Origin of the sequence: Rhizobium sp. YTUHZ044 (assembly GCF_051123975.1) — a bacterium.
Classification (GTDB): Bacteria; Pseudomonadota; Alphaproteobacteria; order Rhizobiales; family Rhizobiaceae; genus Rhizobium.
In genome coordinates, this window is record NZ_CP101426.1 from 2,937,722 (window position 1) to 2,994,837 (window position 57,116).

General features: G+C 61.8%; 53 protein-coding genes (1 of these 53 cut by a window edge). 25 read left to right on the forward strand and 28 right to left on the reverse strand.

Annotated features, from left to right (window positions below; translation table 11 throughout):
• The 4 genes from NL154_RS14675 to NL154_RS14690 form a co-directional block, all read left to right on the forward strand.
• Nucleotides 1–36, forward strand: partial view of an ABC transporter ATP-binding protein gene (locus tag NL154_RS14675; protein ID WP_221123027.1) — the final stretch only. It extends 966 nt beyond the left edge of the window; 36 of the gene's 1,002 nt are visible here — the last part of the coding sequence; its start codon lies off the left edge, out of view; it ends in the stop codon at nt 34–36.
• Nucleotides 29–1,015, forward strand: a complete 987-nt coding sequence (locus NL154_RS14680; protein ID WP_210630396.1) for an ABC transporter ATP-binding protein — start codon at nt 29–31, stop codon at nt 1,013–1,015. Before NL154_RS14675 ends, NL154_RS14680 begins: the two co-directional genes overlap by 8 nt.
• 175 nt (nt 1,016–1,190) lie before the next feature.
• Nucleotides 1,191–1,532 (forward strand): hypothetical protein, encoded by a 342-nt coding sequence (locus NL154_RS14685; protein WP_210630395.1) that lies wholly within the window; start codon nt 1,191–1,193, stop codon nt 1,530–1,532.
• Nucleotides 1,533–1,751: 219 nt separating this feature from the next.
• Nucleotides 1,752–2,639 (forward strand): sugar kinase, encoded by an 888-nt coding sequence (locus NL154_RS14690; RefSeq protein WP_434734099.1) that lies wholly within the window; start codon nt 1,752–1,754, stop codon nt 2,637–2,639.
• Nucleotides 2,640–2,723: 84 nt separating this feature from the next.
• Here the strand turns inward: NL154_RS14690 and gstI are convergent, their stop codons facing one another.
• Nucleotides 2,724–2,915, reverse strand: coding sequence for a glutamine synthetase translation inhibitor GstI (gstI, locus tag NL154_RS14695; RefSeq protein WP_064804193.1), 192 nt, complete (start codon nt 2,913–2,915; stop codon nt 2,724–2,726).
• 430 nt (nt 2,916–3,345) lie between these two features.
• On the opposite strand from gstI, the gene NL154_RS14700 reads away from it, so the two are divergent.
• Nucleotides 3,346–4,386: a glutamine synthetase beta-grasp domain-containing protein gene (locus NL154_RS14700; protein WP_064804195.1), complete on the forward strand. Its 1,041-nt coding sequence runs from the start codon at nt 3,346–3,348 to the stop codon at nt 4,384–4,386.
• 238 nt (nt 4,387–4,624) lie between these two features.
• Nucleotides 4,625–5,806, forward strand: a complete 1,182-nt coding sequence (locus tag NL154_RS14705; RefSeq protein ID WP_210630389.1) for a glycosyltransferase family 4 protein — start codon at nt 4,625–4,627, stop codon at nt 5,804–5,806.
• 110 nt (nt 5,807–5,916) lie between these two features.
• Here the strand turns inward: NL154_RS14705 and der are convergent, their stop codons facing one another.
• The 3 genes from der to NL154_RS14720 all read right to left on the reverse strand — a co-directional run bounded on the left by der (nt 5,917) and on the right by NL154_RS14720 (nt 8,728).
• A complete protein-coding gene (gene der / locus NL154_RS14710) occupies nt 5,917–7,338 on the reverse strand; it encodes a ribosome biogenesis GTPase Der (RefSeq protein WP_210630388.1) in 1,422 nt (473 codons plus the stop codon).
• A gap of 16 nt (nt 7,339–7,354) precedes the next feature.
• Nucleotides 7,355–8,038 (reverse strand): tetratricopeptide repeat protein, encoded by a 684-nt coding sequence (locus NL154_RS14715; protein WP_210630386.1) that lies wholly within the window; start codon nt 8,036–8,038, stop codon nt 7,355–7,357.
• A 105-nt stretch (nt 8,039–8,143) separates the two neighbouring features.
• The gene (locus tag NL154_RS14720) at nt 8,144–8,728 is read right to left on the reverse strand and encodes an NnrU family protein (RefSeq protein WP_434732857.1); all 585 of its coding nucleotides are present in this window, start codon (nt 8,726–8,728) and stop codon (nt 8,144–8,146) included.
• Nucleotides 8,729–8,848: 120 nt separating this feature from the next.
• On the opposite strand from NL154_RS14720, the gene NL154_RS14725 reads away from it, so the two are divergent.
• Nucleotides 8,849–9,838, forward strand: a complete 990-nt coding sequence (locus NL154_RS14725) for a polysaccharide deacetylase (protein WP_434732858.1) — start codon at nt 8,849–8,851, stop codon at nt 9,836–9,838.
• A 270-nt stretch (nt 9,839–10,108) separates the two neighbouring features.
• Here NL154_RS14725 and sbmA read toward each other — a convergent pair whose 3' ends face one another.
• The 9 genes from sbmA to glpK form a co-directional block, all read right to left on the reverse strand.
• Nucleotides 10,109–11,374, reverse strand: a complete 1,266-nt coding sequence (sbmA, locus tag NL154_RS14730; protein WP_210630380.1) for a peptide antibiotic transporter SbmA — start codon at nt 11,372–11,374, stop codon at nt 10,109–10,111.
• 123 nt (nt 11,375–11,497) lie between these two features.
• Entirely contained in the window at nt 11,498–12,682 is a 1,185-nt protein-coding gene (locus NL154_RS14735; protein WP_210630378.1) for a YbfB/YjiJ family MFS transporter, read from the reverse strand.
• A gap of 398 nt (nt 12,683–13,080) precedes the next feature.
• Complete coding sequence (gene map / locus NL154_RS14740) at nt 13,081–13,839, reverse strand: type I methionyl aminopeptidase (protein WP_221123035.1); 759 nt, start codon at nt 13,837–13,839, stop codon at nt 13,081–13,083.
• A gap of 39 nt (nt 13,840–13,878) precedes the next feature.
• Entirely contained in the window at nt 13,879–14,940 is a 1,062-nt protein-coding gene (locus tag NL154_RS14745) for an LLM class flavin-dependent oxidoreductase (RefSeq protein ID WP_434732859.1), read from the reverse strand.
• 400 nt (nt 14,941–15,340) lie between these two features.
• Entirely contained in the window at nt 15,341–15,631 is a 291-nt protein-coding gene (locus NL154_RS14750; protein ID WP_210631581.1) for a GIY-YIG nuclease family protein, read from the reverse strand.
• 131 nt (nt 15,632–15,762) lie between these two features.
• The gene (locus NL154_RS14755) at nt 15,763–16,230 is read right to left on the reverse strand and encodes an SRPBCC family protein (protein WP_221123038.1); all 468 of its coding nucleotides are present in this window, start codon (nt 16,228–16,230) and stop codon (nt 15,763–15,765) included.
• 88 nt (nt 16,231–16,318) lie between these two features.
• Nucleotides 16,319–17,578 (reverse strand): RNA polymerase sigma factor, encoded by a 1,260-nt coding sequence (locus tag NL154_RS14760; protein WP_210630372.1) that lies wholly within the window; start codon nt 17,576–17,578, stop codon nt 16,319–16,321.
• Nucleotides 17,575–17,949 carry a YciI family protein gene (locus tag NL154_RS14765; protein WP_210630371.1) on the reverse strand — a complete coding sequence of 125 codons (375 nt, stop codon included), beginning with the start codon at nt 17,947–17,949 and terminating at the stop codon, nt 17,575–17,577. The genes NL154_RS14760 and NL154_RS14765 overlap by 4 nt, the downstream gene beginning before the upstream one ends.
• Before the next feature lie 110 nt (nt 17,950–18,059).
• Nucleotides 18,060–19,553, reverse strand: coding sequence for a glycerol kinase GlpK (gene glpK / locus NL154_RS14770; protein ID WP_210630370.1), 1,494 nt, complete (start codon nt 19,551–19,553; stop codon nt 18,060–18,062).
• Nucleotides 19,554–19,808: 255 nt separating this feature from the next.
• Here glpK and NL154_RS14775 point away from each other — a divergent pair, with 255 nt between their 5' ends.
• The 4 genes from NL154_RS14775 to xdhC all read left to right on the forward strand — a co-directional run bounded on the left by NL154_RS14775 (nt 19,809) and on the right by xdhC (nt 25,621).
• Nucleotides 19,809–20,585, forward strand: a complete 777-nt coding sequence (locus tag NL154_RS14775) for a 3-hydroxybutyrate dehydrogenase (protein ID WP_221123040.1) — start codon at nt 19,809–19,811, stop codon at nt 20,583–20,585.
• 28 nt (nt 20,586–20,613) lie between these two features.
• A complete protein-coding gene (xdhA, locus tag NL154_RS14780) occupies nt 20,614–22,077 on the forward strand; it encodes a xanthine dehydrogenase small subunit (RefSeq protein ID WP_221146940.1) in 1,464 nt (487 codons plus the stop codon).
• Nucleotides 22,078–22,351: 274 nt separating this feature from the next.
• The gene (xdhB, locus tag NL154_RS14785) at nt 22,352–24,691 is read left to right on the forward strand and encodes a xanthine dehydrogenase molybdopterin binding subunit (protein WP_434732860.1); all 2,340 of its coding nucleotides are present in this window, start codon (nt 22,352–22,354) and stop codon (nt 24,689–24,691) included.
• Between the two features lie 114 nt (nt 24,692–24,805).
• Nucleotides 24,806–25,621: a xanthine dehydrogenase accessory protein XdhC gene (gene xdhC, locus NL154_RS14790; protein ID WP_210630366.1), complete on the forward strand. Its 816-nt coding sequence runs from the start codon at nt 24,806–24,808 to the stop codon at nt 25,619–25,621.
• Here xdhC and NL154_RS14795 read toward each other — a convergent pair.
• On the reverse strand, nt 25,597–25,791 hold the full coding sequence (locus NL154_RS14795) for a hypothetical protein (protein ID WP_210630365.1): 195 nt from the start codon (nt 25,789–25,791) through the stop codon (nt 25,597–25,599). The two genes, xdhC and NL154_RS14795, sit on opposite strands and share 25 nt — an antisense overlap.
• Before the next feature lie 101 nt (nt 25,792–25,892).
• Here NL154_RS14795 and NL154_RS14800 point away from each other — a divergent pair, with 101 nt between their 5' ends.
• A complete protein-coding gene (locus tag NL154_RS14800) occupies nt 25,893–26,789 on the forward strand; it encodes a LysR substrate-binding domain-containing protein (protein WP_210630364.1) in 897 nt (298 codons plus the stop codon).
• 54 nt (nt 26,790–26,843) lie between these two features.
• Here NL154_RS14800 and NL154_RS14805 read toward each other — a convergent pair whose 3' ends face one another.
• A complete protein-coding gene (locus tag NL154_RS14805) occupies nt 26,844–27,176 on the reverse strand; it encodes a hypothetical protein (RefSeq protein ID WP_011426364.1) in 333 nt (110 codons plus the stop codon).
• 351 nt (nt 27,177–27,527) lie between these two features.
• Here NL154_RS14805 and NL154_RS14810 point away from each other — a divergent pair, with 351 nt between their 5' ends.
• The 3 genes from NL154_RS14810 (at nt 27,528) to NL154_RS14820 (ending at nt 31,337) form a co-directional block, all read left to right on the forward strand.
• Complete coding sequence (locus NL154_RS14810) at nt 27,528–28,766, forward strand: urate hydroxylase PuuD (protein ID WP_210630363.1); 1,239 nt, start codon at nt 27,528–27,530, stop codon at nt 28,764–28,766.
• Nucleotides 28,763–30,070: a guanine deaminase gene (guaD, locus tag NL154_RS14815; protein WP_434732861.1), complete on the forward strand. Its 1,308-nt coding sequence runs from the start codon at nt 28,763–28,765 to the stop codon at nt 30,068–30,070. The genes NL154_RS14810 and guaD overlap by 4 nt, the downstream gene beginning before the upstream one ends.
• A gap of 124 nt (nt 30,071–30,194) precedes the next feature.
• Nucleotides 30,195–31,337, forward strand: coding sequence for an alpha-hydroxy acid oxidase (locus NL154_RS14820; RefSeq protein WP_210630361.1), 1,143 nt, complete (start codon nt 30,195–30,197; stop codon nt 31,335–31,337).
• A gap of 69 nt (nt 31,338–31,406) precedes the next feature.
• Here NL154_RS14820 and NL154_RS14825 read toward each other — a convergent pair whose 3' ends face one another.
• The 3 genes from NL154_RS14825 to NL154_RS14835 are packed head-to-tail and all read right to left on the reverse strand — an operon-like array spanning nt 31,407 to nt 34,968.
• Nucleotides 31,407–31,847, reverse strand: coding sequence for a hypothetical protein (locus NL154_RS14825; RefSeq protein ID WP_434732862.1), 441 nt, complete (start codon nt 31,845–31,847; stop codon nt 31,407–31,409).
• Nucleotides 31,844–33,172: a phosphatase PAP2/dual specificity phosphatase family protein gene (locus NL154_RS14830; protein ID WP_434732863.1), complete on the reverse strand. Its 1,329-nt coding sequence runs from the start codon at nt 33,170–33,172 to the stop codon at nt 31,844–31,846. The genes NL154_RS14825 and NL154_RS14830 overlap by 4 nt, the downstream gene beginning before the upstream one ends.
• Nucleotides 33,173–33,183: 11 nt before the next feature.
• Nucleotides 33,184–34,968, reverse strand: a complete 1,785-nt coding sequence (locus NL154_RS14835) for a bifunctional alpha/beta hydrolase/class I SAM-dependent methyltransferase (RefSeq protein WP_221164407.1) — start codon at nt 34,966–34,968, stop codon at nt 33,184–33,186.
• A gap of 197 nt (nt 34,969–35,165) precedes the next feature.
• Here NL154_RS14835 and NL154_RS14840 point away from each other — a divergent pair, with 197 nt between their 5' ends.
• From NL154_RS14840 to NL154_RS14855, 4 genes are all read left to right on the forward strand, one after another.
• Complete coding sequence (locus NL154_RS14840) at nt 35,166–35,777, forward strand: CDP-alcohol phosphatidyltransferase family protein (protein ID WP_210630357.1); 612 nt, start codon at nt 35,166–35,168, stop codon at nt 35,775–35,777.
• Between the two features lie 181 nt (nt 35,778–35,958).
• Nucleotides 35,959–37,098 (forward strand): PspA/IM30 family protein, encoded by a 1,140-nt coding sequence (locus tag NL154_RS14845; RefSeq protein ID WP_434732864.1) that lies wholly within the window; start codon nt 35,959–35,961, stop codon nt 37,096–37,098.
• 5 nt (nt 37,099–37,103) lie between these two features.
• Nucleotides 37,104–37,751, forward strand: a complete 648-nt coding sequence (locus NL154_RS14850; protein WP_221146935.1) for an OB-fold-containig protein — start codon at nt 37,104–37,106, stop codon at nt 37,749–37,751.
• Nucleotides 37,748–39,514 carry a flotillin family protein gene (locus NL154_RS14855; RefSeq protein WP_221123048.1) on the forward strand — a complete coding sequence of 589 codons (1,767 nt, stop codon included), beginning with the start codon at nt 37,748–37,750 and terminating at the stop codon, nt 39,512–39,514. Before NL154_RS14850 ends, NL154_RS14855 begins: the two co-directional genes overlap by 4 nt.
• Before the next feature lie 22 nt (nt 39,515–39,536).
• Here NL154_RS14855 and NL154_RS14860 read toward each other — a convergent pair whose 3' ends face one another.
• From NL154_RS14860 to NL154_RS14895, 8 genes are all read right to left on the reverse strand, one after another.
• Nucleotides 39,537–40,277 (reverse strand): metallophosphoesterase family protein, encoded by a 741-nt coding sequence (locus NL154_RS14860; RefSeq protein ID WP_434732865.1) that lies wholly within the window; start codon nt 40,275–40,277, stop codon nt 39,537–39,539.
• Entirely contained in the window at nt 40,278–40,634 is a 357-nt protein-coding gene (uraH, locus tag NL154_RS14865) for a hydroxyisourate hydrolase (RefSeq protein ID WP_210630353.1), read from the reverse strand.
• Entirely contained in the window at nt 40,631–41,152 is a 522-nt protein-coding gene (locus tag NL154_RS14870) for an ureidoglycolate lyase (protein ID WP_221146933.1), read from the reverse strand. The genes uraH and NL154_RS14870 overlap by 4 nt, the downstream gene beginning before the upstream one ends.
• On the reverse strand, nt 41,136–41,498 hold the full coding sequence (locus tag NL154_RS14875) for a HepT-like ribonuclease domain-containing protein (protein ID WP_210630351.1): 363 nt from the start codon (nt 41,496–41,498) through the stop codon (nt 41,136–41,138). Before NL154_RS14875 ends, NL154_RS14870 begins: the two co-directional genes overlap by 17 nt.
• A complete protein-coding gene (gene uraD, locus NL154_RS14880) occupies nt 41,495–41,995 on the reverse strand; it encodes a 2-oxo-4-hydroxy-4-carboxy-5-ureidoimidazoline decarboxylase (RefSeq protein WP_221123051.1) in 501 nt (166 codons plus the stop codon). Before uraD ends, NL154_RS14875 begins: the two co-directional genes overlap by 4 nt.
• Nucleotides 41,995–42,918, reverse strand: coding sequence for an allantoinase PuuE (puuE, locus tag NL154_RS14885; protein ID WP_221146932.1), 924 nt, complete (start codon nt 42,916–42,918; stop codon nt 41,995–41,997). Before puuE ends, uraD begins: the two co-directional genes overlap by 1 nt.
• A 113-nt stretch (nt 42,919–43,031) precedes the next feature.
• Complete coding sequence (locus tag NL154_RS14890) at nt 43,032–43,739, reverse strand: DUF1045 domain-containing protein (RefSeq protein ID WP_434732866.1); 708 nt, start codon at nt 43,737–43,739, stop codon at nt 43,032–43,034.
• A gap of 114 nt (nt 43,740–43,853) precedes the next feature.
• The gene (locus NL154_RS14895) at nt 43,854–45,032 is read right to left on the reverse strand and encodes an NAD(P)/FAD-dependent oxidoreductase (protein ID WP_434732867.1); all 1,179 of its coding nucleotides are present in this window, start codon (nt 45,030–45,032) and stop codon (nt 43,854–43,856) included.
• On the opposite strand from NL154_RS14895, the gene mnmD reads away from it, so the two are divergent.
• Nucleotides 45,031–45,774, forward strand: a complete 744-nt coding sequence (mnmD, locus tag NL154_RS14900) for a tRNA (5-methylaminomethyl-2-thiouridine)(34)-methyltransferase MnmD (RefSeq protein WP_434732868.1) — start codon at nt 45,031–45,033, stop codon at nt 45,772–45,774. The two genes, NL154_RS14895 and mnmD, sit on opposite strands and share 2 nt — an antisense overlap.
• On the opposite strand, the gene NL154_RS14905 is transcribed toward mnmD, so the two are convergent.
• Nucleotides 45,768–49,163, reverse strand: a complete 3,396-nt coding sequence (locus NL154_RS14905) for a response regulator (RefSeq protein ID WP_434732869.1) — start codon at nt 49,161–49,163, stop codon at nt 45,768–45,770. The genes mnmD and NL154_RS14905 overlap by 7 nt on opposite strands.
• Before the next feature lie 321 nt (nt 49,164–49,484).
• On the opposite strand from NL154_RS14905, the gene NL154_RS14910 reads away from it, so the two are divergent.
• The 5 genes from NL154_RS14910 to NL154_RS14930 all read left to right on the forward strand — a co-directional run bounded on the left by NL154_RS14910 (nt 49,485) and on the right by NL154_RS14930 (nt 55,513).
• On the forward strand, nt 49,485–49,790 hold the full coding sequence (locus NL154_RS14910; protein ID WP_210630340.1) for a hypothetical protein: 306 nt from the start codon (nt 49,485–49,487) through the stop codon (nt 49,788–49,790).
• 69 nt (nt 49,791–49,859) lie between these two features.
• Complete coding sequence (locus NL154_RS14915) at nt 49,860–50,975, forward strand: DNA alkylation repair protein (protein ID WP_221146929.1); 1,116 nt, start codon at nt 49,860–49,862, stop codon at nt 50,973–50,975.
• A gap of 248 nt (nt 50,976–51,223) precedes the next feature.
• Nucleotides 51,224–52,945: a DEAD/DEAH box helicase gene (locus NL154_RS14920; protein WP_210631580.1), complete on the forward strand. Its 1,722-nt coding sequence runs from the start codon at nt 51,224–51,226 to the stop codon at nt 52,943–52,945.
• 310 nt (nt 52,946–53,255) lie between these two features.
• On the forward strand, nt 53,256–54,245 hold the full coding sequence (locus NL154_RS14925; protein ID WP_221123060.1) for an AraC family transcriptional regulator: 990 nt from the start codon (nt 53,256–53,258) through the stop codon (nt 54,243–54,245).
• A 59-nt stretch (nt 54,246–54,304) separates the two neighbouring features.
• Nucleotides 54,305–55,513 (forward strand): MFS transporter, encoded by a 1,209-nt coding sequence (locus NL154_RS14930; protein WP_210630335.1) that lies wholly within the window; start codon nt 54,305–54,307, stop codon nt 55,511–55,513.
• A gap of 133 nt (nt 55,514–55,646) precedes the next feature.
• On the opposite strand, the gene NL154_RS14935 is transcribed toward NL154_RS14930, so the two are convergent.
• Complete coding sequence (locus NL154_RS14935; RefSeq protein WP_434732870.1) at nt 55,647–56,546, reverse strand: DMT family transporter; 900 nt, start codon at nt 56,544–56,546, stop codon at nt 55,647–55,649.
• Nucleotides 56,547–57,116: the final 570 nt, after the last annotated feature.

Genomic DNA, 57,116 nt, shown 5'->3' on the forward strand with positions numbered 1-57,116 from the left:
TTCCCGCGTCGTGAGGAGTTGCTGAACCATGGCTGAGCGATCGCTGCTGAGAGTCGAAAACCTCACCACCCAGTTCGAACTGCCGGCGAAAGGCCTCTTCAAGCCGCCGGTCTTCCTTACCGCCGTCAATAATGTCAGCTTCGACCTCGCCGAAGGCCGCACGCTCGGCGTCGTCGGCGAATCCGGCTGTGGCAAATCCACACTCGGCCGCTCCATCCTGCGGCTTTTGAAATCGCAGAGGGGCCGCATTCTCTGGCAAGGCCGCAATCTTCTCGACCTGTCGGAGGAGGAAATGCGCGCCGCGCGCCGCGACATGCAGATCATCTTCCAGGATCCGATCGCCTCGCTCGACCCGCGCATGACGGTTGGAGACATCATCGCCGAGCCGCTCACTGTCTTCGAACCGAAACTTTCGAAGTCCGAGCGTACCCAGCGGGTGCGCGACATCATGGGCGCCGTCGGCCTGGTGCCGGAGATGATCAACCGCTATCCGCACGAATTCTCCGGCGGCCAGGCGCAACGCATCGGCATTGCGCGTGCGATCATCACCAAACCGAAGCTCATCGTCTGCGACGAGCCCGTTTCGGCTCTCGACGTTTCGATCCAGGGCCAGGTCATCACGCTTCTGCGCAAGTTGCGCAAGGAATTCGGGCTGACGCTGATCTTCATCAGCCACGACCTCTCGGTCGTGCGCCTGATCTCCGACGATGTGCTGGTGCTCTACCTCGGTCGGGTAGTGGAATCAGGCGACTGCGCCACCGTCTTCGATCATCCGGCCCATCCCTATACACAGGCGCTCTTTTCCGCCGCGCCGATCCCGGATCCGAAGCTCGCGCGCCTGCGCACCCGCATCCGCCTCCAGGGCGATCCGCCCTCGCCGCTCAACCCGCCGAAAGGCTGCGTATTCTCTCCCCGCTGCTGGAAGGCAACCGACATCTGCCGCACCGAAATGCCGCCGACCGAGGAGGTTCGTCCCGGCCAGAAGGCGGCCTGCTATCATATGGACAGGCCGTGAATGGAACGCGGGCCCTATGAAGCGGCCCGCCTTTTCCAAAGACTTCTCACGTCCCCTTCGCCGCGAAACGGCCAAAACACACTTACTTCGGAATCCATAGTCTCCGATAACAAAGAATTAGATGCGGATATGCTATCCCTGCCCCCGCCTGATCATGGGCCTGGGGAACGCATATATGAAATCGAAACTATCCGGATTGATCGCGCTTGCAGCCGCGATCATCGCCACCTCCGCCGTATCGTCGTATGCCGAAGATCTGAAATTCCAGCTCACCAACGGGACCAATTCCGTCCTGACGCGCTTCTACAGCTCGCCGACCGGCGTCAACAACTGGGAAGAAGACGTCTTTGGCGAGGATGTCCTCAATCCGGGCGAGACTGTGAACATCACCATCGCCGACGGCCGCACCGTCTGCAAATACGACATGCGCTTCGAATTCGACGAAGACTCGAACCTCGACACCACCGAAGACACGCAGGACCTTTGCGCGCTCGGCAGTTACACCATTCACGAATAGACACCCTTCGCCGGCGCCGCCTTCGCTTAGCCTGCGAAGGCGGCTTCCGTTTCTGGTCGCAATGGCGCTCGCAATATCGACCCTTGTCACTCCGCCCGGCTCCGCGTATCAGCGCATGACGCGTTTATTCAAAGCGATAGAGCGGCTGTTGCATCAGCGACGCTCCGATGCCGGGAGGGCAAGGTGAACGGAAGACGGTTTCTGTCGATCGGTGAATGCATGGTGGAGCTCTCGCAGGCCGGCGACGGTCTGCTGCGCAAGGGCTTTGCCGGCGATACCTTCAACACCGCCTGGTATGCTAGCGCTTGCCTCGGTCCCGATTGGTCGGTCGATTATTTCACGGCGCTCGGTGACGACGCCATGTCGGACGAGATGGCTGCCTTTATCGCCGGAGCGGGTATCGGCACGAACCTCATCCGCCGCATCAAGGGCAGGACGCCGGGCCTCTACATGATCAACCTGAAGAACGGCGAACGCTCCTTCAGCTATTGGCGCGACAGTTCGGCCGCCCGCAGCCTGGCTGCCGATCCAGATCATTTGCGCGAGGCGGTGGAGAGCGCCGATCTCGTCTATTTCTCCGGCATCACCCTTGCCATCCTGCCGCAGGAGGATGCCGCGACGCTGCTCGCGGAGGTCCGCCGCGCCAAGGCAGCCGGCAAGCTCGTGGTGTTCGACCCGAACATCCGTCCCCGTCTGTGGTCGAGCTACGATGTCATGCACGCGACGATCAGCGAGGGCGCCCGCTCTTCCGTGCTCGTCATGCCGAGCTTCGACGACGAGGCCGCCCATTTCGGCGACGATTCCATCGAAGCAACGATCCAGCGCTATCTCGCACTCGGCGCCATCAATGTCATCGTCAAGAACGGCGCCGACGGCGTCACCTTGAATTTCGCCGGTGAGGAGACCTTCGTTCCGGCCGAAAAGGTCGAAAACGTCGTCGACACCACCAGTGCTGGCGACAGTTTCAATGGTGCCTTCCTCGCACGCTATCTTGAGAGTCAGGACGCGCCGGCAGCCGCCCGCTTCGCCGCAGGCGTGGCGGCTCGCGTCGTCAGCGAGCATGGGGCCTTGGTTGCAAGAGAAAAACTCGGGTTGAGTGGTGGCTGAGCCCGCGCGTGACCGCCGCGCAGATATGCCATGCGCGGGCGCTCCCCGCCTTCTCAGCATTCTTCCCGGTTAAGGGTGTAAAAATCAGGACTTCGTCGGCCGATCTGTCTCGCGAACCGCCTCGTCATGATACCAGCAGCTGTCGAGTGCGGCGTCGCAGACATCAGCCGCCTCGCGCTCCATCAGCCTTGCGCGTTCGAACCGGTTTGCGGCCCGGGTCGGCTTGACGGGAAACTGGTAGATCGTCGCGGATTCGCGATGGAAACCGGTGGGCATGAGATCGCCTCCATTCCGTTCGGCGCATCGATATCAGGACCGCGACCATAGCATGATGCACATAGATTATGCAAATTGCACAAAATATATGCATGAAGTAACTATGATTGATCCATATGCTGTCTGCGCCCGAAGCTTCCGCCTATTTGTTCAACACTTCACCATTTCAAGCAAAACGCCCAAATTTTCATCCGGTTCCAAGGCAGAAAACCTCTTTATCCTCCTGAGGAATCAGCCTTCGACCGTTCAAACGGGCTTCTTTTCGAGAAAGAAAAAGCGCGGATCGAGCGGCTCATTGAAGATTTTTCTTTCGCCGGCGATCAAACTGGCACGCTACGTGCTTCACTAGGTGCATCCCCTGGCGGTCGGATGCGTTTGCGCGCCCAGATCATCCGGGTTTGCTCACCTTCGTCGCATTGAGAGAGTCACGATGACAAAATATAAGCTCGAGTATATTTGGCTCGATGGGTACACCCCGGTACCGAACCTGCGTGGCAAGACGCAGATCAAGGAATTCGACGCATTCCCGACGCTGGAACAGCTTCCGCTCTGGGGCTTCGATGGCTCGTCGACGATGCAAGCCGAAGGCCGCAGCTCCGATTGCGTGCTGAAGCCCGTCGCCATCTATCCTGACCCGGCCCGCACCAACGGCGTGCTCGTCATGTGCGAAGTCATGATGCCCGATGGCGTCACGCCGCACCCGAGCAACGCCCGCGCCACCATCCTCGACGACGAAGATGCCTGGTTCGGCTTTGAGCAGGAATATTTCTTCTACCAGAACGGCCGCCCGCTCGGCTTCCCCGAGCAGGGTTATCCGGCTCCGCAGGGCCCCTACTACACCGGCGTCGGCTATTCGAATGTCGGCGACGTCGCCCGCGAAATCGTCGAAGAGCATCTCGATCTCTGCCTCGCTGCCGGCATCAATCACGAAGGCATCAACGCCGAAGTGGCCAAGGGCCAGTGGGAATTCCAGATTTTCGGCAAGGGCTCCAAGAAGGCCGCCGACCAGATCTGGATGGCACGTTACCTCCTGCAGCGCCTGACCGAAAAATACGGCATCGACATCGAATATCACTGCAAGCCGCTCGGCGACACCGACTGGAACGGTTCGGGCATGCATTGCAACTTCTCGACCAAGTACATGCGCGAAGTCGGCGGCAAGGCCTATTTCGAAGCGCTAATGGCGCAGTTCGAAAAGAACCTGATGGATCACATCAACGTCTATGGTCCCGATAACGACAAGCGCCTGACCGGCAAGCACGAGACGGCTCCGTGGAACAAGTTCTCCTACGGCGTTGCCGACCGTGGCGCTTCTATCCGCGTGCCGCACTCCTTCGTCAAGAATGATTACAAGGGCTATCTGGAAGATCGCCGCCCGAACTCGCAGGGCTGCCCCTACCAGATCGCTTCGCAGGTTCTGAAGACGATCTCGGAAGTTCCGCTCGCCGGTTCGGCTTCCGCTGCCGCCTAACCTCCCAAGCGGCGCCGGTCTCCGACCGGCGCCGTCATTCTTTCTGCCTGAAAAACATCGTCGGCCGCTGACATATTCGCGCCGATCGAGCCGCTAAACGCCTGAAAATACTGGCAAGCGGCTGTAATATTTCCATCATGGTCATGCCTCAAAATAGGCAAGCGGGAATCGCCGTTCCGGAACCCCGCTTTGGGGTTGAGCGTTGACAGATCACTGCAACGCGGATGGAAATCGCGACATGCTGCAACGTCCGGCAAACACTTATAGCGGCGAGAGCTGGGCCCATGCCGCAGCCGCCGGAAACCTGCCGGAAAGGCTGGTAATCGTTACCGACGCCTGGCATCCGCAGGTCAACGGAGTCGTTCGCTCGATCGAGAACACCAATCGCGAACTGGCGAAAATGGGTGTCGAGGTTGCGATGGTGACGCCGGAGCGTTTCCATAGCATCCCCTGCCCGACCTATCCGGAAATCCGGCTGTCGATTGCCAATTACCGACGTGTCGCGCGAGAGATCGAAAAGCACAATCCGACCTATGTGCATATTGCCACCGAAGGTCCGCTGGGATTGACCGCCCGCCGCTGGTGCCTGCGCAAGCGCATGCCTTTCTCCACCAGCTATCACACACGCTTTCCAGAATATGTGTCTGCCCGCCTGCCGATCCCGGAGAGCTGGCTCTATGCCTTCGTGCGTTGGTTCCACAATGGCGGCGCCGGCTGCATGGTCGCGACGCCAAGCCTTGCGCGCGAACTGGCCGCGAGAGGCATCAAGAACCTGATGCCCTGGACCCGCGGCATCGACGCCACGCAATTCCATCCGATGCCGCTTGAGCCGGAGCCCCTTGGCCTCCCTCGCCCGATTTTCATGACCGTCGGCCGCGTGGCGCTGGAAAAGAACCTTCCGGCATTTCTCGACCTCGACCTGCCAGGCTCCAAAGTCGTCGTCGGCGATGGTCCGGCGCGCGCCGAGCTGGAGCAGCGTTATCCGAACGTCCATTTCACCGGAGTGAAATTCGGCGAGGATCTGGCGAAAATCTACGCGCAGGCCGATGTCTTCGTCTTCCCCTCGCTCACCGATACCTTTGGTAATACCATTCTCGAAGCCCTGGCATCGGGCGTGCCGGTCGCCGCCTACCCGGTCACCGGCCCGCTCGATATCATCGGCGAGGACAGCGAGGTCGGAGCACTGGACGCCGACCTGCAGGCCGCGTGCCTGGCCGCTCTCTCCGCCTCGCGCACCAAGGCGCGTGAGCTTGCCATGCAATATTCCTGGGAGGCGGCAACGCAGCAATTCATCAACAATATTCGCGCGGCCAATGGGGTCATCACGCCCAAATGGAAAAAGGCCTGGCAATTTGCCAAGTCGCTTCCAAGAAGCAGAAAGCCCGGCGAAACCGCCGGGCCTCTCTCATCCGCAGACTGATCAGTTCTTTCTGTGCAGGGCGCTGCGAAGCGTGTCGTCGCCGCTAGACGAGCAGAAGAACGGGCGCGCGGCGCAACAATGCCGCGTAAGAGCCCAACCACCCTTAAACCCTACGTCCGCCTCTTCTTCGACTCGTACGGATTATCAGGCGAGCGGAAATGGATGCGGATCGGTACGCTCGGCATATCGAAATCGGCGCGCAGCCCGTTGATCAGGTAGCGCGTATAGGATTCCGGCAGCGCGTCGGAGCGGGTGCAGGAAATCATGAAGGCCGGCGGACGGGCCTTGACCTGTGTCATGTATTTCAGCTTGATGCGGCGGCCGGAAACGGCCGGAGGCGGATGTTGGATCTGCTGCGTCTCCAGCCAGCGATTGAGCCGCGCCGTCGAAATGCGCTTGTTCCAGACCCTGTCGGTATCGATAATCGACTGCATCAACTTGTCGAGGCCCCAGCCGGTCTGGCCGGAGATCGGCACAGCGCGGATACCGCGCGCCTGCGGCAGCAGCCGATCGGTCTTTTCGCGCAGATCCGCCAGCACCGCCTGCCGGTCCTCGATCATATCCCACTTGTTGAAGGCAAGTACGGCCGCGCGGCCCTCACGCAGCACGAGGTCGACGATCTGCAGGTCCTGCTTCTCGAAAGGGATCGTCGCGTCAAAGACGATGACGACGGTCTCGGCGAAACGGATGGCGCGCAGCGCGTCGGCCACGGAAAGTTTTTCCAGCTTCTCGGTCACCCGCGCCTTGCGGCGCATGCCGGCCGTGTCGAACATCTTGATAGTGCGGCCGCGCCAGTCCCATTCGACCGAGATGGAATCGCGGGTAATGCCCGCCTCCGGCCCGGTTAGCAGCCGGTCCTCACCGAGGAAACGGTTGATCAGTGTCGATTTGCCGGCATTCGGACGGCCGACAATCGCCACCCGGAGCGGCTTGGTCTCGTCATAAGCGGGCTCTTCGTCCTCGTCCTCACCTTCATCGGCCGAGTGGGAGATATCAACGTCCGTGACGGCGACATCCTCCTTGGCGTAGGCACGGTCCTTGCCGATCGCCTCGACGATCGCGTCGCGCAGGTCGAGCATGCCCTGCCCGTGCTCGGCCGAAATCGGCGTCGGCTCGCCGAGGCCGAGCGTATAGGCGTCGTAGAAGCCGCTGTCGGAGCCGCGCGCCTCGGATTTGTTGGCGACGAGCACGACCGGCTTGCCGCGCCGGCGCAGCATTTCGGCCAGGGCAGTATCGACTGGCGTCAGCCCGTTCTTGGCGTCGACGACGAAAAGCGAAAGATCAGCCTCATCGATTGCCGCTTCCGTCTGCGCGCGCATCCGGCCCTGCAGGCTTTCCTCGTCGGCTTCTTCCAGACCGGCCGTGTCGATAATCGTAAAGGTCAGACCCATCAGCCGCGCGTCACCCGGCCGGCGGTCGCGCGTCACGCCGGGTGTATCGTCGACGAGCGCAAGCTTCTTGCCCACCAGGCGGTTGAAAAGCGTCGACTTGCCGACATTCGGACGACCGACGATGGCGACCGTGAAACTCATTCTTTTTCCTTAAAACTCAGCCCTGCGCGGCGGGCGCCTTGCCGGATGCGGTAATGAGATCAAGCATCATCTGAGCGCGATTGGCAACAGGACGCGGGCTGCCGGTGTCGTCGACAATCGACTGGAACCATTGCCGCGCCTGCGCCATGTTGCCGGCCTTGTAGGCGGCCAGACCGAGTGCTTCGCGCGCCGAATGGCGGAAGGCGCTGCTCGGCACGGCCATTTCTTCGATCGCGGCCGAAACCTGCTCATAAGAACCGTTCTCGATCAGCAGCCAGCCCGCGCGCATTTTGGCGGCATCGCGCACGGCAGCCGGAACGCTGTTGTCTTTGCCGATTTCGTTGAAGGCGGTGATCGCCGCCGCAGCGTCGCCCTTCTGCGCCTTGACGGTCGCCGCCCGCATGCGCGCCAGCACCGGATAGGCGCCATGACCTTCCTTCTCCAGCTTTTCAAGCGCGGCCAGCGCCTCGTCGTTCTTGTTTTCGTCGGCAAGCTTCATCGCCGCCAGAAACTGGTCGCCGGCGCTGGAGGAGCGGTTGTCGTCCCAATATTCATAGAGAACCTTGCCGGCGGTGCCGGCGACGATCAGGATGGCGACGACAATGATATAGCGGCCGAACCGGCGCCAGGCGCCCTTCATCTGGTCTGACCGCAATTCCTCGTTGACTTCACGGATGAAGCTGTCGTCGTTGAATGCCATTCTCGTCTCCGGCCGCGGAAATACCTATACGCATGTGCATGACACGCACATTTCCGGCCTTCTACCCCATTTTGCCGCCATTGTAAGGGGGATGTGAAAGATTCGTCACATGGCGAGCGGCGAAACGCCGATCAGCCATTCGTGCAGCTTCCAGATGATCAGCGCCCAGACGACGATGCCGATGACAAGGGCATAGAGGTCGTACTTGGCCGAGACGAAGGGCCGGCGCGTGATTTCCCCCGCCCGCTCGCGGCGCTTGAGCGAAATGCGCACGATCACGCCCCAGGCAAGGAACGCCGCAAACAGCAGGACCGACGACGTCTCGCCATTGGCAAGCAGATGCGCCAGCGCCCAGATCTTCACCGACAGCACCATCGGATGCTTGGTCTTGGTCGCAATGTGTCCAGCCGGCAACAGCGAGGCGACGAGACAGATCAGCGCGATCAACATCAGCGTAATGGTGATATGCGCCATCCAGACCGGCGGATTGTAGAGCATGCCGGTCACCTGCCTGGCCTGCCCGAATCCGTAGATCAACAGGATCAGTGTGAGGATGCTCGCAACCGAATACCCGGCACGCCAGCCATTCTCGCCGAGGCGCGCGATCATCGAGCGACGCAGATCCGGAGCCACCACCCGCACCAGGTGCACACCGAGAAAAAGTATGATGCCGACGATAAGCAGTGCCATTGCGGTCCCTTCCGTGCAGTTTGACATGACTTAGCGGTTGGCGGGAAAAAATACCAGCAAGACCGCAGCTTCGCCGCAATTCTATCGGAGGGAAACCGCGAACAAATTGTCGCGGTGCCCATGTCTCGCCCTCTCCTCGCCACCTGTCTGATTGCCTCTCTCGTTCTTCCCGCGGTGGCAGAGGCGGCCGACCGGCCGAAGCAACTGGTCATCATCTCCTTCGACGGTGCCCACAACAACGCGCTCTGGCTGAAAAGCCGCGAGATGGCCGCCAGGAACGGCGCCCATTTCACCTATTTCCTTTCCTGCACCTTCCTGATGAACGAGGCGGCGAAAAAGGCCTATCAGGCGCCGCACCAGAAACCCGGAAAATCCAATGTCGGCTTTGCCCGGAGCGACGACGAGATCCGCGAGCGCCTCGGCAACATCTGGCACGCCCATCTCGAAGGCCACGACATAGCAAGCCATGCGTGCGGCCATTTTGACGGCCGCCTCTGGAGCGAGGCCGACTGGTCGGCCGAATACGCGACTTTCCATGCGACGTTGAAAAATGCCTGGAAGGGCGTCGGCCTCGAAGAACCAGCCGGCTGGCAGGATCTGGTCGATCACGGCATCAAGGGCTTTCGGGCCCCCTATCTCTCGGCGACGGCGGGCACCGACATGATCGCCGCCGAGAAGAAGGCGGGCTTCACCTATGACGCAAGCCTCGTCACCAAAGGCCCGGCCATGCCCGTCGAAGAAGACGGCATCCTCCGCTTCGGCCTCCCCCTGATCCCCGAAGGCCCCAGCGAAAAGCCGATCATCGGCATGGACTACAACCTCTTCGTCCGCCATTCCAAGGGTGAGGAGGACAGCGCGGATTCGAAGGCATTCGAAGACCGCGCCTACGCCGCCTTCTCCCAGGCCTTCGACCGCCAATACAACGGCGACCGCATCCCCCTCCAGCTCGGCTTCCATTTCGTCGAAATGAACGGCGGCGCCTACTGGCGCGCGCTCGACCGCCTGGTCAGCGACGTCTGCCATCGGGCGGACGTAGCCTGTGTGAGCTATTCCGAAGCGATTCCGATGATCGAGGCGCGTGGGAAATTGGAGCGGACGTCGGGGCTCTGACGAAAGCTTTTGAGAACGGGGGGTGGTGCCGTGTGGCCCCCTCATCCACCCTGGCGGGCACCTTCTCCCCTCTGGGAAGAAGAGGGAATCGCAAAGTCCACGAAAATTCTCTCGAGCGATGGATCAAGGCGAGGCATTGCCACGAGTCTCTTCTCCCCTCGGGGGTCCGAAGGACGGGTCGAGACCAGTGGCTCGACCCCGGTCGGTGGTGGCAGCCGGATGAGGGGGCCGCATGGCACCACCTCGCCCGCTCCAGCCAAATCCTAGGCATCAACCATCCGCATGCACGACACCAGCCTCGCGCTCCAGATAGTGTCGATCGATCGCAGGCAGCGGCTCGTCGTCAATGGCCGCCTCAAAGGCCTTGAGGCGCTTGTGGATGGAGAGCAGCTCAATGATCGTCGTCCAGGAATTGACCAGATATTGGAACGAATTGCTGACTTGGCCGAAGGCCGTCGAGATCTGCTGAAAGATGCCGTAGGTGATCGTCCCGGCCACGATCGTCGGCACCAGCATGAAGACCACGAAGAGCGCGTCCGCCTGAATGTAGAAATAGCGGGCGACATTGAAATACATGTAGTGGAAATACATGCGGAAATAGTTCCGCCGAACGTTGTTGAAAAGCTCCCTGACTGTCAGCGGCTGCGCCCGCTCCGCATGGTCCTCGCCATAGACGAGTTCCTTGCGATAGGCGGCTTCCACGCGCTGATTACGGAAGTTCAGGCCCGGCAGCTTGATACCGGCGACCGCCAGAAGCAGCGTGCCGAATGCCGACCAGAACAGCGCCAGCCAGAACAGGGAATTCGCCAGCGGGCCGATGACCGGCAGTTCAGTCACATAGTGCGACAGTGCCAGAAGGATCGGAAGGAAGACCACGAGCGTCATCACCGAATTGATGAGGCTGATGCCGAGACCCTCGAGCGTGCTCGAAAAACGCATCGTGTCTTCCTGCACGCGCTGTGAAGCACCTTCGATGTGCCGCAGCTTTTCCCACTTCGACATATAGAAATCGTTCATCGCGGCGCGCCAGCGGAAGATGTAGTGGCTGGTGAAGAAGTCGGTCATGATCGACACGAACATGCTGAGGAACGCGATCTGACAGAAGACCCACATCAGACTGTAGAAATTGTCGACGGAAATGCCCGGCTGCTTCGACAGGGCGTTCTGCAGAAGGTCGCCGAATGGGCGGCGCCAATTGTTGATCACGACCGTGATCTGCACGCCGAAATAGGTCACAAAAATGATGAGCGCAGAACCCCAGATCGACCACAGCTTCCAGGGATGGTGCAGCGCCTTCAGATGCCAAGCGCCGCAGAAGATGATCGCCGAGAGAAAGAAATAGCTGTAAAACCAAACATTTTCGGGCAGCAAGAAGAAGGAAAGATCGATCGGCTGCTGCTCTTCTGCAACCGGTGCAAATCCGAGCGACGCGCCGAGACCGGCCGCGAAGAAATACCAGCCCAATATTGAAATTAGCGTCCAGACGACAAGCGAAATGAAGAAAGGTTTCGGCTGGGGAAAGAAGGAATGAAACACGGGGAGCTTTGCTTTCCTGAACTGTGAGTCTCGGGAGTGTCGGAACACTGATTGTGCCGGAAACTAAGGCAGTTCGAAGGAAGCAGCAATGGGTTCAGCCGATTGTTACGCAGATGTAATCGGTTAGGCGATTTTCCTGATGACGGGCATTACGAGCGCCGCGCAGACAAGAAGTGCTGCGGCAGCGATCACCGTCGGCAGGGTAAAGCTGCCCGAGCGTTCGGCAATCCAGCCGGCAACAATCGGTCCGACGATCTGGCCGACGCCGAAGGCGGCCGTCATCATCGCCAGGATCCGCCGCGGACTCTTCGGGGAAAGCTTGCGGCCGATTTGCAGTCCGTAGGCCGTGATCGCCAGGAACGTCGCCCCGAATAGCGCCCCGCCGATCAGCGGCGCGACCGAAGGCGGCAGCGCTACGGTGGCGAGCACACCGGCGGCCTCGATGAGAAGCGCCGCGACATAGACGCCGCCGAGTCCAAGCGGTCTGACGAGCGGCTTCCAGGCAAACAGCGCCACCGCCGCCGTCACGCCGGCAATGAACCAGCAGAGAAATTCGACGAAAGCTCCCGTCGCCGCCATGCGTGCGATGGTGACGAGGAAGGTCGCGGTGATGACGTAGCCGAAGCCGAACAGGCCGTAGGACAGCGTGACAAGCACCATCGGCCGGCTCCAGTTGAGCGCCGGTTCCTTGCCCGACCGCGCTGCCTGTGCCGGCGCCGTGGGCAAGAGCCACCAGACGATGGCGAGACTTGCCGCGCAATAGAGCGCCCCGCCGATCCAATCGGCGCGCCAGCCGCCCGGCTCATCGTGAAAGCCAAGACCAATCAGGAGCACCATGACCGACGAAAGCGCAATGCCCGCTCCAGGCCCGCCGAAATGCGCCGCCTGCACATGGTCATTGCCGGCAGCAGCCCCGTGGCTGAGCACGATCGACGAGGTGAACACCATCGCGAAGGCGCTGGCAAGGCCGGCCAGGAGCCGGATGACCGCAAAGATCGCAACGGAATCGGTGGCCGCCATCGCAGCGAGCAGGATTGCGTTGGCAAGCAGTGCCAAGAGCGCCACCAGCCGTTCGCGCCCCGCCGCCCAGCCATAAGCCGCCAGCACGGCGCCAACGAGATAACCGACGAAATTCGCCGACGCGATAAAGCCGGCATCCGCCGCCGAAAGCGGCACGCCGCTCATCATGCCGGGCAGGATCGGCGTATAAGAGAAGCGCCCGAAGCCCATGGCTGCCGCCATGGCCACGGCGCCGGCAGCAGCAATCGAAACCAGGTTGGGCGCGGAGCGAGGCGGACGGGAAAGCATGCACCGCTTATCGCGCTGCAACGCAAAGGCCACAAACGACTATTTCTGATCGATCGATCAATTCTGCGAAAGGTAGGATTTTCACCGCCGTTTTTGAACCACAATATCTAGGGCGCAGATCGAAGCGCGGGAGCGAAGGGACGTGGCGGTCAAGCCGAATGAATTGACATGTGCGCCCACCACAACCACCCTCATTTCCTGTGCTTGTCACAGGAATCCCGTGCGCCCAAGTCCTTGGGCGCTGGAGACTCTCTTCAATTGTATATGGGTCAATCACCGCGCAGACGCGCGGTGGCTGGATTCCTGTGACAAGCACAGGAACAAAAAGGAGAGGTGAGCGCTCCCCACGAAGCGACCTGAAGATTCCAAGCCCAAGGGCGAGCCCACTGACCCCAGCCCTACACCCGCCCATCCGGCAGCGTCAATATCACCGGCCCATTCCGCGTCGCAACCACCGTATGCTCAAACTGCACCGTCGGCGCCTTCGGATCGGCATAGAGCGTCCAGGCGTCGTCGCCGCCTTCGGCCCATGTCGCGCCGAGCGAAAGGAATGGCTCGACGGTGAAGACGAGGCCATCCGTCATCACACGCTTTTCCGAAGGATCCGGCCAGGTCGAGAGCTCGGCCGGCTCCTCGTGCAGCGAGCGGCCGACGCCGTGGCTCGCCAGATTGGCGACCAGCGTATAGCGGTTCTTCTGCGCGAAAGCGCCGACGGCGGTGCCGATCTTTGCCAGCGATTCGCCCGATTTCACCTGGTTGAGCCCGACCCAGAGCGCCCGCTTACCGTCGCGGCAGAGCCGCTCGATTTTCGGCTTGACGGGCGGCACCGCGAAGGAGGCGCCGGTATCGGCGAAGAAGCCGTCCTTCTCGGCCGAGACGTCGATATTGATGAGATCGCCGGCGCGGATGACGCGCGGGCCGGGAATGCCGTGGGCGATTTCCTCGTTGATGCTGATGCAGGTCGCGCCCGGAAATTGATAGCAGAACTCCGGCGCCGAGCGTGCGCCCGCATCTTCGAGCACCTTGCGGCCGATCTGGTCGAGCTCCAGCGTCGTCATGCCGGGCTCCATCGTTGCCGCCATCACCTGGATGGCATTGGCGCAGATGCGGCCGATCTCCTTGAGCTTCACCAGTTCGTCGTCGTTTGCGATAACCATTCGTCTGTTCCGCCCTTCCACAGGGCGGCCGCGGCCGCCTCAAACTGAGGCTTTCACTCCTTCGCTCTTTTCAGTCAATGCCTTTCTGACGATCGGCGCCACTTTCGTCCCGTAGAGCTCGATGCCACGCATGATCTGATCATGCGGCACCAGGCCGATCGCCATCTGCAGCAGGAAGCGGTCGTTCTTGAATATCGCGTGATGGGCGATGATCTTTTCCGCGACCCGCTCGGGATCGCCGACGAAAAGCGCGCCGTTCGGCCCGCGCGAAAGATCGAAATGCGCCCGGCTCGTCGGTCCCCAGCCGCGCTCGCGGCCGATGCGGTTCATCACCTCCGCCTGTGGTCCGTAGAACTGGTCGGCGGCTCTCTCCGTCGTGTCCGCGATGAAGCCATGGACATTGATACTGGTCTTCAGCTTCGCCTGATCCTGCCCGGCCCGGCGCGCAGCCTCGCGGTAGAGATCGAAGAGCGGCGCGAAACGGCGCGGCTCGCCGCCAATGATCGCGAGCGCCACCGGCAGTCCGAGCGCGCCGGCGCGCGCCACCGACTGCGGTGTGCCGCCAACCGCGATCCACAGCGGCAGTGGATCCTGCAGCGGCCTGGGATAGACGCCGCGTCCGTTGATCGCCGCGCGAAGCTCACCCTTCCACGCGACAGTCTCATCATCGCGCAGCGCCAGCAGCAGATCGAGCTTCTCCTCGAAAAGCTGGTCGTAATCCTCGAGGTTGTAGCCGAACAGCGGGAAAGACTCGATGAACGAGCCACGCCCTGCCATGATCTCGGCACGGCCGTTCGAAATGAGATCAAGCGTCGAAAACTGCTGGAACACACGCACCGGATCGTCGGAGGAGAGCACAGTAACCGCGCTCGTCAGCCGGATGTTTTTGGTCTTGACGGCCGCAGCCGCCAGCGCCACCGCGGGAGCGGACGCCGCATAGTCCGGCCGATGGTGTTCGCCAAGCCCGAAGACATCGAGCCCCACCTGATCGGCAAGCTCGATCTCCTCGATCAGATGCTTCAGCCGTTCGGCCCCTTCCGCTCCCTTGCTGCGGGAGGGATTGGGATTGACATCGGCGAATGTGTAAAGGCCCAGTTCCATCGTCGGCATCCTGTTGAACTCGATCCGGAGATAAGGATGGCGGCGATGGAGCGCAAACACAAATTGTGGAACGGATTGTTCGAGAATCTTGATAGGCGGCGGCAGTTATTAAGGGTTCGCACCCTCAGCTACATCTAACTGAGCGAACATTGTACGATGGCAAAGAGTCCCTGCGCCATGGACATGGCGCTGCTGGATTCCTGTGACGAGCACAGGAATGAGGGAGCAAATGGTGCGCACCTGGCCAACCATATCCCATACTATTCAGAGCGTTTTTGTTAGATGCTGAACTGCGTGAACCATCGTTGTTGACCTCTGCGACTGCCAAGAACTCCCTCATTCCTGTGCTTGTCACAGGAATCCAGCAGTCGCGCGTCCGCGCGACAGGAGACTTCTCCTCTCACAGGCCCAAGAGATGAAACGAAATGTCCTCCCATTCAGGATTCTCCCGCTCGATCAGATTGAGCTTCCACAGTCGCGGCCATTTCTTAATCGTCTTTTCGCGCGTGATCGCTGTCGTCAGCAGATCATGCTCCTCGAACCACACCAGTGTCTTGACACCATACTTCGACGTAAAACCCGGCGTCAGCTCATTCTGATGCTCGTATAGCCGGCCGGCAAGATCACGCGTCACGCCGGTATAGAGCGTGCCGTTGCGTCCGGATGCGAGGATATAGACGTACCCTTTCATACCAGCAGATTGGCACAGGATAGAATCTGAATTCAACGACTTCGAAGCACAGGTGGAATCATCTTCCAAACCGCCTCGTGCCACACTTGAAGCACGGGACGGCGCGGCCTTTACCACGCCGTCCCTGTCACTCACATCTTTGCCAGCAGTTCCGCCAGCTGGTCTGCGGCTTTGCCCCATCCCTCATGGAAGCCCATCTTCTCGTGCGCTTCCTTGTCTTCGGCGCGCCAGTGCAGCGCCTTGGCTGTATATTTCGTCCTGCCGTTACCGAGGTCTTCGAGCAGAATGACGCCGGTGAAGAAAGGCTTTTCGGCAGGCACCCAGGCGCTGGTATAGGCGTCGGTGAAGACGATCTTCTCATTCTCGACGATCTCGAGATAGACGCCATGATTCGGATACCGATTGCCCTCGGGATCCTGCATGACGACAACACTCGCGCCGCCGGGGCGCACATCGAGCGTCGCGTCTGCCACACTCCACGGGCGCGGGACGAACCACTGCTTCACGAGATCCGGATCGGTCCATGCCTTGAAGATCTTATCGCGCGGGGCGTGGAATTCCCTGATAAGGACGAGTTCATGTTGCGTGCTGGCGGTCATTTCAACATCTCTCCGTTTGAATGAAACCTGTTTCGTCTCAGGTTGTTACAAGGACGTGTAAACTTCGCCGTTCCGACACCACGAAGAATTAATTTGCAATCGGCTGCGCCGCCTCTTCCTGCATCTTGTCGATCTGCCGGCGGATATGCGCGGCTTCCGCCGCCGAATGGGCAAGCGCGATGGCATGGTCGAAGGCTTCGCGCGCCTGGCTGGTCAAACCGAGCTGCTTCAGCAGCCCGCCCCGCAGACCGTGATAATAGAAATAGCCTCCGAGTTTCTCGCCGAGCGGATCGATGAGATCCAGCGCCTCCTGCGGCCCATGCAGCTTGGAAACGACGACCGCGCGATTAAGCGTTACGACAGGCGAGGGCTGAATACGCTCCAACGCCCGGTAAAGCAGATCGATTTCCGTCCAGTCGGTGTCTTCGGCACGTTTCGCGCGCGAATGGATGGCGGCGATGGCCGCCTGAAGCTGGTAGGGGCCGGGCCGGCGGTGGCGTAGCGCCTTGTCGAGCAGCGCCAGGGCCTCATTGATGAAAAGCTGGTTCCAGAGAGAGCGGTCCTGATCCTCGAGCAGCACGATCTCGCCTTCGGCGCTGAAACGCGCCGGGCGGCGCGATATCTGCAGAAGCATGAGCGCAAGCAGCCCCATCAGTTCCGGTTCGGACGGAAACATGTGCAGCATCAGCCGTGCCAGCCGGATCGCCTCGTCGCTGAAGGCGGCCGCCTCATGTTTGGGATTCGCCTGGGTGTAGCCCTCGTTGAAGATCAGATAGATCATCGTGCTGACGATCGACAGGCGTTCGGCCCTCTCCTCAGGGCTCGGCGTTTCGAAAGGCACGCCCGCCTTGGCGACGCGCGCCTTGGCCCGAGTGATGCGCTGCTCCATGGCGCTTTCGGAGACCAGGAAGGCGCGCGCGATCTGCGTCACCGAAAGGCCGGAGACGATGCGCAGCGCCAGCGCGATCTGCTGCGTCGCCGGCAGATCGGGATGGCAGCAGATGAAGAGAAGCCGCAGGATATCGTCGCGATAATTGGAAGCATCCAGCCGCTCGGCAATGTCGCTTTCGGCATCCTCAGTATCGGAAATGACGTCCTCGTCCGGCAACGCCTGCAGCTTCGATCGTTTGCGCACCGCATCGATGCCGCTGTTGCGACCGACGAAAATGAGCCATGCCGCCGGATCGCGCGGCGGTCCTCTTTCCGGCCATGTCCGGATCGCCCTCAGGCATGCCTCCTGAAACGCCTCCTCCGCGGTATCGAGATCGCGGAAATAGCGCAGCAGCGCGCCGAGCGCCTTCGGGCGGGCCGAGGCAAGCGCGAGGTCGATCCAGGCAATGTCGGTCATGATGCAGCATCTCCCGGCCTGAACACGTAGAAAGGCCGAATTTCGTAAGAGGAGGAGCCGGGATTGACCGCGGATAGCTGTTTCGAGAAGGCGACCGCCTCCTCCAGCGTTTCGAAGTCAACCACGTAAAAGCCGAGAAGCGCCTCTTTCGTTTCCGCGAAAGGCCCGTCGATGACGAGAGCCTCGTCTTTGCCCTTGCGAACGGTCGTCGCCGCCGTCGTCGGCATCAGCCGACCGACGGGACCCAGCTTACCGGCTTTGGCAAGCGGCTCCTGCACGGCGTAAAGCTTTTCCATGACGGCAGCCTCCTCCTCCTTGGTCCAGGCGAAGACGGTTTCCTCATGGGCGTAACAAAGGATTGCATAAAGCATCGGTCACTCCTCTTTCCGAATGACGAAGGAGTAACCGCTTAGCCGACAGGCCGCATCAAAAAATTATCCGGGTCAGCGGCGGTTGCAGGAACCAAGGCGCTTACCGAAGGCTAGCCTTCGGTAAGCGTCCGCTTGACCGCATTCTTCCAACCCTTGAGTTTTGCCGCCCGCACCTTCTCGTCCATGTCAGGCTCGAAACGCCGGTCGCGTTTCCATGTCGCCGAAAACCCATCCCTGTCAGGCCACACCCCCGCCCGGCTGCCGGCGAGCCAGGCCGCGCCCAGCGCCGTCGTCTCCAGGATCACCGGGCGATCGACCGGCGCGTCGAGCAGGTCGGCGAGGCGCTGCATCGTCCAGTCGGAGGCGACCATGCCGCCGTCGACGCGGAGCACCGTATCTTCGGCGCCGTTCTTCCAGTCTTTCTGCATGGCGTCGAGCAGGTCGCGGGTCTGGTAGCAGACGGCTTCGAGCGCCGCCCGGGAAAGCTCAGCGGGCCCACTGTTGCGCGTCAGCCCGAAAATCGCGCCGCGCGCCTGGGCATCCCAATATGGCGCGCCGAGGCCGGTGAAGGCGGGCACGAGATAGACCTCCTGCGTCGGATCGGCCTTTTCGGCAAGCGTGTTGGTCTCGGCGGCACTGCCGATGATGCGAAGCCCGTCCCGCAGCCATTGCACGGCAGCACCCGCGATAAAGATCGAGCCCTCAAGCGCATAGGTCGTCTCGCCGTTGAGGCGATAGGCGATTGTTGTCAGCAGCCGGTTTTTCGAACGCACCATGTCTGTGCCGGTGTTGAGCAGCGCAAAGCAGCCCGTGCCGTAAGTCGATTTCAGCATGCCCGGCGCAAAACAGGCCTGGCCGATGGTCGCCGCCTGCTGATCGCCGGCGACGCCGAGGATCGGGATGGCAGCGCCGAATATCTCTAAATCGACCGTGCCGAAATCGGCGGCACAATCCTTGACCTCAGGCAGCATGGCGGCCGGCACTCTCAGAATGTCGAGCAGATCCTCGTCCCATGCATTTTCGGCAATGTTGTACATCAGCGTGCGTGAGGCGTTGGTGGCATCCGTCACGAAGCTCTTGCCGCCGGTGAGCCGCCAGATCAGGAAGGTGTCGATCGTCCCGAAGCAGAGATCGCCCCGGGCCGCACGCGCCCGCGCCCCCTTCACATTAGCAAGCATCCAGGAGAGCTTCGTGCCAGAGAAATAGGGATCAAGGATGAGTCCGGTCTTCTTTGTGAAAACCCGTTCCAGATCCTGCCGTTTCAGGTTGTCGCAGTAGCTCGCCGTGCGTCGATCCTGCCAGACGATGGCATTCTGGATCGGCCGGCCGGTCTCGCGCTCCCACACAACAACGGTCTCGCGCTGGTTGGTGATGCCAAGCGCGGCAATGTCCTTCGCCATCACCTTGGCTTCACGCAGCGCCATATGGATGGTGGAGACGACTGAATCCCAGATCTCCTCAGGATCATGCTCCACCCAGCCGGAGCGCGGATAGATTTGAGTGAATTCCTTCTGGCCTTTGCCGACGACCTGCATGGTGCCATCAAAAACGATCGCCCGTGTCGACGTTGTTCCCTGATCGATCGCCAGAACATATCCGCTCATGAAATCCTTCTCCCTGGAGCAATTCCAGCAAAAGCGCGTAGCGGTTTGCGTCCGGAATTGCGTGGATCAAAGAGATAGAGCATTTCCGTGATTCGGAGAAAAACGGAAATGCTCCACGCTGATTATCATGGCAAATCAATAGGACACGGATGCGGGCGAGAAAAGCGAATAAAGCGGAATTGCCAGCCTGCCGCCTTTGGGAATAACCTCGAGGCTAACGCTGCGACGCAGCATCGGCATTCACGGAGAAACAGCATGAGCAGATCAGTCGTCGTCACCGGCTCCACCAGCGGCATCGGTCTTGCGATCGCTACCGCCTTCGCCGAAACCGGCGACAACGTCGTTATCAACGGGTTCGGAAATGCCGATGAAATCAACGCGATCGTCGAGCGGCTTGAATCGGTATCGAAGGGCCGGGCAATCTACCATCCCGCCGACATGACCAAGCCCGCCGAGATCGCCGACCTGATCGAAACCGCCGCAAAAACCTTCGGCACCGTCGATGTCCTCGTCAACAATGCCGGCATTCAGCATGTCGAGAAGATCGAGGATTTCCCGGTCGAAAAATGGGATCAGATCATCGCCATCAACCTGTCGAGCTCCTTTCACACCATGCGCGCCGCCATTCCGCTGATGAAAGCCAAGAAATATGGCCGCATCATCAACATCGCTTCGGCTCACGGGCTCGTCGCCTCCCCCTTCAAATCCGCCTATGTGGCGGCAAAACATGGTATATTAGGCTTGACGAAGACAGCGGCGCTGGAACTTGCGGAGTTCGGCGTGACGGTCAACGCCATCTGCCCCGGCTATGTGCTGACGCCGCTCGTCGAAAAGCAGATACCCGATACCGCCAGGGCGCGCGGCATGACCGAGGAGCAGGTGAAGAGCGAAGTCATCCTCAAGGCGCAGCCGACGCGCGAATTCGTCAAGGCCGAGGAGATCGGTGCGCTGTCGATCTACCTTGCGAGCGATGCCGCCTGCCAGGTGACCGGAACCCACATCTCGATTGACGGTGGCTGGACGGCGGCCTAACCATTTGGAAAACATAACCGGGAATATCATGAACGACAGCATTCGCTTCATCCTGAATGGCGAGGACATCGAGCTCACCGATGTCGGGCCGACCGAGACGCTTCTCGATTTTCTGCGGTTGAAGCGGCGCCTCACTGGCACCAAGGAGGGATGCGCGGAAGGCGATTGCGGGGCCTGCACCGTGCTCGTCGGCCGGCTCGTCGACGGCAAGCTTGCCTATGAATCCGTCAACGCCTGCATCCGTTTCACCGGCTCGCTGCACGCCACGCACGTGGTGACGGTCGAGCACCTGGCCGGCCGGGATGGCGCGCTGCATCCGGTGCAGCAGGCGCTGGTTGATTGTCATGGGTCGCAATGCGGCTTCTGCACCCCGGGCTTCGTGATGTCGCTCTATGGGTTATGGCTGACAAAGGAAAAACCCGGTCGCCGCGAGATCGAAAAGGCATTGCAAGGCAATCTGTGTCGCTGCACCGGCTACGAGCCAATCGTCAAGGCCGCCGAGCAGGTGAGCCTGATGCGCCCGAGCGCGCTGTTCGACCCGCTGGAGCGCACGCGCTCGGAAATCATCGCACGGCTCTGGGCCATGCAGGCGAGCGGCACCATCCGGATTGCCAAAGGCGAAGACCGGTTGATCGTGCCGGCTTCTGTCCAGGCACTGGCCGAAGTTCTCTCGCAGGAGCCCGACGCGACCGTCGTTGCCGGCTCGACCGATGTCGGCCTCTGGGTGACGAAGCAGATGCGGCGGCTGAGCCCGGTCGTATTCATCAACCACCTGAGCGAATTGCAGACCGTCACCGAAAGCGAGGACGGCGTCACCATCGGCGCTGGCGTCAGCTACACCAGGGCCTTCGAAGCGATCGCCCGGAAAATCCCGGCGCTCGGGCGGCTGATCGACCGCATCGGTGGCGAGCAGGTGCGCAACATGGGCACGATTGGCGGCAACATCGCCAACGGCTCCCCGATCGGCGACAGTCCGCCGCCCTTGATCGCGCTCGGGGCGACGTTGACGCTGCGCTCCCTCGAAGGCCAGCGCAAAATCCCCCTCGAGGACTTCTTCATCGCCTACGGCAAACAGGACCGCAGGCCCGGCGAGTTCGTCGAGAGCGTCTTCGTGCCCTATCCCGCAAACAGCCGCTTTGCCGCTTACAAGATCACCAAGCGCCGCGACGAGGACATCACCGCCGTGCTCGGCGCCTTCCTGCTGACCCTCGACGACGCGGAGATCGTCACCGACATCCGCATCGCCTACGGCGGCATGGCGGCAACGCCGAAACGCGCTCGCACGGTGGAGACCGAACTGATCGGCAAATCCTGGACTGAAGCAACGATCGAGGCCGCCCGCCCCGCCTTCGACGTCGATTTCCAACCGCTCACCGACTGGCGCGCCACGGCGGAATACCGCCAGTTGACGGCGAAGAATTTGTTGACGCGGTTCTATCTGGAAACTGTCGGCGCGCCGGCGGAGCTGAAGCGGTTCGAGGAGGTGGCGTGATGGAGAAATTGATCAGAACGCCCGGAATGCAAGCCTTGATGGGAATAGTCGCGGTCTCCTCCTCTCCCTCATTCCTGTGCTTGGCACAGGAATTCAGCGCGCCCAAGTCCCTGGGCGCAGGAGACATTTCCTCAGCGTCATATGAGTCATTCACGGCGCAGACGCGCCGTGGCTGGATTCCTGTGACATCCCTCGGGCGAAGCCCTGAGGGCAAAGGAATGAGGGAGTGCGGAGTAGCCGCATTTCCTAACTCCGTTCGCGGAGGGCTGATCTAATGGACAAGTCCACCTTCGAAGACCCCAAAGTCGTCATCTCGGGCCCAATGTACGGCTCTCTGCGCCATGATTCCGCGCACAAACACGTTACCGGAACGGCCGAATATATCGACGACACCCCCGAACCCGCCGGCCTGCTGCACGGCGCGCTCGGCCTCTCCGACCGGGCACACGCCGAAATCCTCAGCATCGATCTCTCCGAGGTCGCCGCCTATCCCGGCGTCGTCTGGGTCTTCACCGGCAAGGACGTGCCCGGCGTCAACGACGTCAGCTCCAACGGCAGCCATGACGAGCCGCTGCTCGCCGAAACTTTGGTTCAGTTCCACGGCCAGCCGATCTTTGCCGTCATCGCCGAGACGCGCGAGGCCGCCCGCCGCGCCGCTTGGCTGGCGAAGATCGCCTATCGCGACCTCCCGCATTGGAGCGATATCGACAGCGCACTTGCAAACGGCAGCCCGCTGGTCACCACGCCGATGACGCTGCAGCGCGGCGAGCCGGAAACGGAAATGCCGAACGCACCCATGCGGCTGAAAGGCCAAATGCGCATCGGCGGACAGGAGCATTTCTATCTCGAAGGCCATATCGCCGTCGCCTTTCCCGGTGAGGATGACGAGGTAACCGTCTGGTCTTCGACCCAGCATCCGAGCGAGATCCAGCACATCGTCGGCCATGTGCTCGACATCCCTTCGAACGCGGTGACGGTCAATGTGCGCCGCATGGGCGGAGGCTTCGGCGGCAAGGAAACACAGGGCAGCCAGTTCGCGGCCCTTGCCGCCCTTGCGGCCAAGAAGCTCGGCCGCGCCATCAAGTTCCGCCCCGACCGCGACGAGGATATGAGCGCCACCGGCAAACGCCATGATTTCCTCGTCGATTACGAAGTGGGCTTCGACGCTGACGGCCGTATTCACGCTGTCGATGCGACTTATGCGGCGCGTTGCGGCTTCTCCTCCGATCTCTCGGGGCCGGTGACCGACCGGGCCCTCTTTCACGCTGATTCCAGTTACTTCTACCCGCATGTGCATCTGCAGTCGAAACCCTTGAAGACGCACACGGTCTCCAACACCGCCTTCCGCGGCTTCGGCGGTCCGCAGGGCATGCTCGGCGCCGAGCGCTTCATCGAGGAGATCGCCTACGCCCTCGGCAAGGATCCGCTCGATATTCGCAAGCTGAATTTCTACGGCCAGCCGGGCTCCGGGCGCACGCTGACGCCTTACCACCAGGAGGTCGAGGACAATATCATCGCCCGTGTCGTCGACGAACTGGAGGAGACGGCCGAATACCGGGCGCGACGCAACGCCATCATCGCCTTCAACCGCGACAGCCGCTACATCAGAAAGGGCATCGCGCTGACGCCGGTCAAATTCGGCATCTCCTTCACCATGACCGCCTTCAACCAGGCCGGCGCCCTCGTCCATATCTATCAGGACGGCTCGATCCACCTGAACCATGGCGGCACCGAAATGGGCCAGGGCCTCTATACCAAGGTGGCGCAGGTGCTGGCCGACAGCTTCCAGATCGATATCTCTAGGGTGAAGATCACCGCAACGACGACCGCCAAGGTGCCGAACACCTCGGCCACCGCCGCCTCCTCCGGCTCGGACCTGAACGGCATGGCGGCCTACGATGCCGCCCGCCAGATCAAGGAACGGCTGGTGGCCTTTGCCGCCGAAAAATGGGATGTGGCCCCCTCCGACGTCGTCTTCCTGCCAAACCGCGTGCGCGTCGGCGAGTTCGAGATCCCCTTCCGTGATTTCATCAAGCAGGCCTATTTCGCCCGCGTCCAGCTTTCAGCCGCCGGCTTCTACAAGACGCCGAAGATCCACTGGGACCGTAAGGCCGGCCGCGGCACCCCCTTCTATTATTTCGCCTACGGCGCCGCCTGCACCGAGGTCTCGATCGATACGCTGACCGGTGAATATCTGATCGACCGCACCGACATTCTCCACGATGTCGGCCGCTCGCTGAACCCGGCGATCGACCTCGGCCAGGTCGAAGGGGCCTTCGTCCAAGGTTTGGGCTGGCTGACGACGGAAGAGCTCTGGTGGGACGACAAGGGACGGCTGCGCACCCATGCCCCGTCGACCTACAAGATCCCGCTCGCCTCCGACCGGCCGAAAATCTTCAACGTGCGGCTGGCCGAATGGTCAGAGAATGCCGAAGCGACGATCGGCCGTTCCAAGGCGGTCGGCGAACCGCCCTTCATGCTGGCGATCTCGGTGCTGGAAGCCCTGTCGATGGCGGTCGCTAGCGTCGCCGATTATAACGTCTGTCCGAGACTCGATGCGCCGGCGACTCCGGAACGGGTGCTGATGGCTGTGGAGCGGATGAAGCGGGTGTAGGATGCGTCCGGCTGATTTGTTGTTTGAGCAGGACGGGCCGAGTGGGTGGCACCCCCCTCTGTCCTGCCGGACAGAGGGGGGGACCGCAGCCACATACCCATCGGTTGCCTTGCCATGAAGGACCTCCCCACCTTCCTCGCCGCCCACCCCGAGAGCGTCCTGGTCGACATCACCGGCACGCAAGGCTCCACTCCGCGCGAGGCCGGCGCTTTCATGCTTGTTTCGGCGAACGCCCTCTGGGGCACGATCGGTGGCGGGCAGTTCGAGTTCATGGCAATCGCAAAAGCGCGCGAGATTCTGGCTGGAACCGGCGGAACGGCCATCATGGACATCCCGCTCGGCCCCGAAATCGGCCAATGCTGCGGCGGGCGCACGCAACTGCGGTTTCGGCGGTTGACGCAAGCGCTGACGGATGAGCTCAAGGCAAGGCTTGCAGGCGAGATTGAGCGCCTGCCGGAGGTTTTTCTCTTTGGCGCCGGCCATGTCGGCCGGGCGCTGGCGGCAGCCCTTGCGCCGCTGCCGCTGTCGGTGACGGTCGTCGAAACGAGACAGCAAGAGCTTGCCAACCTGCCGGATGAAATCAAGGCCCGGCTCGTGCCAATGCCGGAAGCGTTGGTGAAAGATATTTCCGCCGGCGGCGCGGTCGTCATCCTGACCCATGACCACGCGCTGGATTTCCTCATCGCTCGCGAGGCGCTTGCGAGAACCGACCTCGCCTATACCGGCATGATCGGCTCCGCCACCAAGCGCGCCACCCTCGCAAGCTGGCTTTCACGCGAAGGCGACGGCGAGCACGGCTGGATGGAGCGGCTGACGCTGCCGATCGGCGGCTCGACGGTCAGGGACAAGCGCCCCGAAGTGATCGCCGCCATGACCGCTGCCGAGATCCTGACGGCGCTTGCGGCCTACCGCATGCGCTCGTCCTCATAATACGGATCGCGCCCGTCGAGGAAACCGAGATCGCGCTTAACCCGATCGGGCGCGGCCGTAAGATCGAGGCGCGGCAAGCGGTGGAAACTGGCCATGAGCCAGCCGGCAAGACGTAGGAAAACACTGCTGTTCCGTTGCGGCTGGCTCTCTTCGATAGCATGGCAATCCATGACGTCACCTCATCAGATTGATGGTATGAGTTGCAGTCTGCCGCGAAAAATGCTGCAATTCCAATCGAACGATCGTCTGCATACATCAAGAGAACTTATCCATGAAACTTTCGAAGCAATTTCCGCTGAATGCGCTGCGCGTCTTCGAAGCCGCCGCCCGGCTTGGCAGCTTTACCAAGGCGGGTGACGAGCTCGGAATGACGCAGACGGCCGTCAGCTACCAGATCAAGCTCCTGGAGGATAATGTCGGCGAGCCGCTCTTCCTGCGTCGCCCACGCCAGATCGCGCTGACGGAGACCGGTGTACGGCTGGCCCCGAAGGTGACCGAAGCCTTCGCCATGCTGCATGACGCGATGGCGACGGCGCGCGACAGCGTCGAAGGCACGCTCGCCATCAGCTCGACCCATACCTTCGCGTCGAAATGGCTGGCGCCGCGCCTCGGCTCCTTCCATTTGAAGCATCCGGCGATCGCGGTTCGGTTTCAGGCGACCTCCGACATCATCGACTTCGGCCGCGAGCAGATCGACGTCGGCATCCGCTGGGGCGACGGTAACTGGCCGGGGCTCGCGCTGCACCGGTTGATGGGCCTGGAGTTCACGCCGATGCTGAGCCCCAAGCTGGCGGAATCGGCAGGGGGCATCAAAGAGCCGCGCGATCTGCTGAAATTCGATCTCTTCGATGCCGGCGACATCTGGTGGAAACAATGGTTCGAGGCTGCCGGCGTCACCGATACGGATCTCGATCGACGCCCGCGCAACCAGCTGGGCTCGCAGGCGATGGAAGCCGACGCGGCGATGGCCGGCCACGGCATCGCCATCCTTCACCCTGCCTTCTATGAGGCCGAAATCGCGCTCGGCCGGCTCTACCAGCCCTTCGATCTAACCCGCAGCGACGGCAAGGCCTACTGGCTCGCCTATCCCGAAAATCGCCGCAACGTGCCGAAGATCAAGGCCTTCCGCAATTGGATCCTGGAGGAGATGAACGCCGCCGGAACCTGACCCGACAAACGCATCAGGGCCAATCAACCTGAACAGGGCTTAGTAGGTTCGGCTTCAAAATCCCATTTCCGGCGCGTAGAAGCAGCGCGGCGTGTTCTCGTTGGGGAACAGACAGAGGTGATAATCACCATCGCCGGATTGCATCGCCTTCGTCATCGGCAGCAGAAAGACGTGAGCATGCGTGACCAGCCGGTGGTCGCCCGGCATCAATGTCACACGATATCCGTTTGGTGTCACCGCGACGCTTTTGGACGGAATCATCTGGCAATCGCCATTATGACTGTCGCCATTGCAACAATAGGGGTCATAACTCCACCCCGAAGGTGCGTCGTGAGCCATCGCCAACGATGCGTATGCCATCATTACACACGTCAGAATGCTGCGCATGGGCATCTCTCCGTCGATGAATGCGCCGCCGATCTCCAACGGTTCTTGTTATTTCATGCCGGCGGCCTGCAAACCTAACTGTATCCGCTCATCATAGTTTCAAGATCCGCCAATTTTAGCAGATCCAATATGAGACAGTAATAATGCATGGCCTTCTCGGCAGCTTTTAGGCACGGGGGTAACAGATCGGCTGTGCGTCCGCGATTGGCGACCTCGGCAACATCGCTGGCGACTGGCGTGACCCGCGACGCTCGCCACGTTGCAAAGGGCATGTGCGGTTCATCATTCTCCTCTTCCCTCCCCGGCAAATTTTCCGCAATGTCACGAGTCGGAGGAAGATAGGGGAACTCAATGTATGAATATGCCATAGCATGGGAATGGCTCGCCTTCGCGGCGCGCTGGTTCCATGTCGTTACCGCGATCGCCTGGATCGGATCGTCCTTCTATTTCATCGCGCTCGATCTCGGACTGGTGAAACGCCCGCATCTGCCGCCCGGCGCCTATGGCGAGGAATGGCAGGTTCATGGCGGCGGCTTCTATCATATCCAGAAATATCTGGTGGCGCCCGCTCAGATGCCTGAGCATCTGACCTGGTTCAAATATGAGAGCTATTTCACCTGGATCTCGGGCTTCCTGATGCTCTGCATCGTCTATTATGGCGGTGCCGACCTTTTTCTCATCGATCGCCACGTCCTTGATATCACGCCGACGGTCGCAATCCTGATCTCGTTGGCGTCACTGGCCTTCGGCTGGGTCGTCTACGATCTGCTGTGCAAATCCCCGCTTGGCCGGGATACCTGGGGTCTTATGGCAGTGCTCTATGTCGTGCTCGTCTTCATGGCCTGGGGTTATACGCAGCTTTTCACCGGCCGCGCCGCCTTCCTGCATCTCGGTGCCTTCACTGCGACCATCATGTCGGCCAACGTCTTCATGATCATCATTCCGAACCAGAAGATCGTCGTCGCCGATCTCATCGCCGGGCGCACGCCCGATCCGAAATACGGTCAAATTGCCAAGCAGCGTTCGCTGCACAACAACTATCTGACGCTGCCCGTCATTTTCTTCATGCTGTCGAACCATTATCCGCTGGCCTTCGGTACGGCGTTCAACTGGGTGATTGCGGCGCTCGTCTTCCTGATGGGCGTCACCATCCGCCACTGGTTCAACACCACCCATGCGAGGAAAGGCCGCCCGACCTGGACCTGGATCGTCACCGTCGTCCTCTTCATCCTGATCATGTGGCTTTCGACCGCGCCAAAGCTGTTGACCGGCGATGCGGATACGGCGGCAGTCGCCCCCGCCTTCCGGCACTTCGCCGGCGATCCGCATTTTCCTGCCGTCAAGCAGCTGGTCTCGACGCGCTGTTCCATGTGCCATGCCGCCGAGCCCGCCTATGAAGGCATCGTGCGGCCACCGAAAGGCGTGATGCTCGAAAACGACGCGGAAATTGCCGCCCATGCCCGGGAAATCTATATACAGGCAGGCCGCAGCCATGCCATGCCACCCGGCAACGTGACCGATATTACGCCGGACGAACGCAGGCTGCTCGTCGCCTGGTTCGAAAGCGCAGTCGAAGGCAAAAAACAATGACGTCGACACTTCTTCGCGGCCGCCTCCTCTCTTTCCATCGCGCGCCCCTGAGTCTCGCCGACAGCCAGAGTTATCTCTACGAGGAAGACGGCGGCCTGCTGATCGAGGACGGGCTGATCGCCGCTGTCGGCCCCTATGCCGAGATCAAGGCGAAAGCCGCCGAAGGCACGGCCGAGATCGATCACCGCCCGCATCTGATCCTCCCCGGCTTCATCGACATGCACCTGCATTTTCCGCAAATGCAGGTGATCGCCTCCTATGCCGCCAACCTGCTCGAATGGCTGAACACCTACACTTTCCCCGAGGAATGCCGCTTCGTCGAAAGCGCGCATGCCGAAAGGATCGCCACACATTTCTACGACGAGTTGATCCGCCACGGCACGACGACGGCGGTCGCCTACTGCTCCGTGCACAAGACCTCGGCCGACGCCTTCTTCGCCGAGGCGATGAAGCGCAATATGCGCATGGTTGGCGGCAAGGTGATGATGGACCGCAACGCCCCCCAGGGCCTGCTCGACACGCCCGAGATGGGTTATGACGAGACCCGCCAGGTGATAGCGGACTGGCACGGCAAGGGCCGCAACCACGTCGCCATCACCCCGCGCTTCGCCATCACCTCGACGCCGGCGCAGATGGAAGCGACAGCAGCGCTCGCCCGCGAATTTCCCGACCTGCACATTCAGACGCATCTGTCGGAAAACCACGACGAGATCAAATTCACCTGCGAGCTCTATCCCGAGGCAATCGATTATACCGACATTTACGCCCGCTATGGTCTGCTCGGGCCGAAGAGTCTCTTCGGCCACGCCATCCACCTGTCCGAACGCGAGGCCGATGTCATAAGCGAGGCCGGCGCCGTCGCCGTTCACTGCCCGACCTCCAACCTTTTCCTCGGCTCCGGCCTCTTTCCATTGAAGGCCTTGGCGCGACGCGAAAAGCCGGTCCGCATCGGTGTCGCAACCGATATCGGCGGCGGCTCCAGCTATTCGATGCTGAAAACAATGGACGAGGCCTATAAGATCCAGCAGTTGCTTGGTGAACGGCTGAACCCGCTGGAAAGCTACTACCTGATGACCCGCGGCAATGCCGAGGCGCTGTCGCTCGCCGGCCGGATCGGCACGCTGGACCCTGGCACCGAAGCCGACCTCGTCGTCCTCGACGCGGCCGCGACGCCGGCCATGGCGCTGAAGATGGAAACGGTAAAGACCCTGCCCGAGGAACTCTTCCTGCTTCAGACGATGGGCGACGACAGAGCGATCACCGAGACCTACGTTTCCGGCATTGCCTTGAAAACAGGGCTTTGACGATATCGGTTCCCGCCAACAAGGTACAGTGAAGACCGTCTGGGGCGGCCGTTTCCCGTAACGCTCCTTTTGGGATTCATGTTATGGGCGATGGTCGCATTTATACGTGTAGAAGGTTCGATTCATGGCCACTCCGCTCACCATTGACGATCTGAAAAAACTCGCGCAGCGCCGCGTGCCGAAAATGTTCTTCGACTATGCGGATTCGGGCGCCTGGACGGAATCCACCTATCGGGCGAATGAAAGCGATTTCGGCGACATCAAGCTGCGCCAGCGCGTGCTGGTCGACATGAGCGACCGCACGCTCGAAACGACGATGATCGGCCAGAAAGTGTCCATGCCGGTGGCGCTCGCGCCGACCGGCATGACCGGGATGCAGCATGCCGACGGCGAGATGCTGGCCGCGCGCGCAGCGGAAGAATTCGGCGTTCCCTTCACGCTCTCGACGATGAGCATCTGCTCGATCGAGGACGTCGCCTCAGTGACGACGCGTCCCTTCTGGTTCCAGCTCTACGTGATGAGAGACAAGGATTTCGTCCTCGACCTCATCCGTCGCGCCAAGGCCGCGAAATGCTCGGCGCTGGTGCTGACCGCCGACCTGCAGATCCTCGGCCAGCGCCACAAGGACCTGCGCAACGGTCTCTCGGCCCCGCCGAAATTGACCGCGAAACATCTCTGGCAGATGGCAACCCGGCCCCTCTGGTGCCTTGATATGCTGAAGACGAAGCGCCGATATTTCGGCAATATCGTCGGCCATGCAAAGAATGTCGCCAATGTCGCCTCGGTGCCGACATTTGCGCACGAGCAGTTCGACACGCGGCTGTCCTGGTCGGATGTCGCCTGGATCAAGGAACAATGGGGCGGCCCGCTGATCATCAAGGGCATACTCGATCCGGAGGATGCGAAGGCCGCAGCCGACACCGGCGCCGATGCGATCATCGTCTCCAATCACGGCGGCCGCCAGCTTGATGGCGCCCCCTCCTCGATCAGCATGCTGCCGAAGATCGTCGATGCCGTCGGCGACCGCATCGAAGTCCATCTCGATGGCGGCATCCGCTCCGGCCAGGACGTCTTGAAGGCCGTGGCGCTTGGCGCCAAGGGTACCTATATCGGCCGCCCCTTTCTTTACGGGCTCGGCGCCATGGGAAAGGAAGGCGTCACCCTGGCGCTCAACATCATCCGCAAGGAAATGGACATCACCATGGCGCTCTGCGGCAAGCGCGACATCAACGACATAGACTCGTCGATCATATCAGGGCGGCAATGACCTGCTCTGATTGCGCGGGCGAGGCCGGCCAGACGTGCCGGCGAGCCTCTCAATCACCTGCCGTGCCATTCAGCATAGCGGCTGGCCATCGGCGGCATTGAACAGAAGGATCGCGAAAATCACGAGATAGATGGCGAGCGCAAAACGCTGCCGCCAGATGATGCGGCGCGATCCAGCAATCCGCCGCTCGAGTCCACGCGCGGCCCCGTCAAACTTGCGAAGCTGCATCCGGGACAGCACGTCGTCGAGGGCGGCGAGAGCGGCGGCCTCTGTCTCGTGGCTCGACGCGAGGCGGAACAACAGCGCATCGAAAAGGAGATGGATCGCCAGCGCAAGGACGATCCCGCAGAAAACGAGCATCAAGAGCCAGCCGAGCCCGGGAGCGAAGCCTCGATATCCCCCGAGGATCGGGCCGGCGGTCAGCGGCAACAGCGCCGTCAGCCCGCAGACGATCGAATTGCGGCCGAGACTTCGCGCCGCCGCCGAGGCCGTGGCATTCCACTGCGTCATTGCAAGCCCTCCGTCACGGCATGAATGCTTTCCAAGGGCAGATGAACCCGCCGCCCCGCCCGTTCGATCAGCCGCAGCGCTTCGGCTGGATTTTCACAACGTCGGCTGATGAGCAGCCAACGCACGATGACGCCGGCGCTCCGCTGGAAACCGAGCGCACAGCAGACAAGAACCGGTCCCTGGTGGCGGGCAACCTCGATAAGGTCCGCCGCGGCAAGCGTCTGGATCTTGTCGAGGCCTATGAGATCAAGGGTGGGAAAGCTGCACCATTGCGTTGACGTCCCGCTCGGGCGCTGAAGTTCGCCGGTAAGATCGATCACCGTGGCAAAACGGTCGGCCTCGTGGCGACGCGGAAAACGGCCGAGATGGACCCCATCGGCGATCGCCACGGATGCCGGCATTCTGCGTGTCCAGAGCCAAACGTTGATGAGAGCGCCGAGCCGGTAGGGCGCCAGTAGCCAGCGACTGGTAAGTGCGGCTCGACCATCGGCACGTTTCAGAAATATCTGCGGGCCGGCGCCGAGATATCCGACTGCGACGATCGCCAGCGCAACGGCCGGCCAGGGCAACAGAAGCGCTGCAGGCGATAGAGGAGTAAAGAGTGCTGCGATGCCGAGAAATGCCAGGGCACCGCACAGATAATAAGTGCCGAGACGGCGCGACTTCGGATCGCCGCTCAACGCAAAATCGGCAAGAGGGGAACGGGCATCGCGCGGGAAAAGCCAGGTGGCAAAAAGGCCGAGCAGCACGCCGGTCGGTATGTCCATGACGTGATGCTGCCACGTCGTCAGCACGGAGGCACCGATGAGGAAGCACCAGACATGCCAGGCAAGCCGCGCCCTCCGCGGCAGCCGGCCGCGCAGATGGTCCCAGATCACCACCAGCAGCGCGATATGCAGCGACGGCGCCTGGTTGAACGGCTTATCGAAGCCGCCGAGGACGGCGAACATGAAACCAGGCAGGCCGCTCGTTGCCGGCCGCACGAAGATCGCTTCGAGCGGAAACACGATAAAGCAGGCGACCGCGATCAACTGGATCGTCAGATAACGCCTCGCCAGCATATCCACATCGCGCGGCGTCGTGTTGATGAACAGGCAGAGCCCGTAGAACAGGTTGATCGACCAATATGGAATGATCGTCCATCCGAGAAACGGAATGGCGCTTTCCCATGTGAAGGCGATGTTCGGCACATCAGCGCGTTGCGACGCCAGCCAGTTGGCGCCGCCATAGGTCAGATAGAAGAACGGCGCCAGGAAGGCGAGCCAGAGTGCGGCCCGCTTCAGGACCGGCGCTGTCCGGGAAAGAGGAGAACGTGCCTGCTCCAACGGCTTTGCCCTCAAACTCTCTCCGCCAGCGAGACGGTGAAAATGCCCCACTGGTCGATGCGCTGTTCGATCTTGCGGAAACCGGCGGCGGCGACCAGCTGGTCCATTTCTTCTTGCGTCCGCCGCCGCATCACCCACGCCTGGCCGCCGCGGTGGGAGGTGAGCGCGCGGGCGATCATCTCCAGTTGCGGATGCCATGGCTGGTTGGTGTAGATGAGCAGGCCACCGGGCTGAATCGCGCGGGCGATCCCATCGAGCGAAGCGGCGATCATCGCATTGTCGGAAAACAGCTCGTAAAGGCCGGAGACGATCGCGAGATCCGGAGCCGGCGTGATTGCAGCCAGCCCCTCGCCGTCAAAGGCGTCCTGCTGGCGGAAGCTCACGAAATCACCCAGTCCACGCGCGGCGATGCTGTTGCGGCCGGCCTCGACGTTGATGGGGGAATAATCCTGCAGCCGCACGCTATCGGGACGCACGACAGCCGTCTCGATGGCATCGAGGACATAACGGCCGTGCCCGGCCGCGATGTCGAGCATGTGGGTGCTCCGGCCGGCTGCCTTCAGGCGCTGCAGCCCCAGGTCGATCAGTTCCTGCAAGTGCAGCTTGCGCTGCCTGATGCCGCGCCAGCCGATCGCCTCGAGGAACACCTTGTCGATTAATCGCCCGCCGGGACCGAGCCCGCGCGGCTCGTTCTCGTAAACGTAATCGAGCGTCGAGCCGGAATCGAAACCGGTCTTCACCCCGGTCTTTATGCCTTCGGACACCAGCGCGCCGAGCCTGATGTTGAGACGACTGAGCGCCCAGTAGATGCCGCGCGGGGATGTGGCCTCCAGAGGGCTCGCGAGCCGGTCGGCCTCGTCCTTGGTATAGCCCTGGACATGGGCTGTGCGAAGGTCGGCAGGCGCCCGAGGCTCGGCGAAACGCGCATCGATGAAACGGCGGATCTCGGCGAGCGCAATCGCGCGGTCCTTTTCGCCAAGCGTGTCATGGTAGAAGCCGGCGAGCACATGCCGTTCCTTGATGCGGCTGCCGAGGTTTTCGTAAAACCGGTGCTGCGGCGCATGCCGCACCACCCAGTCGCTGCCGGAAATCAGCAACTGGGTCGGAACGGTGATGGCGCGGGCGTCGTCGACGACGCGGGCTGCCGCCTCATAGAGTTGCAACAGAATGTTGGAGGCAATCGGCCTAGATATCAATGGGTCGGCTTCAAAGGAGGCGATGCGCTCGGGATCATGCGTCAGAAACCTCGCCTTGACATAGGAATTGACGAAGAACGTTCCCTTGAGCTTTTCCCGGAGCGCAATGCCTTCCCTGGCAAACGGCACGTAAAGCTTGACGCTGAAGGCCGGCGAGGCCAGCACCAGCGCACGGATCGGCGGCGCATAGTCGTGCACCCAGGTGCTGGCCAGCACCGCGCCGACGCTCTGCGCAATGACGGCGATGTTTTCGACAGCAGTGCCGCTGGTCTCGCTGACATGACGGACGAAGCAATCGAGATCACGCGCCGAGGCGGCAAAGGATGGCGAATAACCGCGCTCTCCCGGCGAACGCCCGTGGCCGCGTGCGTCCCAGGCGTAGAAGGCAAAATCATCGAGGCCGAGTTCGGTGGCGAGATGGGCGACCCGGCCGCTGTGCTCGTGGCCGCGATGGAGAAGAATGATCGCGCCCTTCGCTACAGCGCCGGTCGCAGGCCATGTCCGATAAAACAGTCGGGTGCCGTCATGCGAGACAAATTCGGATTCACGCACTGGTCTGGCCGTCAAGGCCGGTTGCACGCTATCGGCAGTTTGCAGCATGATCTTCTCCAATTCTGATTGATGGATGAGTTGCAACCATTAGCGGCAACAGTGATTTGCTTTTATTGCAAAAGTCTAGCTGCAAATGTAAGTCCTTGAGAAGACCGACATGGAATGGGACTTTCCTCACAAGTACGACGATCTGCACGTCCGAGCCGATAGACTATGATCATGCCACGAAATTCCACTGAGGTAGCATGTCCGTTTACCAATTGAAGTCCCGATTTCAGGATATTCTCCGCCCTCTGGTGCGCTCCCTGGCGGCACGAGGCGTCACCGCCAATCAGGTGACCTCGGTTGCTGCCGCCATCTCGGTTGCACTTGGCCTTTTTCTGAGCGTCGCCCCGCTTCCGCATTGGTTTCTCTTGGTGCCTGTATGGTTTCTGCTGCGCATGGGCCTCAATGCCATTGACGGCATGCTGGCGCGCGAACATGGGCAGACGAGCATTTTGGGCGCCTATCTCAACGAGATCGGGGACGTCGTGTCGGATGCCGCCCTTTATTTGCCGTTTGCGCTCATCGATCCGAACGATCTGATGCCGGTCATGGCTGTCATATTCCTCTCGGCGCTGACGGAAGTTGCCGGCATCCTCGGTCAAACGGTCGGCGCAAGCCGGCGTTACGACGGGCCGCTGGGCAAGAGCGACCGTGCGGTGCTGTTCGGCGCGCTCGGCATCTTTATCGCGGTTGGAGGTACATTTGCAGCGTGGACCTCGTGGCTTTGGGCAGTTGTGGCTCTGCTTCTCGTATGGACCACCATCAACCGTATCCGCGCCGGTATTCGTGAGGCGCAAACGGCCGCCGGATAGGAAGCGGAGCCGATCGGGCGCTGGTCCTTGCATCGGCAAGGTATTCCGGAAACTATGTCGAACGCTGTTTCTTTCGAGTTGCTTGGCACGTGCTCCTTCCAAACCTCCCTCCGTTAAAACCAGGTTGTATTTTCAGCGCAACCTCTTGAAAGCACAAAAGCGGTGCTTTATGTTTTATGCTATGGCAAACATAGGCAAGACATCTCACCCCTCGCTGCTGCGCTACACACTGGCGCCGGATGATCAGGCCCGGCAGGCGCTTGACGACACCATTGCCGCCTATCGCAGGATGATCGACATCCTCACTGAGATCATCGACGACAAGGCGGGCGCCAATCTCGTCGTCCTGCATGAGCTTGCCTATGAAACCGTTCGCGACCAGACGGGCCTGCCGGCACGGCTGGTCACACTCGGTCTTCGCGATTTCGCCGCCAATCGCGGCGTGATCGCCGATCCGCCGCAGCTGCCGCTCGACGACAAGCTCTTCGCCATCAAAGGCCCTGCGGGCCTGACGATCGCCACCGTGCACGGACGCGTTGCCGTACCCTTCGACGTCGCAGGTTATTCCAGGGGATGGGAGAGTATTTTTCCGGCCTATCTTGTTGCCGGCCACAATCATTACGAGATTCACATCGGCGTCACGCCGAATTCCGCTCGGATGGAGGAAAACATGGCGAATGAAGGCATTCTTTCACGCATGGGTCGCCTGATCGCGGGCATCGCGAATGCAGCGGTCGACAAGGCGGAAGGCGTCAACAAGATCGCCGTTATCGAACAGGCGATCCGCGAGATCGATGCGGCGGCGGACGAGGCCCGCACCGACCTCGGCAAGGCGCGCGCCGAGGAATACCGTATCCAGAGCCGCAGGGACGAAATCGTCGAGGACATGAATGCGCTCGATGAAAAGATCCGCCTCGCCGTCTCCTCCGGGCGCGACGATCTTGCAAAGGCCGGCGTCGCCCGCCAGATCGATCTGGAATCCCAGATCGCCGCGCTCGACAAGGCGCTGGCCGATGCCAGCGAGCAGGTGGACGACGGCCAGAAAGCCCTGCAGGCTGTGCTTGCAACGCGCCGCGAGGCCGACGCCCGCCTTGCCGATTTCAAGCGTAGCATCGCCCAGCATCCCGAACAGGCCGCGGCCGGGCACGGCAGGCCCACGCCGGGCGCGGGTGCGGCCCGCGCCGCCGCCGCGGTCTCGCGGCTGACCGGCGTTCCATCAGACGAGCATATCCATAGTTCCGAACTGGACGAACTCGACCGGCTGCACCGCGAACAGGCAATCGAGGCGCGCCTCGCGCGCTTCAAGGCGGATAACCGGTAACGCCGATGGCACTTCTCTTCGCCCCCGAATGTGCTCCCTTCGCCATCGCCGCCGCCGTGCTCGCAGGCCTGACCGCAATCGAAATGCTTGCGACCGTCATGGGTTTTTCGATCATGGAATTTCTGGGAAAACCGGATTTCCATGGCCATGACGGGCTTTCGGGCTATCTGTCCTGGCTCAATGTCGGCGGCGTTCCCCTGCTCATCCTCATCATGCTGGCGCTCGGCTTCTTCGCCATGACGGGCTTTGCCATACAGGCCGTCGCCAACGCCTTCTGGGCGCCGCTTCCCGCCGCCGTCGCCGCCATTCCCGCCATCCTGGTCACGGTTCCCATGGTCAGGGCATCGAGCAGGACCGTGGCGCGGATCGTGCCGCACGACGAGACCTATGCCGTCGATCTCGACGCGCTGATCGGCCGGACCGCCGAAGTATCGCTCGGCCCGCTCGACCAGGGACTGCCCGGACGCGTCCGCGTCAAGGACCAGCATGGAAACTGGCACGTGCTGAGAGCCAAGGCCGCCAGAGACCAAGGCCCTCTCAAGGTCGGCACCGAGGTTCTCCTCGTCGATCGCAAGGCAGATGTATTTATCGCCATTCCCGCACTGGCGGATCCCGCTGCAGCGGATAATCAATCTTTCAGGGAGCAGCCATGATGTATGACATTATTCTACCGGCCGGCATCGGCATCGTTCTGATCTTCGGCATCGGTTTTGTCCTCGCCTCTCTCTATACGCGCTCCAGCCGCGACGAGGCCTATGTGCGCACCGGTCTCGGCGGCCAGAAGGTCGTGCTCGACGGCGGTTCAGTCGTTCTGCCGATCTTCCACTCGATCGCCCGGGTGAACCTGAAGACGCTGCGCCTCGAAGTCCGCCGCGGCGAAGGCGATGCGCTGATCACCAAGGACCGCATGCGCGTCGATATCGGCGCCGAATTCTACGTCCGCGTCAAACCCGACGGCTCCTCGATCGCGCTGGCCGCCCAGACGCTTGGCAGCCGCACCAACGACGCCGAGGCGCTCCGCATCCTCATCGAAGCGAAATTCGTCGATGGCCTTCGCTCGGTGGCGGCGACCATGAACCTCGACGCGCTGCAGGAGCAGCGCATGGATTTCGTCAAGGCGGTGCAGGAAGCCGTCGGCGCCGACCTCCAGTCGAACGGTCTCGAGCTGGAATCTGTGTCGCTCACCCGCCTCGATCAAACGGACATCAAGCATTTCAACGCCAACAACTTCTTCGACGCCCAGGGTCTGGCGGCGCTGACCCGCATCACCGAGGGCCGCAAGAAGGAGCGAAACGAAATCGTTCGCGATACCGAAGTCGCCATTGCCCAGAAGGATCTGGAAGCCCGCCAGCAGTCGCTGGCGATCGAACGGACGAAGCGCGAAGCCGAGCTCAACCAGGAACGCGACATCGCCAACAAATCCGCCGCGACCCGCGCCGAAACCGCGCAGCAGGAACAGGCGGCCAAACGCGCCGAGGAGGAGGCCCGCATCGCCTCCGAACAGGCGATCGCCGAGCGCGAGGCAGCCGCCAAGCAGGCCCGCGAAAGCGCAAACATCGATGCCGCCCGCGCCGTCCAGCAGCGCGATACCGAAGCCAAGCGCGACCTTCAGATCGTCGCCCAGGAAAGCGCCATCGCCGTTGCCAACAAGAGCCGCGAGGAATCCGAGGCGAAGGCCACTGCCGAAATGGCCCGCGCCCGCGCCATCGCGGCAGAGGAAAAGGTCGGCACCGCCAAGGCCATCGAAATCGCCGAGCGCGAAAAGCAGATCGCCGTGATCGACGCGCGCAAGACTGCCGAAACCGAAGCCACCGCCGTCACCGTCGGCGCCGAAGCCGAGAAACAGGCCGCGATCGACCAGGCGGAAGCCATCAAGACGCTTGCGACCGCCGAAGCGGATGCGGCGATCATCAAGGCCAAGGGCATTCTCGAAACCGGCCGGGCTCAGGCTGAAAGCGAAGCCCTGCTCAACGAAGCCCGCAACAAGCTCAGCCAGACCATCATCGAGTTCGAGATCACTCGCGAGCGTATCCGCATCATTCCCGAGGCACTCGCCGAGGCGGTCAAGCCGATCGAGAAGATCTCCGACATCAGGATCTTCGACACCGGCGGCATGCTCGGCCGCGGAAACGGCGCGAACGGTGAAAGCGGCATTGGTCTCGGCGATGGGCTGGCCGGCCAGTTGCTCTCCTATCAGGCCAACAAGCCGATCCTCGACAAATTGTTGAAGGAGGCCGGCTTCGACGGCGACAATGCCATTTCATCCCTGCTTGGAAAGCTTGATGGCGCAAAACCGGTAATTTCAGCCGCGGCTCCTGCAAAACAGGCAACCCCGCCTGCCACGCCAGTAAAGCCTGTGGCACCGGCCGCGGCTCCTGCACAGACGATCGCCCCTCAGGCGCCGGAGAAGGATTGATCAGAGCGCTGACAGGTCCGGGCTATCGCACCCAGCCTGTCGCCAGCGCGCTCGCCCAGTCGGCACGGCCCCTTTCGGCGGCCAGTGCCGACATCGCCATATGGTCGTAGGCGACGCTCCTGAACTGCCATGTCCATCCCGCCGCCGTCTTTTCTAGAATGGCATAGCCGGCCAACGGATGGCCGGCTTCGACCTTGTGATAATAGGGCAGCACGTCATCATAGGCAGGGCAGCCGACACTGCCGGGATTGACGATAAGCCGGCCATTGGAGAGGCGAACGGCGCGAGGCACATGGCTGTGGCCGCAGAGGATCAGCGGCAGGTCGATGCCTTCGGCGAGCGCCTCGATCGCTTCGATCGGCTTCAGGAAGACAAGCCCTTCCGGCGAGACGGACTCAAGCCAGTAGAGATTGTCGTCCTTCGGCGTCGCGTGGCAGAGATAGGCCTCGCCGCGATAGACGGTATCGAACGGCAGACCCCGCAGCCAATCGAGATGGGATGGCGTCAGTTGCCGGTAGGCGACGGCATCCGAGGCGTGCATTAGGGCCGGGTCCTGCTCGATGAGATAGCGGTCGTGATTGCCGCGCACCGAGGTCAGGCCGAGCGCCATCAGCAGATCAGCTGTCCGGCCGGCATTCAGCGGACTGCTGAAGAAATCACCAAGATTGACGATCTCCTCGATGCCCTGCGCCTGAATATCGGCAAGCACCGCCTCGAGCGCCAGATAGTTGCCGTGAATGTCGGCGATTGCGGCAAAACGCATCTAGCTTCCCCGGTAGGTGGAATAGCCATAGGGCGAAAGCAGCAGCGGCACGTGATAGTGCGCAGTGACATCCGCGATACCGAAGCGGATCGGCACTAGGTCGAGGAAGGCCGGATGCGGCAGCGGCGTGCCGCAGGCCCTGAGATACTCACCGGCGTGGAAGACCAATTCGTAGGTGCCGACGTGAAAGTTTTCGCCGGCAAGCATCGGGCCACCATCGACTCGGCCGTCCGCATTGGTCTCCACCGTTTTCAGATGTCTGCGGATCTCGCCGTCGAGCTGGAAAAGATCGATCCTGAGGCCCTCGGCGGGCTTGCCGAGGGCGGTGTCGAGCACATGTGTCGTCAGTCCGGTCATGGGGCTGGCTCTTTGATGACATAGGGGGTTTCGAAGAAGAATTCCTCAAGATTATTGCCAGGGCCGTCGCGGTCGACGACCAGGAAATCGGAGGTCTGGCCGAGCGCCATCAGGGGGTGATGCCAGACATTGCGGCGATAGTTCACACCCTGGTTTCCGCGCGCGAAAAACACCTGCGGCCTGCCCGGACGTCCGCCCTCGTCCTCGGAGACGACGACGAGGAAGGGGCGGCCGGAAATCGGCGAGAAACTCTGACTGCCGAACGGATGGCGCTCCATCATGTCGACGTCATAGGGGAAGCTGCGCGGCTGGCCGCGAAAGATATTGATGATGACGCGCGCGCCCTCGCCCGCCGCCTCGGCTGCGGCCAATGCATGGAAGCGCTCGGTCGTGCCGCCGTTGATGAGCCGCATCGAGGCTGGATCGGCTTCGATCACTTCGCCGAAGGGGGCGAAGGCCGATCTGGTAAGCGGGCGGATGTCGAGAAAATCAGACAATGGTTCACTCGCCTTCGGCATGCCAGTGACGAATGGCGTCGATCTCGACGAGAAGTTCCGGCAGCGTGCGATAGGTTGCATCCCAGATGTCGGAGGCATCGAGGGCGAAGACGTCTTCCAGGATACGGTTGCCCGTTCCGCAGATTTTTGTCCACGGCAGAGTGGGATGCTCGGTTGCGAATTCCGGATGGGTTACGAGCAGTCGGGACGCAGCCGCGCCGATGGTGAAGTGGCAGAAGGCAACCGCCTTGAAGGTGAGATTGTCCTCGGCGAAGGCCGCCTCATCCATTCCGCCCACGAAGTATAGCGCTTCGGCTGCCGCCTTCTGCATTTCATTGAGATAGTCGATAGCACGATGCTCGCTCATTCGCCCTCCGGCAACATCGATGTCAGGCGCAGCAGCGCGATCCGCTCGACCTGTGTCGTGGCGGTCGCGAATTCCTCATCCAGGTCATTGCCGATCCGCGTTTCGAAGGCAGAAAGGATATCGTCCTTGTCGAGCCCTTTGACGGCGATGATGAAGGGAAAGCCGAATTTTTCGACATAGGCTGCATTAAGTTCGGTGAAGCGGGCATGTTCGGCCGGGCTCAGCCGATCGAGACCGGCGCCGGCCTGCTCCTTGCGGCTGTCTTCCGTGAGTTCACCTGCTATCGCCAGACGCCCGGCAAGATCGGGATGGGCGCGCAGAATGCCGAGACGCTCATCCCGGCTTGCCGCACGGAAGACGGCGGTGAGCGCTGCGTGCACAGCTGATGCCGTCAGCGGCTCCGTTAGGCTGCCCGCGTCATAGGCGCGTTCGGCAATGAAAGGGGAATGCTCGAAGACGCCGCCGAAGCGGGAAACGAAATCCTCGCGCGACAGCATTAAAGCGCATCCGGCTGATGATGCTTGTGCCAGTGCTCGGCGATCTCGATGCGGCGCGGGATCCAGACCTTGTCGTGCTTCAGCACATATTCGATGAAGCGCCTCAGAGCGGCCGCCCGGCCCGGACGCCCGACGAGGCGACAATGCAGGCCGACCGACATCATCTTCGGGCTGCCGTCCTTCCCTTCCTCATAAAGCGTATCGAAAGCATCCTTGAGATAGGTAAAGAACTGGTCGCCGGCATTGAAACCCTGCGGCGTGGCAAAACGCATGTCATTGGTTTCGAGCGTATAGGGGATGATCAGGAAGGGCTTCCCGTCGATGCCCTTCACCCAGTAAGGCAGGTCATCAGCATAGGAATCGGAGGAATAGAGGAAACCGCCCTCTTCCTGCACCAGTCGCAGCGTGTTGTCGGAAGGTTTTCCCTGGTACATCCCGAAGGGCCGCTCGCCGGTAATTTCGGTATGCAGGCGCACGGCTTCGAGAATGTGCTTGCGCTCCAGATCCTCGGGGAAATCCTTGTATTCCAGCCAGCGATAACCGTGGCTGGCGATCTCCCAGCCGGCCTCTTTCATGGCCGCGACGGCTTCGGGATTGCGGGCCATCGCCAGCGTCACGCCGTAGACGGTCGCCTGCACCTTGAGACCGGTGAACATCCGCCAGAGCCGCCAGAAGCCTGCCCGCGAACCATATTCGTAGATCGATTCCATGTTGAGATTGCGCTGCCCCGGCCAGGCGGCCGCGCCGACGATCTCCGACAGCAGGTTTTCGGAAGCCGGATCGCCTTCGAGGATGCAGCTTTCGCCGCCCTCTTCGTAATTGATGACGAACTGCACGGCGACGCGGGCGTCGCCCGGCCACTTCGGATCGGGCGTCTGACGCCCGTAGCCGACGAGATTGCGCGGGTAGGTCTCGGATACCATCAAATCACCTTCTGAAAAGACGGGGAACGGTATCATCCGCAGCCGGAATGTCGAGACGGAAACTGCGCAGCAAAATTTCTCTGTCATTCACAATGGCTTAGCTTGATATCGGCTCAGGCGATCCTGCGCGCGCTGACCTTGCCCATCGGGTGGAGCGAGTGAACGCGGAAGGGGCCGCCGGTGCCTTCCTCGATCATCAAAGCCACATTCGAAACCATCACCGGCTCCCTCAAGACGGGCTCGAAGATCGTTCGCAGCACCGGCTCGATGCGGGGCATGTCGATCGCATTGATGGGGCCCGTCACCGGCATATGGAAGCGGAACTCCTCCATCACATAGGGATTGCCCCAACGATGCAGATTGGCAAATTGCGCCGCCGACAACCCGTCGGGATCACTTCGCTCGATGTCGGCTTCACTCAGCGGCGCCCGGAAACGATCAAACTCCTGGACGATCGCCGAAGCCAGATACTGGATCGGCTCACAGGGAGCGCTCGGCATCAGGCTGTAAAAACTGCCGAGCCGGGCGATCTCCAGACGGGGAATCTGGAAAGGGGCATAGGTCCCGGCAAAACGCATGAGATCGCGCAGGAGTTGCGATTCCGACGTGCCGGCGGACAGGTGAAAAGGCGCCTTCAAAACACCGTGAAAACCATAGCGTCGCGGCACGGCGGTATAAAAGGCGATCTCGTGAATGCCGAGGCCGCGGACGGCCGGAGGCTCCACCATATCGCCCGAAAACACGTTTCGGCCTAGCCAATTGGCGGCCACGAGCGAAAGGGGGTCGCTCGCCGAAGGCGTGAAGCAAATGGCATAGCGCATGCAATTTCCTCCATCAAGGAAGTGAGCGCCGGCAAGATCCGGCGCTGCCGATGCGCAAGCAGATAGGTGATTTGCATGACAGAATAACGAAACGAAGCACGGGAAAATTCACGTTTAACGTGAAGCGACGGCAATATGGCTTGAAATCGCAAAACTTTCCGGCAGCAAAAATCCGCAAGGTGCATCGCCTGCGATACAAACCGCCACCTCTGCCAACCGGTGCGCAAGGCCGAAGCTGACCTTGAAGCCGCCGGTCAGTGCGATCAGGCTGGGATGGTCGGGGTGGCGGCCGATCATCGGATCGCGGTCGATCGCCTTCGGGCGGAGCCCCGCCCAGCGTTCGACGACAGGCGCATCGCGAAGCGCCGGCACGATCGCGCGCGCCGCCGCGATCAGCGCGTCGAGCTGGGCATCGGTCGAATAAGGATCGTCGAAACGGTTCTCGCTGGTGCTGCCGATCGCCACATGTCCGCCCTCATGCGCGACGACATACAGCCCGTCGAGAAAGATCGTCGGCAGCGCCGGGTCGATAGCGGCTTTCAATAGCGCCGCCTGCCCCTTGACCGCTTGGCCAAGCGGCTGTTTCAATCCGGGCGTCAGCCCCTGCAGCAGCGGAAAGGACTGATGGCCCGCGGCCACGATACAGTGATTGAAACCAACGCTTTGGCCGTTGATCTCGGCCATGCCCCGATCGGGATCGAGGCCGGCAATCGTTGCATGCTCCAGGATGCGCACATGTTTCGCCTGCCGCAGCAAAGCGGTGAGCGCCGCGATCAACGAGCGGGGCGCAACGCGAGCGGCGAGCGTGTCATGCACGAAGCCGCTCTCGCCGGCAGAGGCCTCGATCCAGCCGTCTGCACCGGGACCATCGAGCACGTGCCAGTGGAAGCGGCGCTCGCCAGCCCGCCAATGGTGTTCGGCGTCCTCGCTATGGCCGCAGGCGATCTTGTGGAGATGCGGCTTGGGCAGCGGGATCAGCCGCCCCGAACGGCGATAACCGGCCGAAAACCCGGTCGCCGCTTCGAGCATGACAATTTCGGCTTCGAGTGACACCAGTGCATCGAATTGGAATTGCTTCTTCTCGGACCACCGGTCCGGCATATGCGGCATCAGCGCGCCGAGCAGGCCGCCGCTTGCCCCTTCCCCCAATCGGCCGGCATCGGCGATCAGGGTATCGATGCCGCGGCGCTCGGCATGGACAGCTGCCCAGAGGCCCATGATGCCGCCACCGACGATTAGCAGTTCTGAGGATGATTGACCTGAGACCGGCTGAGGATTATCGGCTTTTCCCATGACAGACGTGAACCCCGATCAGATTGGCGCGGGCGCGCCGCAGCCACTCGAATGGCGCGACGGCGATATGCCTTATTCCACCGCCTTTGGCGATCATTTTTATTGCCAGACCGATGGCCGTCTGGAATGCGGTCATGTCTTCCTCGCCGGCAATGGCCTGCCGGAGCGATGGAACGGCCGGCAGGCATTCGTCATCGGCGAACTCGGCTTCGGCACCGGCCTGAACTTCGCCGAGACCTGGCGGCAATGGAAGCTCCGCCGCGCCGGCGGCCAGCATCTGCATTTCATCTCCTTCGAACTCCACCCGATGCGCGGCGAGGAGATCGGCCGGGCGCTCTCGCACTGGCCGGAGATCGACGCCGAGCGCGAGGCGCTGACGGCGGCCTGGCCGCAGGTGCCTGCCGGCACCGTCTCGCTCGATCTCGATGCCCAGACGCGGCTCAGCGTCGTCTGCGGCCGCGCCCTGGACGGCGTCGCCACGGCAAAACCCGGCTTCGACGCCTGGTATCTCGACGGTTTCGCCCCCTCGCGCAACAGCGACATGTGGTCGGAGGAACTGATGCGGCAGGTCGCCGAAAAGACCACCGCCGACGGCTCCTTCGCCACCTATGCCGCGGCTGGCTTCGTGCGCCGCAACCTCATCGCCGCAGGTTTTGCCGTCGAGCGCCGCCAGGGTTTTGCCGGCAAACGTGAGATGCTCTGCGGCATAAAAGCATTTCCCGGCAATCGCAAAGATCAGTAGCTCGTGCGCCCCGGCTGCTGCTCGTCCTTGCCGAGCCATTGCCGGATCTTCTCTTCCAGCAGTTCCGGGCTGATCGGCTTCGACATATAATCGTCCATGCCGGCATCGAGGCAGGCCTCGCGATCGCTTTCGAGCGCATGGGCGGTGACGCCGATGATCGGCACGCGGTGCCCCTGCCCCTTTTCCCGTTCGCGGATCGTCTGGGTCGCCTGATGACCGTTCATGACGGGCATCGAAACGTCCATCATGATGATGCGCGGCGTGTGGCTCTCCCAGGCGGTAACCGCCTCCTGCCCGTTGTTGACGACCAGGAAGGAAAGCCCCGTCGACTGCAGGATCTGGGTGAAGACGATCTGGTTGACCTCGTTGTCCTCGGCGACGAGGACGTCGACGAATTCGGCCGTCCGCTTCTGCGGCACCAGGGCAGGCGCGGGCGCCGGCACGGCCGCCTCAACCCGCAGGCGGGCGATCTCGGCTTCCGAAGCCTGCTTCACGCGGCGGGCGCGCACCACTTCGACGACGGTGTTGCGCAGCACATTGGCGCGTGCCGGCTTCATCAGATGCGCATGGCCGTTCAGCGCCGCGAATTCCTTTTCCGTGCCGGAAATATCCATCGACGTCAGGAAGATGATCGGCAGTTCGACGAAGCGGGGATCGGCGCGCAGCCGGCGCGCGACATCGGCGCCGTTCATGTCGGGCATGTGATAGTCGAGCACGACGGCGTCCACGGTGACACCAAGATCGACCGCTGCGTTGAGGATCGCCAGACCGGTGCCGCCACCCTCGGCAGCCACTCCGTCGAAGCCCCACAGCGAAAGCTGCTCGGTGAGAATGCGGCGGTTCACCTCATTGTCGTCGACCACGAGGATGCGCGCGCCCTGTACATTGATCGGCAGCGGCTTCGGCTCGAGGCGGGCCGCCGCCACCGCGAAAGGCAGATTGATGGTGAAGACAGAGCCCTTGCCCCATTCGCTCTCGACATTGATATAGCCGCCGAAGAGATCGACGAGGCCGGCAGTGATCGCAAGGCCGAGCCCCGTTCCCTCATGCCGGCGGGTCGACGAGGTGTCGACCTGCGAAAACTTGTCGAAGACCGTTTCGAGCTTTTCTCGGGGAATGCCGATACCGGTATCCTCAATGCGGATGATCGCCATGATCTCCCCACCAGCGATCGTCTCGAAGCCGACATCGACGAAGACATGGCCGCGCTCGGTGAACTTGACGGCGTTGCCGACGAGATTGGTGACGATCTGGCGGAAACGACCGGCGTCTCCGATCACCGCGGCCGGCAGGTCCGGTGCTGCCCTCACCAGGAGTTCGATATTCTTCTCGGCTGCATGCGAGGAGAGGAGTGTCGCCACATCCTCCACCGCTTCGATGATATCGAAAGCGGCTTTGCGCAGTTTCATCTGTCCGGCATCGATCTTCGAAAAATCGAGGATGTCGTTGATAATAGTCAGCAGCGCATTGCCCGACTTGACGATGATGTCGATGAAGGTTTTCTGGCGCACGTCGAGATTGGTCTTGGCCAGCAGTTCCGCCATGCCGAGTACACCATTCATCGGCGTGCGGATCTCGTGGCTCATATTGGCAAGGAATTCGGATTTGGCGCGGTCGGCGGCTTCGGCGCGCGACAGGAGCTGGCGCAATTCCTCCTCGCGGCTCTTGAGTTCGGTGACGTCGGTGAACAGCGCCACCCAATGCTGTCCCCGGCTGACCGTTGCATCCATGTTTACCCAGCGCTCGCCGCCGACATGGAAGGCGGTGGAAATCGGCTGCCTGGCCGCGATGTTGGCGCGCCACTCTTGCAGGATCTCATCCGCCGCATCGTGGAAATCGCCGCGCGCCGCACAGAATTCGAACATGCCGAGCCAGCCTTGGCCAGCCTCGATATAGTGCGGCGGGATCTGCAGGATATCGGCCACCGCCTCATTGGACATCTTGATGATTCCGTCCTGAACGATGGCAATGCCCTGCGACATGGCGTGCGTCGCGTCGCGCATCATTTCGCCGAGCCGCTCAAGGGCTGCACGCGTCTCGTGGATTTCCTTTTCCCGCTCGCGCACCGCCGAAATATCGGCATAGGTCAGCAGGATACGATCGCTGGAGATGCGGCGGCTGTCGAAGATCACGGATTTGCCGCCCGCCCAGCCAAGCTCGATCGGCTCGGGCTCTTCGGCCTCGAACAGATGTTTGCGGAAGGCGTAGATCTCTTCCGGCGTCTGCGTCCCGTCGTAGCGGCCGAGCTCGTCATTGCGGCGGATGACGTCGATGAACGGGCGGCCGTCGAAGCGATCGTCGAGCGGCAGTTCCCAGATGCTGTAGAATTCGTCGTTGACGTAGAGAATCTGGTGGTCGTTATCGAGGATCAGCACGCCGATCGGCAGCGAACGCAGAATGCTCTCGATGTCCCGATGCAGTATCTCTTGCTGCTTGCGCGATTCAATCAGCGCCTTTTCGCGTTCCTTGAGTGGCGAGATGTCGGAAAAGGAGCCGACGACATAGGTTCGCCCATCCGCCGTCATGACACGGTTGACGCGCGAGATGACGGGATAGACATGCCCGCTATTGCTCGGCATTTCGCTCTCGAGCTCCACCGAAATGCCGTCCCTGAGCGCCAGCAGGTTTTCCTGGTAGATCGCCTCAGCACCTTCCGGCCCGAACATTTCGTGTTCGGTCATTCCCAGATACTCGGAGCGGGCGCGCCCGCTGAAGGTCTCATAATATTTGTTGGCATAGACCAGGCGGTGCTTGTCGTCGCGGACGAAAACCGCAACCGGCAGGTCCTCCAGGACGGTACGTAGAACGTCGAGTTCGTTGACGCTCTCTCCCCAAGCCGATTCGCCGGCGGCCACCGGCGTCGCGCCGTTGCGATAGGCTGCATTGACGACCAGCGGGCGCCCGTCCGCCGCAATGATGCCGATCGGATGAGCGAGATTCTCCAGTGCCTCGCGCACCTGGGCGAGGTCGGCGGCAGTTCCGGAATCGTTTACAGCCTGAGAGCTGCCGGCGGCCTTCCTGCCGGCAACGGCCCGGCGCTCGCGGTCTTCAAAGATGCCGAGGACGTAAATCCGCTCCGGCGACGGCGAGAAGCTTTCGATCTGGATGCGCTCGTGGCCAACGCCCGCGGCATCAAAGCAGACGGCGTTTTCCTCGGTGCCGAACACCAGCGCACGGCGCTCCTTATCCTCGCGATCCTCTTCCTCGGGACGGTCGAAGAGCTCGCGGCTCCGCCTGCCGATGAAATCGGAAATCTCGCGGCCGAGGAAATCGGCATAGGCCTCGTTGACGGCGATGTAGCGCAGCTCGCTATTCTTGACATAGGCCGGGGTGTCCAGATCAGCGATCCGGCGGCAAGCCAATTCCAGAATGTCGCCGGCTGATTTCAAATAATTGTCGCTCCCGCAATGAATGAAATATCAACGACAAAGACTATAACGCCAAGGCTTTTAACAAGGTTTTAACCATAAATTTCGAGAGCGGAATTTTACACGCCGGCTTATCAGGCGAAGAGGCCGCATTTTCTGCGCGAACCCGAAGCATCGTCGGCAGCAAATGCGGCCGGCCGCAATCCGTTTCGCTCTCGACTGCCGTTGAAATCATGACCAAAATTTAATCCGGAGAGCCCATGTGCGGCCATCGCTCCGCCGCGATCCGGGCGGAGTCTGGCCATGGCTTTAGAGAAGCCAGTCTAAATCAAGGAAAATACCATGTCCGTTCTTCATAAGACCATGGCGACGGGCCTAATCGCGCTGACCTGTGCCGGCGCCTCTCTCGCCACCGCCACCACAGCCGATGCCCATCCCCGCGATGCCTTCTGGGGCGGCCTTGCCGCTGGCGTCGTCGGCGGCGCCCTGCTGTCAGAGGCCGCCCGCCCTGCCTACCCCGTCTATCCGGCCTACCCCGCCTATCGCCCTTATCCCGTCTACCGGACCTATTACCGGCCGTCTTGCCACATCGAATGGCGGCACGACGATTGGGGCGACCCCTACCGCGTCAAGGTCTGCCCGGAATAAAAACCGCATCCGGCGCCGCTTGACCTCCCGGCGGCGCCGGTCCAATCCTGCCACAGAGGGAGGATCAGCATGCCGGAACCGCTCAAGAACCTGCTGCATGAAGGGCTGGCTGGCGATATGGCCGATCGCATCGCCTTCAACGCGCCGTCCTTCGACAGGGAGCGCTTCATAAGGCTCGCGACCGACGGCATCGCAGCGCTGGAACTAATGGAGCGCTCGGCGCTAATCCGCGACGCGCTGTTCGCCACTCTTCCCGGCGATTTCCCCGAAGCCGCCGCCATCCTGATAGCGAGCCTGCCTGCATCGGGCAGACCCGGGCTTTCCGGCTGGATGCTGTTGCCGGTCAATCAGTTCATCGCTGCCCGTGGCCCCGATCATTTCGATCTCGGCCTTGATCTCCTGAAGGCGCTGACGCCGCACTTCACCGGCGAATTCGGCATCCGTCCCTTCATCCATCGTGACCAGGAGCGCGCGCTTACCATCATCTCCAGCTGGGTCGGCGATCCCGACCAGCATGTGCGCCGGCTGGCGAGCGAAGGAACGCGGCCGCGCCTGCCCTGGGCCATGCGGCTGCCGCAGCTCGTGAAAGATCCCGCGCCAATCCTGCCGATCCTCACCGCGCTGATGGATGATCCGGAGGATTATGTGCGCCGCTCCGTCGCCAACAGTCTGAACGATATCGCCAAGGATCATCCGGATCTGGTCGCCGCCCTCATCGCCGGCCACATCGAGGGTGCATCGGCCGAGCGCCGCCGTCTGCTGAAACATGCCTCTCGCACACTCCTGAAGAAAGGCCATGCGCGGGCGCTTGCCAATTTCGGTTTCGGTGCCGCTGCCGCGCTGACGTGCGAGCTGCGGCTTCTGAACGGCGAGGTGATGTTCGGCGAAGGGCTGGATTTCGAAATCCGCCTGACCAATTCAGGCGAAACCACCCACTCACTGATGATCGACTACGCCATCCACCACGTGAAAGCCGATGGCTCGCTTTCGCCCAAGGTCTTCAAATGCAAGACGGTTACATTAGCCCCCCGCCAAACCCATGCGATCGGACGCCGCCACGCCATGCGGCCAATCACCACGCGGCGCTACTATCCCGGCGAGCATCGCATTGCCATCCTTGTCAACGGCGCGGAAAGCGCATCGGAAAGTTTCGTCCTCAGAATGCCCTCGCCCGACCGGAGCTAATGCCTTTTTGTGCGCTGCACTTGACTTTTCCAGCGAACTAGCCCAAATGCGGCTCAGCTTTCACCCTTCCGGCCGCCGCGTGAGCGTGCCCCTGCTAGAAAATACGAAACGCAGGAAGAAGGGACAAAAGCGCATTTCGATAGAACGCCGCACTCCCAATCAGCGGCCAGAAGCGCTGGAAAGCTTTTTCCAACTTGCAAGTTCCCACTTCACGCGGGGTTCTTGACGCCAGAATGAAACCGGATCGCATGGTGCGTTCCGGCGCTAATCATTGTGGCGCCCCGAAAGGTTATGCCTTGACTAATTTTGAATCGCTTGGTGTCTCCAAGCCGATCGTCGCAACCTTGTTCCAGCTCGGCATCGAAACACCGACGCCGATCCAGGAACAGGCCATCCCCCTCCTCCTCGAAGGCCGCGACCTGATCGGCCTTGCCCAGACCGGGACCGGCAAAACAGCCGCCTTCGGCCTGCCGCTCATCGAAAAGCTGCTCGCTGACGAGCGCCGCCCTGATAACCGGACGACGCGGACGCTGATCCTGGCGCCGACCCGTGAGCTGGTGAACCAGATCGCCGACAACCTGAAGAAGTTCATCCGCAAGTCGCATCTGCGCGTCAACGTCGTCGTCGGCGGCGTCTCGATCAACAAGCAGCAACTGCAGCTCGAAAAGGGCACCGACATCCTGGTCGCCACGCCCGGCCGCCTGCTCGACCTCGTCAACCGCCGCGCCATCACGCTGACGACGGTGCGTTATCTCGTGCTCGACGAGGCCGATCAGATGCTCGACCTCGGCTTCGTGCACGACTTGCGCAAGATCGCCAAGCTGGTGCCGAAGAAGCGCCAGACCATGCTGTTTTCGGCCACCATGCCGAAGGCGATCGCCGATCTCGCCGGCGAATATCTCGTCGATCCCGTGAAGGTCGAAGTCACGCCGCCCGGCAAGGCTGCCGACAAGGTCGAGCAGTATGTGCATTTCGTCGCCGGCAAGAACGACAAGACGGAACTGCTGCGCAAGTCGCTGACCGAAAACCCCGACGGCCGCGCCATCGTCTTCCTGCGCACCAAGCATGGTGCGGAGAAGCTGATGAAGCATCTCGACAATATCGGTTATTCCGTCGCCTCCATCCACGGCAACAAGAGCCAGGGCCAGCGCGAGCGAGCGCTGAAGGCCTTCCGCGACGGCAGCATCAAGACGCTGATCGCCACCGACGTCGCCGCCCGCGGCATCGATATCCCGGCCGTCAGCCACGTTTACAACTACGACCTGCCGGAAGTGCCGGATGCCTATGTCCATCGCATCGGCCGCACGGCGCGCGCCGGCCGCGACGGCATCGCTATCGCCTTCTGCGCCCCCGACGAGGCCAAGCTGCTGCGCGATATCGAGCGCCTGATGGGCATCGACATATCAGTTGCCAGCGGCGAGCCGCCGGCACATATCAGTGCCAGCGGCCCGCGCCGCGGCAACGGCAATGGCAACAACCGCAATCGCGGCGGCGGCCAGGGCCGCGGCGAAGGCCGTGACGATGCCAACCGTTCGGAACATCGCGGCAGCCGCCAGGAACGCCGCCCGCGCCGCGACGGCGAAGGCAGCGAAACCCGCGCCGGCGGTGAGGAACGCCGTGAGCGCCGTCCGCGTCCCGAGCGCCCAAGCCGCAACGCGGACTTCCGCGGCCAGCGCCGCGGCGAAGCGGCCCCGGATTTCGGCCCCGACAATGATCTGGCCTCGACCTCCGATTTCCGCCCGGCAAAGCCGCAGCGCCCCGCCCATGGCGGCAATGGCCACCACGCCAATGGGGAGCCGAGCGGTCATCACCGCGGCAACGGCCGGCACGCCCACGGCCGCCCGGCCCGCAAACACGGCGAAGATCGCGGCCCACACCAGGCCCAGGGCGGCGAACAGCGCCGCGACGGCAACGGCGGCAACCGCCGTGGCGGCAACCGCAACGGTGGCCAGCGCCGCGAACGCGCCTGAGGCGCCGATTGATTTCAAGGCGAAAAGGCCGGTGCTTCGGTCTTGAATATGAGGCCGGAGCATTGGGTGAGATGCCCCGGCCTTTTCTCAGCGTGCAGACGGCAACACCGCGACGGCAGTACTCGGTCGCGCTTCCCGTTTTCTGAACGGCCCCGGTTGAGGAGATCGAAGCCGCCTTCGCAGCACTGGCGGGAGCCTTGCAAAACAATGCGCTGTGAAGCCGCCGTCGACGGGCAGCATAACGCCGCAAAGACCGCGCCGAGAAGCCGGACCGCTTGCATCCCGGACGCTTGAGACCTAAATTGGCTCCATGCTTGACCATCCGTCCCGGCCGTTGTCGCCGTCAACCATCCCAATGGATGCCCTGAGCGAAGTCCTGCAGGACTTTCGCTTGAGTGGAGTCAACTATGGACGCTGTGAGCTCAGGCATCCATGGAGCATCGCCTTTCCGCAACAACAGCTGCTTCGTTTTCACTTCGTCAGCCAGGGTCCGTGCTGGATCCATACCGAAGCCCACGGTTGGCAGGAGTTGAACGATGGCGATCTGGTGCTGCTGCCGCAAGGCATCGCACATCGATTGGCGAGCGCGCCGGACGTTGAGGGCGACTCGCTTAAAAGCTGTCAGATTACAAATTTGGGCAGCAACGTCTGCGACGTCTTGCGGGAAGGAACGGGCGCCACTAGCACCCTCTTCTGCGGCTCCATGACTTTGGGCGCCCATGCGCTTAACCCCTTGATCGCCCTGATGCCGCCGATCATCAAGGGCTGCGACGTGGCCGGTAATGACACGATCGTAGGCCCCCTGCTGGCCGCTATGTCGGCGGAGGCGGCACAGCCCCAGATGGGAAGCGCGACGGTCTTGTCGCGTATGGCGGACTTGCTCGCAGCCCGGCTTATCCGCTGCTGGGTCAACTGCAGTGGAGCCTCCACCACCGGCTGGCTCGCCGCCATCCGCGATCCCAATATCGGTCGTGTGTTGGCGGCCATGCATAGGGATCCTGGCCATAACTGGACCCTCGAAAGCCTCGCTGGTGTGGCAGGCCAGTCGCGCTCGATCTTCGCCGAGCGCTTCAGCGCTATCTTGGGAGAAGGCGCGGCACATTATCTCGCCCGTCTGCGCATGCAGCTTGCCCGCGACTTGCTGGCGCAAAACGGCATGTCGGTTGCCGAGGTTGCCTCCCGGTTGGGCTATGAGTCCGAGGCGTCTTTCGCGCGTGCCTTCAAGCGCGTCACAAACGTTTCACCTGGGATTGTGCGTCGCACAAGTTCCGGACGAATGGATATGGATTTCGGATTTTGAGACACATATCATCCTGACAACTTCGTCTATGAAGATCTCCGAACACAGGAGATCCATCAATGACGGACACAACATCACAATTTGACGGGGCCGCAATTGGCCTGGAGACGCCTGAACCATCGGCGTGGAGCGCGGCAACCTGGTTTGCCGTTCTTTCGATGGCGGCCACCAGCTTTGCACTGGTATCTGCTGAGTTCCTGCCGGCGGGCCTGCTGACGCCAATGGCGCGCGACCTCGGCATTTCCGAAGGAACGGCCGGACAAGTCGTCACCGCCACCGCTTCCGTCGGCGCCGTGGCCGCCCTGTTGAGCAATGTTCTGATCGGCAGACTGAACCGCAAGGCGGTCTTGGTCGGTCTCAGTGCGTTGGCTGTCGGCTCTAACATACTTGCATCGTTAGCGACCGATTTTTGGCTGTTGTTGCTGGGCCGGGCTGGGTTGGGCATCGCGCTGAGCGGTTTCTGGGCGCTTTCAGTGGCCGTCGTTGCGAGGCTGGTCGGCGCAAATGCGACAGGTCGGGGCATGGCTATCGTCACCCTCGGCGTTTCGCTCGCCACGATCGCTGCCCCATCAATGGGTGCTTTGATCAGCGATTGGCTGGGATGGCGCAGCGCCATGGCAATGACAGCCGGGCTTGCCGCGCTTGCCATGCTGCTGCAGCTGCTCAGCCTGCCGACGCTCCCTACAAGCACAAGCAACAGCCTCGCCGACGTTTTCCGGCTAACGCGACGGGGCGGCATTCAACTGGGAATGCTTGCCATCCTTTTGCTGATGACCGGGCATTTTGCCGGATCGGTGTATGTGCGTCCCTTCCTAGAACAAGTGACGCTCCTTGAAACCAAATCGATCGCCCTGGCGCTGCTCGGGTTCGGCATCGCCTCCGTGATCGGCAATGTTGCCGGTGGCCGGATGGCCGACGCGAGCATCCGCATGGCACTGGCTGTCACGGCTGTATTGATGGCGTTTGCCGCACTCGCTCTGGTGCTTTGGGGCGCTCATGCCGGCGTTGCGTTTGCACTCGTCACGCTTTGGGGGTTTGCCTTCGGCATGGCGCCGGTAGTGCTGCCGACCAATCTTTCCCGCGCGGCCGCCGACGCTCTGGAGGCGGCGGGTAGCCTGATGGTCGTCTCTTTCCAGGTGGCCATCAGTATCGGCGCGGTTTTTGGCGGCTATATCGTCGACCACTACGGCGCTGTGGGACCCTTGACTCTCACCGCTGTGCTGGCTGCGTCAACGGTTGCCTTGGCGCTGCTGCAGCCCCGCAACTGATCGTTGCTTGCTGCTTGATGTGCCGAGTAGCGCTCTACGGCGCTTTGGATGTGAGGTCGTCGGCAATCGCCGGCGACCTCGGTCAGTTGAGGTTCAGGCCATCCGCTTGTTCGACATTGGCGCAGCGATCAGCCTATACGCTCGCCTGGACCTGCTGAAGGACCCTGCGGTTTGTCATATATACGCCCGTCACGACGATCACCGTGCCCAGAATCAACGGCAGCGTCAGCCGCTCCCCGAACGCGATGAAGGCTTCGATCGCGACGGCCGGCGGCATCAGGTAGATCAGCGAAGCGGCGCGCGAGACCTGCCCGCGGCGGATGAGGTAAAGCAGCAGCCCGACACCGCCCATCGACAGGCCGAAGACCGACCAGAGAAGCGCGCCATAGGCCTGCGGGGTGCCGTCGAAATGCTGGTGTTCGAAAATCAGCGACAGCGGCAGGGTGAGGATGAGAGCGCCGACATATTGCAGTGTCGCGATGGTCCTGAGGTCGCCGGATTGCAGATGTTTCTTCTGATAAAGCGTACCGTAGGTGACGGAGCCCATGGCGATGAGGTTGATCGCCAGCGGCAGGGCGGCATGGCTGAGATCGGCCGTCGCCGGATCGAACAGCTTCGGCGAAATCGCGATGGCAATACCGATGAAGCCGAGAGCGAGGCCGACCTGTTGGGTCTTCTGCAACCGCTCGCCGACGAGAAAGGGAGCCGCCGTCGCCGTCAGCAACGGCTGCAGCGCCGCGATGATCCCAGATATGCCGGCCGGCACGCCGTTGGCGATCGCCCACCAGAGACCGGCGAGATAGAAGCCGTGCAGGAAAAAGCCGGAATAAATGGCCCGCAGCACCGTCGCCCGACTCTTCGGCCATTGGGCCTTGGTCACTAGGCAAAAGGCCAGGAAGGCCAAGGCCGACAGCGCATAACGTATCGAAAGAAAGGTAAAGGGCTCGGAATGCAGCGCCGCAAATTTCGCCACCACCCAGCCCGTGGACCAGAGGAAAACGAAGAGAGCGGGGGCAAAGCGGTCGAGGGGCATCGAGACATCTCGGGTAAAGAGTTACCGTGCTGATAGCGGCAACCGAAGGCCGCAGTCAAAGGCGAAGCGTTGATGCTTATTTGAAATTTCGCTGATGGGTGGGTGGAGAGTTACAGAATAGACATCCCGTATGGCACCCCCTCTGGCCTGCCGGCCATCTCCCCCACAAGGGTGGAGATCGACAAGCGGTTGGATCATCCGTCCCTCTCTGCTGGATCGAATAGCTCTGCCGTCGTTGTTTGGGGAAGCCAGTGCGCCCAGCCAATCTCCCCACCTATGGGGGGTCCGAAGGACGGGTCGAGACCGGTGGCTCGACCCTGGGGCCGGCAGGCCAGAGGGGGTGCCGCACGGCATGCCTTCTCCTCGTCACAGGAATAAGACGTTCGAATTTGCGCCTGCACCACCAACGCATTGCGATCGACCGAAAACCAATCAAATGCTCACATTTTGCGCAATCCCGGGCGAGCAGTCATCCGCCATACCGCGCGACGCTGCTCCAAACGCCCGAATTTTCACTCTTTCCCGCACCGCAAAATCTTTTCTCCGAACTGCGCATGGTTCTTGCATTGC

Coding starts and splice junctions, on each gene's coding strand:
- NL154_RS14680 (WP_210630396.1), top strand. CDS start 29: ATGGCTGAGCGATCGCTGCTGAGAGTCGAAAACCTCACCACCCAGTTC.
- NL154_RS14685 (WP_210630395.1), top strand. CDS start 1,191: ATGAAATCGAAACTATCCGGATTGATCGCGCTTGCAGCCGCGATCATC.
- NL154_RS14690 (WP_434734099.1), top strand. CDS start 1,752: ATGGTGGAGCTCTCGCAGGCCGGCGACGGTCTGCTGCGCAAGGGCTTT.
- gstI (WP_064804193.1), bottom strand. CDS start 2,915: ATGCCCACCGGTTTCCATCGCGAATCCGCGACGATCTACCAGTTTCCC.
- NL154_RS14700 (WP_064804195.1), top strand. CDS start 3,346: ATGACAAAATATAAGCTCGAGTATATTTGGCTCGATGGGTACACCCCG.
- NL154_RS14705 (WP_210630389.1), top strand. CDS start 4,625: ATGCTGCAACGTCCGGCAAACACTTATAGCGGCGAGAGCTGGGCCCAT.
- der (WP_210630388.1), bottom strand. CDS start 7,338: ATGAGTTTCACGGTCGCCATCGTCGGTCGTCCGAATGTCGGCAAGTCG.
- NL154_RS14715 (WP_210630386.1), bottom strand. CDS start 8,038: ATGGCATTCAACGACGACAGCTTCATCCGTGAAGTCAACGAGGAATTG.
- NL154_RS14720 (WP_434732857.1), bottom strand. CDS start 8,728: ATGGCACTGCTTATCGTCGGCATCATACTTTTTCTCGGTGTGCACCTG.
- NL154_RS14725 (WP_434732858.1), top strand. CDS start 8,849: ATGTCTCGCCCTCTCCTCGCCACCTGTCTGATTGCCTCTCTCGTTCTT.
- NL154_RS14735 (WP_210630378.1), bottom strand. CDS start 12,682: ATGCTTTCCCGTCCGCCTCGCTCCGCGCCCAACCTGGTTTCGATTGCT.
- map (WP_221123035.1), bottom strand. CDS start 13,839: ATGGTTATCGCAAACGACGACGAACTGGTGAAGCTCAAGGAGATCGGC.
- NL154_RS14745 (WP_434732859.1), bottom strand. CDS start 14,940: ATGGAACTGGGCCTTTACACATTCGCCGATGTCAATCCCAATCCCTCC.
- NL154_RS14750 (WP_210631581.1), bottom strand. CDS start 15,631: ATGAAAGGGTACGTCTATATCCTCGCATCCGGACGCAACGGCACGCTC.
- NL154_RS14755 (WP_221123038.1), bottom strand. CDS start 16,230: ATGACCGCCAGCACGCAACATGAACTCGTCCTTATCAGGGAATTCCAC.
- NL154_RS14760 (WP_210630372.1), bottom strand. CDS start 17,578: ATGACCGACATTGCCTGGATCGACCTCGCGCTTGCCTCGGCCCGCCCG.
- NL154_RS14765 (WP_210630371.1), bottom strand. CDS start 17,949: ATGCTTTATGCAATCCTTTGTTACGCCCATGAGGAAACCGTCTTCGCC.
- glpK (WP_210630370.1), bottom strand. CDS start 19,553: ATGAGCGGATATGTTCTGGCGATCGATCAGGGAACAACGTCGACACGG.
- NL154_RS14775 (WP_221123040.1), top strand. CDS start 19,809: ATGAGCAGATCAGTCGTCGTCACCGGCTCCACCAGCGGCATCGGTCTT.
- xdhA (WP_221146940.1), top strand. CDS start 20,614: ATGAACGACAGCATTCGCTTCATCCTGAATGGCGAGGACATCGAGCTC.
- xdhB (WP_434732860.1), top strand. CDS start 22,352: ATGGACAAGTCCACCTTCGAAGACCCCAAAGTCGTCATCTCGGGCCCA.
- xdhC (WP_210630366.1), top strand. CDS start 24,806: ATGAAGGACCTCCCCACCTTCCTCGCCGCCCACCCCGAGAGCGTCCTG.
- NL154_RS14795 (WP_210630365.1), bottom strand. CDS start 25,791: ATGGATTGCCATGCTATCGAAGAGAGCCAGCCGCAACGGAACAGCAGT.
- NL154_RS14800 (WP_210630364.1), top strand. CDS start 25,893: ATGAAACTTTCGAAGCAATTTCCGCTGAATGCGCTGCGCGTCTTCGAA.
- NL154_RS14805 (WP_011426364.1), bottom strand. CDS start 27,176: ATGCGCAGCATTCTGACGTGTGTAATGATGGCATACGCATCGTTGGCG.
- NL154_RS14810 (WP_210630363.1), top strand. CDS start 27,528: ATGTATGAATATGCCATAGCATGGGAATGGCTCGCCTTCGCGGCGCGC.
- guaD (WP_434732861.1), top strand. CDS start 28,763: ATGACGTCGACACTTCTTCGCGGCCGCCTCCTCTCTTTCCATCGCGCG.
- NL154_RS14820 (WP_210630361.1), top strand. CDS start 30,195: ATGGCCACTCCGCTCACCATTGACGATCTGAAAAAACTCGCGCAGCGC.
- NL154_RS14825 (WP_434732862.1), bottom strand. CDS start 31,847: ATGACGCAGTGGAATGCCACGGCCTCGGCGGCGGCGCGAAGTCTCGGC.
- NL154_RS14835 (WP_221164407.1), bottom strand. CDS start 34,968: ATGCTGCAAACTGCCGATAGCGTGCAACCGGCCTTGACGGCCAGACCA.
- NL154_RS14840 (WP_210630357.1), top strand. CDS start 35,166: ATGTCCGTTTACCAATTGAAGTCCCGATTTCAGGATATTCTCCGCCCT.
- NL154_RS14845 (WP_434732864.1), top strand. CDS start 35,959: ATGGCAAACATAGGCAAGACATCTCACCCCTCGCTGCTGCGCTACACA.
- NL154_RS14850 (WP_221146935.1), top strand. CDS start 37,104: ATGGCACTTCTCTTCGCCCCCGAATGTGCTCCCTTCGCCATCGCCGCC.
- NL154_RS14855 (WP_221123048.1), top strand. CDS start 37,748: ATGATGTATGACATTATTCTACCGGCCGGCATCGGCATCGTTCTGATC.
- NL154_RS14860 (WP_434732865.1), bottom strand. CDS start 40,277: ATGCGTTTTGCCGCAATCGCCGACATTCACGGCAACTATCTGGCGCTC.
- uraH (WP_210630353.1), bottom strand. CDS start 40,634: ATGACCGGACTGACGACACATGTGCTCGACACCGCCCTCGGCAAGCCC.
- NL154_RS14870 (WP_221146933.1), bottom strand. CDS start 41,152: ATGCCGAAGGCGAGTGAACCATTGTCTGATTTTCTCGACATCCGCCCG.
- NL154_RS14875 (WP_210630351.1), bottom strand. CDS start 41,498: ATGAGCGAGCATCGTGCTATCGACTATCTCAATGAAATGCAGAAGGCG.
- uraD (WP_221123051.1), bottom strand. CDS start 41,995: ATGCTGTCGCGCGAGGATTTCGTTTCCCGCTTCGGCGGCGTCTTCGAG.
- puuE (WP_221146932.1), bottom strand. CDS start 42,918: ATGGTATCCGAGACCTACCCGCGCAATCTCGTCGGCTACGGGCGTCAG.
- NL154_RS14890 (WP_434732866.1), bottom strand. CDS start 43,739: ATGCGCTATGCCATTTGCTTCACGCCTTCGGCGAGCGACCCCCTTTCG.
- mnmD (WP_434732868.1), top strand. CDS start 45,031: ATGACAGACGTGAACCCCGATCAGATTGGCGCGGGCGCGCCGCAGCCA.
- NL154_RS14895 (WP_434732867.1), bottom strand. CDS start 45,032: ATGGGAAAAGCCGATAATCCTCAGCCGGTCTCAGGTCAATCATCCTCA.
- NL154_RS14910 (WP_210630340.1), top strand. CDS start 49,485: ATGTCCGTTCTTCATAAGACCATGGCGACGGGCCTAATCGCGCTGACC.
- NL154_RS14915 (WP_221146929.1), top strand. CDS start 49,860: ATGCCGGAACCGCTCAAGAACCTGCTGCATGAAGGGCTGGCTGGCGAT.
- NL154_RS14920 (WP_210631580.1), top strand. CDS start 51,224: ATGGTGCGTTCCGGCGCTAATCATTGTGGCGCCCCGAAAGGTTATGCC.
- NL154_RS14925 (WP_221123060.1), top strand. CDS start 53,256: ATGCTTGACCATCCGTCCCGGCCGTTGTCGCCGTCAACCATCCCAATG.
- NL154_RS14930 (WP_210630335.1), top strand. CDS start 54,305: ATGACGGACACAACATCACAATTTGACGGGGCCGCAATTGGCCTGGAG.
- NL154_RS14935 (WP_434732870.1), bottom strand. CDS start 56,546: ATGCCCCTCGACCGCTTTGCCCCCGCTCTCTTCGTTTTCCTCTGGTCC.